Genomic DNA, 56,306 nt, shown 5'->3' on the forward strand with positions numbered 1-56,306 from the left:
CGGTCCTGACCCGCCGGACCTGAACCCGGCATGGGTACTTCCAAGGTCATAAATCCAATGAATTGCCACGTTGCCGGCGACACACCGTGGCTAATGCGGGGGCGGCTGCCCTAATGCTCATACGGTTTTGATTGTGGACTTCCCCCTAAGCAGCTCAGTGATCCTTGTGGTTGCCGTTGTGCTCTGGATCGTATGGGTTGCGCCCTACGTTCTGCGGAACCGCCGGCACCAGGCCCAGGCCGCTGGCGACTTCCTGGCGGAAGTACCAGCCATTGAATCATCGGACCCGAGAGCCGGGACGGTACTGAACATCACCGCCCAGCAGGAGAAAGCCATGGAGATCAGGAAGAGCCCCGAGACCGCAACGGAAACGTCCGGCAGTTTTACGACGGGCGGCGCGTTCCGGATCCGCTATGGCAGGACGGGGATCGCCCTCATTGGTGTCCTGGCGTTGCTGACCGCGTTTGTTTCGGGTGTTCTTCTGCCGTTCGGAATCGGAAGCGCCCTGCTGCCGGTCGCCGGCCTTGCCACCACCATTGCAGCCGTCTTCGTGCTGCGTTTCCTGGCTGTGCGTGACCGCAAAGCCAAAGTGAACGCAGCGTTCCGCTCAGCGATGAGTGCCCCCGTGCGGCGTCAGGGATCTATCGCCACGGACACCGCGGCGCGTCCGGCAGCCCGGCCGGAAAGCCGGCTCTTTGACGCAGAGGCCCACCAGCCCAAGCCGAAGCCAAAGCCGCTGACAGCGATGGAACTCCGGGAAGCCGCACTGGCCGTCGCCGTTGCCGCCGGAGATGCCAGCGCCGCCGCCGCTTCGCTGGCGCCGGCCGACACAACCTGGGAACCGGTGGACGTGCCAAAGCCGGTGTACGTTGAGGCCGCCAAGGCCGAACGTCCGGCGCCCCAGCCGCTTGACCTTCCCGAGGCGCCCAAAGCCGTCGGTAAGCCGTCCCTGAAGCAGGGCGTTACCGCAGCCACGCCCGCCGCGCCTGCCGCCAAGCCCCTCACCAAGGCGCAGAGCGCCCTGAGCAACCTCGACGACGTCCTGCAGCGCCGCCGCGCCTGATACCTCGCGAGGTTCGCCCAAGCAGCACGAGCCCCGGTCGTCAGTGCGGGCGCGGAGTGTCAATTCGCAATGCGGGACGAAAATTTGTAGCCTAAGGTCACCGGTACCGCCGTTCCTTCCCGGGGACACGGACTGTTCCGGGGCTATAGCTCAGTTGGTAGAGCGCTTCGTTCGCATCGAAGAGGTCAGGAGTTCGAATCTCCTTAGCTCCACACATCATCTGTCTGGCCAGAACCGTGTTTCCCAGGCCCGCAGTTAGCTAGCACTGGATTGGACACCATCAATGAGTTTGATCCGGCTGAACGACGTCAACGTGAGCTTTGACAAAACCCAGGTTCTCCGCGAAGCATTTTTCAAGCTTGAAGCCGGGGACAGGGTTGGCCTGATCGGCAAGAACGGTTCGGGCAAGTCCACCATCCTGAAGCTGATCCAAGGCCAGGTGGCTCCCGATTCCGGGACCGTAGCCGTCGAGCTCGGAACCAAGGCCGCCTACTTCTCCCAGTTCTCGGAGCTGAACGGCGAATCCACCATAGCGGAGGTCCTGGACGGCCTGTTCGCCCACGTCAAGGAGATCGAAGCCGAACTTGCCGGCATCGACGCGGCCATCGCCGCCGACTCCTCCGACGCAGCGCGGCTGGATGAGCTGATCCACCGCCAGTCGGAACTCTTTGAGGCGATGGACCGTTTGGATGGCTGGGACTATCAGCGCAGCATCGATAAAGTGCTCACCACCCTCGGCTTCAGCGACCACCACCGCACCTGCGCCATCGATGAACTCTCCGGCGGCTGGCGGAACCGGGCAGCGCTGGCAAAGATCCTGCTGGAAGCCCCGGACGTCCTCCTGCTTGATGAACCCACCAACTACCTTGACGTGGCCGGCGTCGAATGGCTCGAAGGCTGGTTCCGGACCTTCAAAGGCGCTGCGATCATCGTCTCGCACGACCGGAAGTTCCTGGACTCCGTTGTCACCCGGATCATCGAAGTGGAGAACTTCCACCTCCACGAATACCCGGGAAACTTCGCCGAATACGTGGTGGCGAAGCAGTTCAAGCTCAAGAGCCTGGAGAGCCAGTTCGTTCACGAGTCCGAGCTGCTGGCCTTCGAGGCCGAAGGCATCTCCGACCGGCGGGAAGCGGCCAAGGCGGCCGGCAAGGGACTGGCAAACCAGCTGGCCAGGATCAAGAAGTCCCGGGCGCCACGGCCCGTGGACCAGATCATCACGGAGATTTACGGCGGCCTGTACGTCAAGGATGTCCTGTGCCGGGTGGAATCCCTGAGCAAGGCCTACGGCGGCCGTACGCTGTTCAGCGGCCTCAGTTTCGAGATCGGGCGCGGCAACCGCATCGCCGTCATCGGATCCAACGGCAGCGGCAAGACCACGCTGCTCCGGGCACTCACCGGCGAAGAGCCAGCCGATTCAGGCAGCGTGGCCTGGGCCAAGGGCGCCGGAATGGTCTCCTACAACCAGGTCCTGGAAGAACTGGACGACGACGACACGGTCACCCATGCGGTCAACGCGATGCCTGACAGCCTGGCCCTGACTGCGACGAAGAAGTCGGTGAACAGGTTCCTTGCCATGTTCCAGTTCTCCGAAGCTGATCTCAAGCAAAAGATCGGCAACCTCTCAGGCGGCCAGCGCGCCCGTGTGGCCATGGCCCAATGCCTGCTCTCGGGTGCTTCGGTGCTGCTGCTGGATGAACCCACCAACCACCTGGACCTCTCCAGTACCCAAGTTATGGAACGCGCCCTGCTGCATTTCCCGGGAGCAGTGGTTGTGGTCAGCCACGACCGCTTCTTCACCGACAAGATTGCCAACCGCCGGCTGGTATTCAGCGCTGCAGACTCAGGCCACGGGAGTGTGGAACTCCACGTCGCCTGAGGTTCGGCGGAGCCCGGGGGCCCGGAGCCGCCAGCCCTACAGCCAGCCTTTCCTCTTGAAAATGGCGTACATCAGGCCTGCGGTGCCGGCCATCAGCGCGATGGCCATCGGGTAGCCAATGGCCCAGTGGAGTTCGGGCATGTGGTCGAAGTTCATTCCGTAGACGCCGGCCACGAAGGACGGTGCAAAGAAGATCGCCGCCCAGGAGGAGATCTTCTTCACCTGTTCGTTCTGTTCGGCGCTGGCCTGGTTCTGCCGGTTGGCGGTCAGCGTTCCGTCCAGCGTGAGGGCGTTCTGCAACAGATCACGGAATGAATCGGCGCGCGAGATGACTCTCTCCACATGGTCCTCGACGTCCCGCAGGCTGTGCTGCAGTTCAGAGTCCACGCCGTACTTTTCAAAGCCACGCTTGAGCTGCTGCATCATGTCCGGCAGGGGATGGATGGCGCGCTGGAATTGGATCACTTCGCGGGCCAGTTCATAGATGCGGCGGGAGACGGTGGTGTCCCCGCTGAAGAGCTGGTCCTCGATCTCGTCAATGTCGTTTTCCAGCCCGGCCACCACCGGTGCGTAGTCGTCCACCACCAGGTCCAGCAGCGCGTAGAGAACGGCTTCCGGGCCGTGTCGGAGCAGGTCGGGTCGGCCCTCCAAGCGGCGCCTCACCCGGGCGACGCCGGCCATTTCGGCGTGGCGGATGGTGACCACGAAATTCCGGCCCGTGAAGATGTGCAGCTCGCCGAACTCCACGGTCTCGGTGGCGTCCAGGTACCGCGCCGGGCGGAGCACCGTAAAGAGGTTGTCCTCGTAGCGCTCAAGCTTGGGCCGCTGGTGCGCCGAGATGGCGTCCTCCACAGCCAGGGCGTGCAGCCCGAATTCGGTGGCAACGGACGTCATTTCCGCCGCCGTGGGCCGGTATAGCCCGATCCAGGCCATGCCCCCGTGCTCGGCGAGCGTTTCGAAGGTCTGTTCTAGGCTCTCCGGTTCCGCGCTGCGGACGCCGTCCACGTAGACGGCATTGTCGATGATGGTCACGTCAGGACATTGCCCCGATGATCGCGCCGGCCATCGTCATGGCGAGCAGGTCGTGTCCGGAATCGATCAGGGTGACCGTTGTCCGGCGGCCGGCGAACCCGTTATGGATGACGTGCCCGCCGGCGCGGAACACCAGCGCGAGCACCAGGGCGAACCCGCCGCCCGCCACAGCGTTGTCCAGGCCCAGCTTGCTGATCAGGACAGCCAGCAGGACGGCGGTCAGGGCGGCGGTGACCATCATGGGAACCCAGATCCCCGCGCCGCCGCTGATGTTCTTGAGGTCCTCTTCAGTCTTTCCGATGGCGGCCATCCACCGCTTGCCCAGCACGGCCGGCATGTACCAGACAAAGCCGATGGCCATGCTCGAGATGAAGGCCAGCGCCACGGCGAGCCAGTTGATCTGTGAAATATGCGAAAGCCAATCCATGCTGGAATCCTAACTGCCTTCGGCGGGCCCGCCGCCGCGCCCGGACAATTGCTTGGGCCGTGTTGGGGTGCCGGGCACGGCCTGTGCGAGGCGCCTGATCAGGGGTTCGGTCCGGTAAGGAATATGGGTGTGGAGAGCCAGGACAGTTTCGGTCCGGATGACGCCCTTGATGCGGAGGATCTGGCGGAGGGCGGACTGCAGGTTGTGCGTATCGGTGGCCACCACACGGCACCACACGTCACCCCGCCCCGAGATCTCATGGACCTCCAGGACCTGGGGGAGCAGCCGGAGGGCGCCCACGACTCCGTCCAGTTCCCGGTGCGTCACTTCGATCGTAACGAAGGCGACGACGTCGTACCCCACGGCCTCGAGGTCGATCTCGCGGCCGCCGTCGTGCAGCACTCCGGCCCGGAGCAGGCGCCGGACCCGCGACTGCGCTGTGTTGCGCGCAATCCCCAGCGCCTCGGCTAACTCGCCGATCTGGATGCGGGGATCGTGGATGAGTTCCAGGAGGATCTTCAGGTCAGTGGGATCAAGGGTAGGCAAACTGTCACTTTCAGTTATTGGCGCCGTAAAGAATTGCGTATTTTGCTCAATTGTTCCACGGACAAGCGCCCAAACCGTCACCTCTGAAGCATTCTATAGGTATCAATTTCCCCCGGGGGCGGCCTCCCACAAGGACCTCCCTCCCCGGTCGACGCCAAGGCAGCGCCAATGACAGTCTTTAATGAACTCCGCATGCGTCCGGCTACCGCCGGGCGTCAGGGCTGGGATGCATCCACCACCGCACGGCTGGCGATGGCCTGCGCCGTCATCTTCACCTTGCTGGTCGGTGCGAACCTGGCCACGCCCCTGTATCCGCTGCTCCAGGCAAACCTTGGCCTCTCGGCACTCGGCGTCACGGCGGCCTTTGCCAGCTATGTCCTGGCCCTGGTGGCAACGCTGATGCTGGCCGGGCACTGGTCGGACCACATCGGCCGGCGGGCGGCGCTCATCCTGGCTGTACTCGCCGGACTGGCGGGCAGTTGGGTCTTCTCGCAGGCCGAAAACCTGGTGGCGCTCTCTGCCGGACGGGCCCTTCAGGGTGTGGCCGTTGCCCTGGCCACGGGTGCCAGCGCAGCCGCACTGCGGGAACTGCTCCCGACCCGGCCGGAGTGGGCCACCCGTTTCACACTGCTGGCGACGGCGGGAGGCGTGGCGGCCGGTCCGGTCATCGGCGGCCTGCTGTCGCTGCTGCCCGGGCCCACCACGGCCCCGTACTATGTTCACTCGCTCGTCCTGGCGGCAATGCTGGTGCCGCTGTACCTGCTTCAGGCCCGGCCGGCCATCAAGCCTCCGGTCGGCCGTCGGCCGGTCCTGGTCCTGGCTCCCCGCCGGCCTTCGGTTTCCACCGAGGCGAGGGGCGCTTTCTGGCTTGCGGCCGCCGTCGGCTTCCTCAGCTTCTCCGTCTTTGGATTTTGCCTCTCGCTGGCACCGGCGTATTTCGCCCCGATCATTCAGACCGATTCACGGCCGTTGATCGGCGCCTTGGCCGGGTTGACGCTGGCCGCCTCCGCCCTGAGCCAGGTGCTGTCCGTGCGGGGCCGCTTTGTAGTGCCCGTGGGGCTGGCGGTCCTGGGAGCCTCGGTGCTGCTCCTGGCTGCAGCGGCCGCCTGGAGCAGTCCGCTGCTGCTGGCCGTTGCCAGCGTCTGCGCGGGGCTGGGCCAGGGGGTCGCCTTCCGGACGGTCTTCAATGATGTGGCCGCCAAGGTGGAATCGTCACAGCACGCCCAGGTCATCAGCACGGTTTATGTCATCACGTACCTGGGCAGCGCCGTACCGGTCATCGGGCTGGGCTGGGCAACCGCGGTGTTCGGGCTGCCGACGGCGGTCGCGGGCTTCGTGGTGCTGTGCAGCGCCGCCGCACTGGCGCTGTCCGCCGTCACGCTTCGGACGGCGCTGCAGCGGACAGGCTAGTCCGGCAGCGGGCCGTGGTTCCCCTGGATGTGCTCAAAGACGAGGGTGGTCTCGGTGTGGCCCACCACGGGGTCGGTGGCGAGATTGTCCAGGACCCAGTCCCGCAGGTCCTCGGTGCTGGCAACGGCGATGTGCAGCAGGTAGTCCACGGAGCCTGACGTGTGGAACGTGGAGAGGACTGCGGGCAGGTGCGGAACGCGGGCGGTGAAGCGGTCGATCTGGTCCCTGTCGTGGGCCCGCAACCGGACGGCTACGAGCGCCTGGACGGACCTGCCGATGGCCGAGAGGCTGAGCTTCGCCTCAAATCCCTGGACGATGCCACGTTCGGATAATGCGCGGGTCCGCATGAGCGCGGTGGACGGGGCGATGCCCACGAGTTCTGCCAACTGCTTGTTGGAGATCCGTGCATCGTCCACCAAGGCGGCGAGAAGCCGTTCATCAATGGCGTCCAGCGGTTCAAAGTGGCTGGTCGGCCGGATGTTCTTTGGGTTGCTGCTCATGGAATCTCCTTGAATGTCCGTCAGTTCATCCTAGACTCCGGATTCCTGTTGATCACCCCGGAACGCCCCCTTCCCTCCGAACAATCGCCAGACAGACCCGTCATTTGATGGCTGATAGTTCTACGGCTGCGCGGCTTCCGTCCGCCCTCGTGTGCCGGGCCGTGCGGTTTCGTCGTTCCCCCGGGGATGTACGACGGCGACTGTCACCGCCGTGATGCAGGCCAGGACCATGGTTGCCACGGCAAGCGCCGCCCAGCCCAGGGACTGGAACACCAGGCCGCCCGCCCAGCCGATGATGCTCGAGCCCAGGTAATAGGCAAGGTTGTAGAGCGACGAGGCCTGGGCGCGGCCGGTGGTGGCGATGCTTCCGGTCCAACCGGCGCCGATGGTGTGGGCCGCGAAGAAGCCGCCGGTGAAGATCACCAGGCCGGCAAGGATCACGGCTAGCACCTGTGTCAGCGTCAGCGCCAGCCCAACCACCATCAGCACGATGCCCACGAGCAGCACATTCCTGCGGCCGAATCTGGCCGTCAGTCCGCCGGCCCACCGGGAGGAGAACGTTCCCGAAAGGTAGGCCAGGAAGATCAGGCTGATGAGGGTGGCGGGCAGCGTGAAAGGCTCAGCGGACAGCCGGAAGCCAAGGTAGTTGTAGACGGCCACAAACCCGCCCATCATCAGGAAGGCCTGGATGTAGAGCGCCAGCAGCCGGGGATTGCGCACGAGCCGGCCCAGCGTCGCGACGGCACCGCGCAGCCCGGCGGCCTTGGCGGCGGTGAACCCTTTCGCTGTCGGTACCAGGACCAGGAAGAGCACGGCGGCCACTGTTGCCAGCAGAGACACTGCCAGGGCGGCTGTGCGCCAGCCCCATAGTTCACCTGCCGGGCCTGCCACCAGCCGGCCGGCCAGCCCACCCAGCGTGGTGCCGGCAACGTAGCTGCCTGCGGCCATGGCCGCATGCGCCCTGTTCACTTCCTCGTTCAGGTAGGCGATGGCGATGGCCGGGATCCCGCCCAGCGCCATGCCTTCGAGCAGGCGCAAGGCAAGCAGTGCGCCGAAGGTGGGGGCGAGCGGTACCAGCAGGCCCAGGACGGTAGCAGCGGAGATGCCCCATGCCATGGCCTTGACCCGGCCGATCCTGTCCGCCAGGAAGGACCAGGGAATGACCGTGATGGCGAGGCCCACAGTGGCCAGCGAAATGGTCAACGCGGCCTCTGCCGCGGTCACCTTAAGGTCTGCGGCCAGGAGCGGCAATACCGCCTGGGTGGAGTAGAGCTGGGCGAACGTTGCCACGCCCGCGAAGGCCAGGCCGGCAAGGATCTTGTTGTAGGCAGCGGAGCCCTTGGGATGTCCCGCCCAGTCACTCTCCGGTGGGGCGAAGGTTCCTGGGGCTGCGGCATTCTGTGGCATAGCTCAAGGGTAGGCTTCCTTAATGTATGCTTCCAATGCATCTTTTAGGCACAATTCATGTCCAGAGTGGAACGTTTGGAAAGATGGGGCCAATGCACGCCGACCACAAACAGCTGGTGAAGCTGCTGCCGCTGCTGCCCATCCTGGCTGAGCTGGGCCGGACCCAGCACGTCACGGAAACGGCCGAGCTCCTGGGAGTACCCCAGTCCACGGTGAGCCGGGCACTGTCGCGGGCCAGCGCCGTCGTCGGAACCGAACTGCTGATCCGGGACGGACGGGGCATCCGCCTCACGGCTGCCGCCCGGACGCTGCTGCCGTACATCGAATCGGCCCTGACCGAATTCCAGGCCGGGCTGGACCTGGTCCGGCACGAATCGGACGTGGTGCGGGGGAAAGTGTCCCTGTCCTTTCAGCACACGTTCGGCGAGGCCACCCTGCCGCTGCTCATCAGCGTCTTCAACAGCCGCCACCCGGAGGCCGGCTTCATCCTCAGCCAGGGGGCGCGGGACACCTGCCTCGCGGAGCTCGCCTCGGGCCAGGCGGACCTGGCCCTGACAGCCCCGGTTCCGGCGGCAAGCAGCACCATCTCCTCGGCGACGCTCTACCGCGAGCCCCTCCGCCTGGTGGTTCACCACGGCCACCCGCTTGCCGGCCGGGACAGCGTCAGGGTGCAGGACATCCGCCGGGACCCTTTCGTGGCGTTGGAACCGGGGTACGGCATGCGGTCCCTGACCGATGCGCTGTTCCGCGAGGCAGGCTTCCGGCCTCGGATCGCGTTCGAAAGCCAGGACACCCACACCGCCCGGGGCCTGGTCGCCGCGGGCCTCGGCGTCAGCATCCTGCCGCCCGGGGGCAATGCACCGGGGCACCACATCAGCCCGGAAACGGGCAACCTGGGCTGGGTTGAACTTGCCTTGGAATCCGGACTCGCGTACCGCGAAATCGGGCTGGGCTGGCGCCGGCGGAAACCCGGCCCCGACGCCGAGCCCGATCCTGTCCGCTTCTTCCGGGAGATGGTCCTGCAGGAGGGCCCGCATTTGCTGGCGGGCCTCGTCGTCGCCCGTTCAGGCAGGGGATAGGCGGCGCGGTGCTGAGACACGACGGCCTCCCGCCGCCCGGCAGCGCTTCGCCGCCAGCGTTTCAGTAGGCTGGGGGACGTGACTGATAGCGAGCACCCCCAGACCACAACTTCCGGACACCACCCGCTGGGCGGCGCCACGTCCGCGGCCGCCCCAGGTCCCCTCGCGGGGGTCATCATCGGCCTGGACATCGGAGGTACAAAGACCCGCGGCGTCAGGTTTGAGGACGGCGTTGCCGTGGCCGACGAGTCCGCCGGCAGCTCCAACGTCCAGAACGTCAGCCGCGAACAGGCGGCGATGAACCTCGCGGATCTCTTCTCCCGGATCGGCGGCGGCCAGGTGGCCCAGGTGTATGCCGGGGCCGGTGGCATAGACACCGACGATGACGCCGCAGCCCTTGCCGCGCTGATCGAACCCCATGTTCCGGGAGCCAAAGTCACGGTGGTCCACGACTCACGGCTGCTGCTGGCCGCGGGCGGCGCCAGTACCGGCGTGGCCGTGATCGCGGGAACCGGCTCTGCAGCCTGGGGAAGGAATGCCACCGGCGACGAAGCCCGGGCCGGCGGCTGGGGCTACCTGCTTGGGGATGAAGGCAGCGGCTACTGGCTCGGCCGTGAGGCGGTCCGGCACAGCCTGCGCCGGATGAACCAGGGACTCCCGGCGGACCAGCTGACCGAGGCGCTGCTTGCAGCCTGCGGAGTGGACCACCCCAACAAGCTGATTGCGCTCTTCCATTCCCCGGACACCGGCCGCCGGTTCTGGGCCCAGCAGGCACGCCTGGTGGTGGAGGCGGCTGCGGCGGGCCACCCGGTCAGCCAGGAGCTCGTGGACCAGGCCGGCCAAGACCTTGCCGGCCTGGCTGCGCAGGCCCTGCGGAAGCTTGGAATCGACGGCCCGGTAATTCTCGGCAGCGGACTCGGCATGAACGTGATTCCGCTGCAGGACTCTTTCCGGAGCCACCTGGCCGCCGCCGGCGTCTCCGATGTCCGTGTCCTGGACCAGGACCCTGTGTTTGGCGTCCTGAAGCTGGTCTCGGAAGCGTCAGGGGCCCACTGACCGCTTCCGGGGTGTCAGCCTGACGGCCGGCATGATGGGGGCGGGGATGCGTCCGGCTTCAGCGCCCGCATCCGGACCGTGCCCTTCAACCAGCCCGTAGCGGGCTCCGCGGGCTGCAGCGTCAGGCAGTGCGGCCTGGGCTTCCCAGTCCGCACGGGCCTGCTCCACTTCGTCGTGCGTGCGGCCCACGAAGTTCCACCACATCAGCAGTTCCTCCTGGAACGGCTCCCCGCCGATCAGGAGGAACCGTGTGCCGGGCAGGGCCTGGAACTCCAGCGTCGTACGTCCCGCGCCCAGGTAGCCCAGCGGCCCGGGCGGGACCTCCTGCCCGTCCAGCGTCAGCCCGCCGTCGAGCACCAGGACAGCATGCTCAAAGTGAGCGTTCAGCGGCAGGACGGCCAGGCCGTCGCAGGAGATGTCCGCTCCGACGATGGGGGAGTACATCGTGGCCGGCGACACCGCCCCGGCGAATTCGCCCACCATCACAGTCGCAGTGAAACCCGGCCCCGTCACTGAAGGCAGTTCCCGGTGCTGCTCGAACGCGGGCTCGCGGCGGCGTTCCGAATCCGGCAACGCTACCCAGAGCTGCAGGCCGCGCTGCACGGGCAGCGGCGCGCCCGCGTCGGGATCCGGCAGGACGGCGAACTCGGAGTGGGACACCCCGTGCCCGGCGGTCATGATGTTCAGCTCACCTGGCCGGACCACAACATCGCTGCCCACGCTGTCCCGGTGCCGGATGTTCCCCGCAAGCGGCCAGGTGACCGTCTGCAGGCCCGTGTGCGGGTGGGGGAGTACGGACATGGCGATGCGGTCCGGACCGAAACTGTCCAGGAAGCACCAGGCTCCGATGGTGGGCAGGCCGCGCTGCGGGAGCGTGCGCCGGACGTTCATGGCCCGCACGCCGCCCAGCGGAACCTCGCGTTCGGGCCAGAGCTGCAGGCAAGGGCCGGACGTCCCTTCAGGGCCTGCGGGCGGACAAAGTTCCTGTTGCGGAGCCACTTCCAAGTTGGTCACAGTCCAACTCTAGGCGCGGGCAGAGCCGGGCGTAAGCGCAGCACCGGCACCTTGTGATCGAAGGACCCATCCGCGGGCGGCTGTCCAACGAATGGTTACAGTAGGGATTCTCTTGCCCGGATTGCCTTCGGATCCGGTTACGCTGTGAACGGATTGCGTTACCGTAAATATCAGTGAGCTTATGACCCAACACTGTCCGATGCCGTCCAACAGAACAGGTAAGTCCGGGAATGGACCAAGCCATGATTGAGTTCCAGAGCGTCACCAAGCAGTATCAGGGCGGGCAGCCCGCTGTGGACCAGCTCACCATGTCCATCGACAGGGGCTCCATCACCGTTTTTGTAGGGCCGTCCGGCTGCGGCAAGACCACCTCGCTGCGGATGATCAACCGCATGGTGGAACCGACGTCCGGCGTGATCACCGTGGACGGGCGGGACGTGACCTCGGTTCCTGCCGCGGAGCTGAGACGGTCCATGGGCTACGTCATGCAGTCCTCCGGGCTGATGCCGCACCGTTCCGTGCTGGACAACATCGCCACCGTGCCCCGGCTCAACGGCGTTTCCAAGGCTGAGGCCCGCAAGCGCGCCACGGAACTGCTCGACGTCGTCGGGCTGGCTTCCGCGCTCGGGAAACGGTACCCCTCCCAGCTCTCGGGCGGCCAGCAGCAGCGCGTCGGTGTGGCCCGGGCGCTCGCCGCCGATCCGCCCGTCCTGCTGATGGACGAACCGTTCAGCGCCGTTGACCCCGTGGTGCGTGACGAACTGCAGCAGGAACTCCTGAGGCTGCAGAAGGACCTCGCAAAAACCATCGTTTTCGTCACGCACGATATCGACGAGGCAACCGTTCTCGGCGACAAGGTGGCCGTTTTCGCCGTCGGCGGCCGGCTGGCCCAGTACGCCACCCCTGAGGAAATCCTCCGGGCACCGGCCAATGATTTTGTGGCGTCCTTCGTCGGCCGGGACCGTGGTTTCCGCCACCTCGGGTTCACCACGTCCGACGCCGTGTCCATCCACCCGGTGCCCACGCTCGTGATGAGTGCCGGCCAGTTCGCCGGCGATCCCGCTGGGGTGACCGACTGGCAGCTCGTGGTGGATGCGGACCTGCGCCCGCTGGGCTGGGCGAGGCCGGGGACGGACTCAGAGCTCATCCCGGGCGGGTCACTCTTCCGCCCCGGCGAGACGCTGCGGCGGGCGCTGGACTCGGCCCTTTCGTCCCCGTCCGGCCAAGGTGTGGCGGTGGATGGCGACGGCAAGGTCCTGGGAACCATCAGGGCACAGGAAGTCCTCGGCGTCATTGAGGAAGCCCGCCAGGTCAGGCAGGCTGCGCTCTGATGGAGTGGTTCCTGGCAAACAGCGGCATGGTCATGGGACTGGCGGGCCAGCACCTGGTCCTGGCCCTGATCCCGATGGTCCTGGGGCTGGTTATTTCCATTCCGCTGGCGCAGGTGGCGCGGACCCACCCTGCGCTTCGGTCGGTGGTGGTGACCGCCAGTTCACTGCTGTATACCGTCCCGTCGCTGGCGCTGTTCATCATCCTGCCCTCGATTCTCGGAACCCGGATCCTGGACCCGCTCAACGTCATTGTTGCCCTGACCATCTATGCGGTGGCGCTGCTGGTCCGGGCAGCCCTGGATGCTTTTGACTCCGTGGAGGAGGATCTCCGGCAAGCTGCGATTGCCATGGGGTACAAGCCGTGGCTGCGCTTTGTCCAGATCGACCTGCCGCTCTCCCTTCCGGTGATGTTCGCCGGGCTGCGGGTGGTCTCCGTCAGCAACATCTCCCTGGTTAGCGTCGCGGCACTGCTGGGCGTGGGGAACTTGGGCATGCTGTTTACCGATGGACTGCAACGGAACTTCGTCACGGAAGTGGTGGTGGGAATCATCGCCATCCTGGTGCTCGCGCTGCTGATGGATGCTGTACTGGTCGTCCTGGAAAGGCTGCTGACGCCTTGGACCCGCGCCGCTAAAGCCTCGGGCCCCGCGGCGCCTTCCGCCGCCAGCTACCTGGCCGACGCCAACATCCACACGGGGGCCGCGCCGTGAGCAACGTTTTCGTGGACACCCTGGCGTGGATTGCCGATCCGCTGCACTGGACCGGCAGTTCCGGCATCCCGGTCCGGCTGCTGGAGCACCTCCAATACAGCGGGCTGGTCTTGGTGATTGCCGCGGCCATCGCGGTTCCGGCAGGGCTTTACATCGGGCACACGGGCCGCGGACGCGTAGTGGCCGTAGCGGTGGCAGGGGCGCTGCGGGCCCTGCCTACCCTGGGCCTGCTGGTCCTCTTCGCCCTCCTGGCGGGAAGCAGCCTGATGCCGCCGGTGTGGGCGCTGGTCATCCTGACCGTGCCGCCGCTCCTTGCCGGAACTTATGCCGGCATTTCGAGTGTGGACCGGGCCGTGGTGGACGCTGCCCGGGCCATGGGCATGACCGAGCTGCAGATCCTGTTCCGGGTTGAGCTGCCCAACGGGCTGCAGGTCATGTTCGGCGGTGTCCGAACCGCCGTGCTGCAGGTTATCGCCACGGTGTCGGTGGTTGCCTACCTGCCCTTGGGCGGGCTGGGCCGCTACCTTTTTGACGGCTTGGCGCTGCAGGACTTCCCGCGGATGCTTGCCGGGTCGCTGCTGATTGCAGGGCTGGCCATCGTTGTTGACCTCATCCTGGCCGCGGTGCAAAGAGTCCTTCTTTCGCCCGGCCTCAAAACCGATCTGCGCGGTGGCCAGAAGGCCGCCGCTGATCTCCCAGCTGCCGCGCCTGCGCCAGCTGCCGTTCAAGGAGGTACCCCATGAAAGAGAACACCAGGACAATCCTTACCCGCCGGGGACTGGCTGGCATGGCTGCCGGCGTCGGCCTGGCCGTCGCGCTGACGGCCTGCGGCGGGAGTGATCCGTTGAAGACACCCAGCACCAGCGCCGGAAGCGCCGGCGGCGGCTCCTTGGTGGTCGGCTCGGCTGACTTCCCGGAGAGCCAGATCGTCGCTGAGATCTATGCCGGCGCGCTGACTGCTGCAGGGGTCACGGCAACCACAAAGCCCAACATCGGTGCCCGCGAAATCTACTTCAAAGCGGTCCAGGACGGCTCGGTTGACCTTGTCCCGGATTACTCCGGCAACCTGCTCTCGCATGTGGATCCTGAAGCTGCCGAGGTCTCGGCCGACGACGTCTACAAGGCCTTGCCGGGGAAGCTCCCCGAAGGACTAGCAGTCCTGGAAGCATCGAAAGCTGAGTCCAAGGACGCCATGGTGGTCACCAAAGCCACCGCAGAGAAGTACCAGCTGAAGTCCATTGAGGACCTCGCCAAGGTCTGCAAGGACCTGACCATGGCGGCGCCGGCCACGTTCGAAACCCGCGCCTATGGCTTCCCGGGACTCAAAAAGAACTATGGCTGCGAACTCAAGGCACTGAAGCCCTTCAGCGACGGCGGCGGCAACCTGACCCTGCAGGCACTGCTGACCGACGACGTCCAGGTGGCTGACATCTACACCACCACACCGTCCATCGCGGACAACGACCTGGTGGTTCTGGAGGATCCCAAGAACAACTTCAAGGCCCAGCAGGTCCTGCCGCTGTACAACAAGGCAAAAATGACCGACAAGGCCATGGCCGCATTGAATGCCGTATCGAAGATCCTCACTACTGAGGACCTGGTCAACCTCAACCGCGCAGTCAGCGGCAGCCAGAAGCAAAATGCCAAAGACGCCGCCGCCACCTGGCTCAAGGACAAGGGCATCGTCAAGTAGCACCTGACTCCACAACGTAATCACGACGGCGGCTGCCGGACCCACACTGGCCGGCAGCCGCCGTCGTCCGCTCTCTGCACGTCTGTGTCTGAGGTCTCAACCGAAGTACATCCGTCATATGGCATATTTGATGGATGGCAGAATTCAAGCAGTCCACCAAGCTTCACAACGTCCTTTACGACATCCGTGGACCGATTCTTCAGGCCGCCCAGCAGATGGAGGCGGAGGGTCACCGGATCCTCAAACTGAACATCGGAAACCCTGCGCCGTTTGGATTTGAAGCCCCGGACGCGATCCTGGTGGACATGATCCGCCATCTGCCCCATGCCCAGGGTTACAGCGACTCCCGGGGCATCTTCTCGGCCCGGACCGCGGTCTCCCAGTACTACCAGACCCGTGGAATCCAGAACATCCATGTGGACGACATCTACCTGGGCAACGGCGTCAGCGAACTGATTACCATGTCGCTCATGGCGCTGCTCAACGACGGCGACGAGGTACTGATCCCCACACCGGACTACCCGCTGTGGACCGCTTCCGTTGCCCTTGCGAGCGGGAAGCCCGTGCACTACCTCTGCGATGAGGAATCAGGCTGGCAGCCGGACCTTGAGGATCTTGAAGCCAAGATCACGCCGCGCACCAAGGGCATCGTGGTGATCAACCCCAACAACCCCACGGGCGCGGTCTATCCCGAAGAGACGCTGGAGAAGATCGTGGCCCTGGCTGAAAAGCATGGCCTGATCCTTTTCGCGGATGAAATCTACGAAAAGATCCTGTACGAGGACGCCGTCCACATCAACATGGCCGCGCTTACGGGCGACGATGTCCTTTGCCTCACCTTCAGTGGACTGTCCAAGGCCTACCGCGTCTGCGGTTACCGTGCCGGCTGGATGGCCATCTCGGGCCCGAAGAAGGATGCCTCGGACTACCTGGAAGGCATCAGCCTCCTGGCCAACATGCGCTTGTGTGCGAATGTGCCCGCCCAGCATGCCATCCAGACCGCCCTCGGCGGCTACCAGAGCATCAACGACCTCATCCTGCCCGGCGGCAGGCTGCTGGAACAGCGAAACAAGGCCTATGACATGCTCAACGCCATCCCTGGAGTGAGCACGCAGCAGGCCCGTGGCGCCATGTACCTCTTTCCGAAGCTCGATCCCGAGGTCTTCCACATCCGCGATGACGAGAAGTTTGTCCTGGACCTGCTGCGCGAGCAAAAAATCCTGGTCTCCCACGGCCGCGCCTTCAACTGGGTCCGCCCGGACCACTTCCGGATGGTCACGCTGCCGCTGGTGAAGGACCTTGAGGAGGCCATCAACCGTATGGGGGACTTCCTGAGCAGGTACAAAGGGAACTAGCCTGTGGTGACGCGTCTTTCGGCGCGTGGAACCTTGGGAAAGGACCCCAATGGCCGACGTCGTTGAGTTCGAGAAGCACCCCGTCGATACGCTGAGGGTGGGGAAAGGCTTCTCGCTGGCCGACGCCGACCCTGACGCGACGCCCGGTTACAAGGGCAACAAAGCCGATGGCCAGGCAATTCTGGCTGAACTGGACGGCGCGTTGGCCGAACTTCAGGAAAAGCTGTTCGCGGCGTCGCGCTTCGGCGGGAGAAAACGGCTTCTGTTGATCCTGCAGGCCATGGACACCGCGGGCAAGGGCGGAATCGTCAACCATGTCATGGCCACCATGGATCCGCAGGGCGTCCAGTTCAAGGCTTTCAAGGCACCCACCGAGGAGGAGAAGTCCTATGACTTCCTCTGGCGGATCGAGAAGGAGGTGCCCGGAGCGGGCATGGTGGGCATTTTCGACCGCTCCCACTATGAGGACGTCCTGATCCACCGGGTCCATAACTGGGCGACGCCTGCCGAACTTAAGCGCCGCTACCGGGCCATCAATGAGTTCGAGGCGCGCCAGACCGATGCCGGAACCAAAATCATCAAGGTGATGCTCAACATCAGCAAGGATGAACAGAAGGCCCGGCTCCTTGCCCGGCTGGAAAACCCCGCCAAGCACTGGAAATACAGCAGCAGTGACCTCAAGGAGCGGGCGTTCTGGGGCGACTACATGGGCGCCTACCAGGCTGCCTTCGACGAGACCAACACGGAAGCGGCACCCTGGCATGTGGTTCCGGCCAACAAAAAATGGTACGCCAGGATCGCGGTGCAGCAGTTGGTGCTGGGCGCGCTGTCTGACATGAAGCTGGAATGGCCGGAAGCTGAGTTCGATGTCCCGATCGAACGGGAACTGGTTGAGCGGTCCTGACCTGTTGGGGCGCGCCGTTCCGAGGGGTGGGCCGCCTTCAGTGACTGGTCAGAGCGGCTGGTCGCGGGCGGCAGCGAGCCGCTTGCGGGCGCCCTCCAGCCACTCTTCGCAGCGCTTTGCCAGGGCTTCGCCGCGTTCCCAGAGTGCCAGGGATTCCTCGAGGCTGGCGCCGCCCGCCTCAAGCTTCCCCACCACCTGCACCAGCTGTTCGCGGGCTTCCTCATAGCTCAGTGCTTGGATTTCCGGGTCAGGCTTTGTTTCGGGCATGTGCTTCTCCTTGTTGAAGTTCCCCAGTGGAAGTGGCGCCGAACAGGCCATGGGCCACGCGTACGGACAACGCAGTTCCCGACGGCGCCTCCGACGGGTCTCGAACCACAGCGTGGCCGGCAGCTTCAGTGGCACGGGCCGGCCGGCCGTTGGCCAGTTCGACCACGGCATAGCCGCGGTCCAGCGTCTTTTGTGGTGACAGGGCACGGACCTGGGCCTGCAGGTGAACCAGCTGGTCAGCTGCACGTACCACCGTTGAACTGACAGCGGCCGATGATCTCCGCAGGAGGCGTTCGATTTCCTCCGCTCGTCCGGTGACCATGGCTTCCGGGGTGGCCAGAACAGGCCGGGAATGGAGTGCGGACAACCGGTCCGACTCCCTGTCCACGAGCCTGCCGATGCTCCTGCGCAGGTGCTCCCGTGCCTGGCGCACGCCCGCCAGTTCCTCGGCAACGTCAGGAACGATCCGCTTAGCCGCATCAGTGGGCGTGGACGCGCGCAGGTCCGCCACGTCGTCTAGAAGGGGACGGTCCGCCTCATGTCCGATGGCGCTGACCACCGGGGTGGCCGTGGCCGCGACAGCACGGATCAGTTCCTCGCTGTTGAAAGGCAGCAGGTCCTCCAAGGCTCCGCCGCCCCGGGCGATGACAATGACGTCCACGTCGGGGCGGCTGTCCAGTTCCTGCAGGGCGCGGATAATTTGCGAGACCGCAGTGTTGCCCTGGACCGCCACTTCCCGGATCTCGAATTCAACTGCGGGCCAGCGGAGTGCGGCGTTTTGGACGACGTCTTTTTTGGCGTCGGAGTCCCGTCCGGTAATCAGTCCGATACGGTGCGGGAGCAGCGGCAGTGGTTTCTTCCGTGAATCGGCAAACAGCCCCTCGGCGGAGAGGGCCTGGCGCAACCGTTCGATCCGCGCCAGCAGGTCGCCAAGCCCTACAGGCCTGATGTCCCGAACCTGCATGTTGAGCCGCCCGGTCTTCAGCCAGAACTCCGGCTTGAGCAAGGCAACCACGCGGGAGCCACGCTCCAGGGGCATGTTCTGCCGGTCCAGAACCTTGGTCCAGACCGACGCCGGCAGGGAAACTTCCGCGTCCACGTCCCGGAGGGTGAGGTACGCGTTACCCCCGCGGCGGTTCAATTCGATGACCTGGCCTTCGACCCATGCGGACGGGGTGCGATCGATATGGGCCTTGAGTTTCTGGGACAGCAACTGCAGCGGCCATGGATTGTCCGGGCTGGTCTCACCGGCCGTGGCAGGCAACGTGGTGGCAGCAGTGCCCGGCAGCGCAGCCTGTTCAGACATGTCCGCTGCCCCGGGAAACTGTGGGTGGCGGCATGGTGGTCCTTTGTTCGGCAGGTAGCGGTTCGTGCTTGAAAGGCGGCCGTCAGTGAGCTGGCGGTTGCCATTCAACCTTATCCATAAGCTGTATCACCCGAGACTGACATTCTTTGTCCAGACACCAGCTCTATGATGGCTGTGCTGCCGCCAACCCGTGAGGACCCGTTTTGCGCACCTTCGTTTCAGCCATCGCCGTCGTCGTGGGCGTTCTGCTGTCCGCCCTGGCCGTACCCGCCATCTGGCTTGACCGCAACGTGGTTCAGGAGGATGGCTTTGTGGCCCTGGCCGCTCCCCTGGGGCAGGACGCAGAATTCCAGCAGAGGCTCGCCGCGGCCGCTGTGGGCACCATCGATACAGGGGCCATCCCGGACGCCCTGGCAGATCTGGTCACGCCAGTGCTTGAGGCGGCTGCCAGTTCCCTCACAGCCTTGCCCGGCTACCCGGCGGCCTGGGAGGAAACACTGCGAAAGAGCCACCGGCTCAGCTTCGCCGCACCCGCATCGGCTCCCGCCGAACCTGACTCCCCGTCGTCGCTTACGTTGGACGTGGCACCCCTGGTGGCGCTGGCGACGAAGGAGCTCGCACGCACCACCGGGCTCCCGCTGACTGCGCCGGAGCAGACGCTGGTCAACGTTGGCGAGCCTGAGCAGCGCCAAATGGTCGAAAGAGCGTCCGCCTACGCGCCGCTCGGCTACTCCCTTGCCATTGGAGCGGGAATCGCCTTTGCGCTAGCGCTGGTGTCCGCGCGCCGTCGCTGGACCGTGATTCTCGCTGTGGGACTGGGGGCGCTGGCACTGGGGGGCCTGTGGGCTGCCGGCTCGCAGGTCGCCAGGGATGCCGTCGTGGGGACGGCTAGCGGCAATGGGCTTTCGGACATGTTCAAGGATGCGTTTGTGGCGGCCGCGTCCAGCAGCTTCCAATCCTGGGTCGGTGGTGCCGCGATAACCGGCGCTGTGCTTGTCGCTGCGGCCGTTGTGATCCGGATCGCTTCGCCGGGGCGGCGGGCCCCCACCCGGTAGCATGGAGGGATGACTTCCTCAGCTGTGTCCCTCTCGATGCCAACTGTCCCGCGCAGGCGGCGCTCGCCTGAGGAGGTAGCCGCCGCGGCTCCGGTGACCGGTCCCAAAAAGGTACTCCTGGCGGCGCCCCGCGGCTATTGCGCCGGTGTGGACCGGGCCGTGATCGCCGTCGAGAAGGCCTTGGAGCACTACGGTCCGCCGGTGTACGTCCGGAAGCAGATCGTGCACAACGTCCACGTGGTGAGCTCGCTGGAGGCACAGGGTGCCATCTTCGTCGATGAGACGGACGAGGTTCCGGAAGGCGCCCTGGTGATCTTTTCCGCCCACGGGGTATCGCCGGCCGTCGTCCAGTCAGCGGAGGACCGAGGGCTGCGCACCATTGACGCCACCTGCCCGTTGGTGACGAAGGTTCATAAGGAAGCCGTGAGGTTCGCCAAGGACGACTTCGACATCCTGCTGATCGGCCACGACGGTCACGAAGAAGTCGAGGGCACCGCCGGCGAAGCCCCGGAACACATCCAGATCATTAACGGTCCCCATGAAGTGGACAAGGTAACCGTCAGGGATCCGGAAAAGGTCATCTGGCTGTCCCAGACCACCCTCAGCGTGGACGAGACCATGGAAACGGTCCGCCTGCTGAAGGATCGGTTCCCCACCCTGCAGGATCCGCCCAGCGACGACATCTGCTACGCCACCACCAACCGTCAGGTGGCCATCAAGAAGATCTCCCCCCAGGCTGACCTGGTCATTGTGGTGGGATCGGCCAACTCCTCGAACTCTGTCCGTCTGGTCGAAGTTGCCCTGGAGTACGGGGCTAAGGCCTCCTACCGGGTGGACTTTGCCAACGAAGTGGACGAGGCGTGGTTTGAAGGCGTGGCAACGGTCGGAGTCACGTCAGGGGCTTCCGTGCCGGAAATCCTGGTCACGGACGTCCTGCGACTGCTGGCCGACTACGGCTATGGCTCCGTGGAGGAAGTTGTCACAGCCGAAGAAGACCTCCTGTTTTCGTTGCCTAAGGAACTCCGCGCGACCCTGAAGGAAGCCGGAGACGTCAGCCGGGCGCTCGGCGGACGCCGGTCCCGCGACTGACCAGTCTCCGGCAACGTCAGGCGGCTACCTCGCGTCAGGCGGCGGCTTCGTCCTGCTGAAACTCCGGGGCCGCCAGCGAACGCGGCGTGACCTCGAGTGCCGGCGGAGTGAGCAGCCCGGATTCATCCATGGCATTGAGCTTCCGTGCGGTAGGCAGGATCCGCGCTTCCAGGGTGCCGATCAGGGCGTTGTACCGGTCCACCGAGGACTTCAGGGACGAACCGAGCTTGCCCACGTTATCGCCGAGCGTTCCCATGCGTTCGTACAGCTGGCGGGCGAGGTCGAACAGTTCCCGCGCGCTGTCCGTCAGCACGTCCTGGCGCCACGTGAAAGCCACCGATTTGAGCACCGCGAGCAGTGTACTGGGCGAGGCAAGAACCACATTCCTGGAAAGCGCGTAGTCCAACAGAGTCGCATCGGCTGTCAGGGCGGCGGCCAGGATGGATTCGGCCGGCAGGAAGCAGATCACCAGCTCGGGGGAGTTCCCGGGGATGTCCCAGTACTTCTTGTTGCTGAGCGAGTCCACGTGGGCCCGCAGCGCTTTGGCGTGGGCAGTCAGCAGGGATTGCTGGCTGCCGGGATTCCCGGTTGTACCCGTTTCCTGGCGCGCACCCAGCTCCTGGGCCTCCAGGTAGGAGGACAACGGCACCTTGGCGTCCACCACGAGCTGCTTCTGGCCCGGCAGCTGGACGACGAGGTCGGGACGGACCGCTGAATCGGCCCCGGCGCTGTGGACCTGCTCCAGGAAATCCACGTGCTTGAGCATGCCCGATGCCTCGACCACTCGGCGCAATTGAACTTCGCCCCACTGTCCACGAGCACTGTTGGAGCGCAACGCTGACTCGAGGGCGTGCGTGGACCGGATCAGCTGGGCATCGGAAAGCCTTGCCTCCTGAAGCTGTTGCGCCAGCTGGCCGTACTGTTCCAGGCGGTCGCGTTCCAGCAGTGCCACCTGCTGCTGCACCGCGGTCAGCTTTTCCGCCACGGGGGCGAGTGCCCGGAGGACGCTCCCGTCCTGATTGCGGGACTCGCCGAGTTCCCGGTTCTGCATCGAGAGCAGCCGGCGCTCCGCGTCCGCGGCGGCGAACTGGGCGCTGACCTCGGAAAGCCGCGACGAGACGGCGTCGAAGTCCTCCTCAAAGGCACGACTGTGCCGGCGGAGGGAAAAGTAGGTGGTGCCGGCGCCGGCGACGGCACCCACCAGCAGCATCAACAGGGCAAGAATCAGGGCTAGAGCATCCATATCCACACTGTGGCATGCCCCTGTGACAATTTACGGAACCGACATATTCGACCAGACCTTCCAGCATGTGCCGACACTGCGGGGGACCGCCTGGGGCCCATGCGTCCGGCAACCGGTAGAATCAATGCTCGTGGCTCTTACTATTGGCATCGTCGGACTGCCCAACGTCGGCAAATCAACTCTTTTCAACGCACTGACCCGGAACCAGGTGCTGGCTGCGAACTATCCGTTCGCTACCATCGAACCCAATGTCGGCGTCGTGAACTTGCCGGATCCCCGGCTCCAGCAGCTAGCTGACATCTTTGGCTCGCAGCGCCTCCTGCCCGCTCCGGTGTCCTTCGTGGACATTGCCGGCATCGTGAAGGGTGCATCGGAGGGCGAAGGCCTGGGCAACAAGTTCCTTGCCAACATCCGTGAGGCCGAGGCCATTGCCCAGGTGGTCCGGGTGTTTGATGACCCCGACGTCATCCACGTCGACGGCAAAGTGGATCCCCGCTCGGACATGGAAACCATCAACACCGAGCTGATCCTGGCTGACCTTCAGACCATCGAAAATGCCATTCCTCGGATCGAAAAAGAAGTCAAGATCAAGAAGCGGGAGGCTGCCGAACTGGCAGCCATCAAGGCTGCGCAGGCGGTCCTGGAACGCGGGGACACGGTCTTCTCCTCGATCACGAGCGACAAGCTGGAGATGGAGTACCTCAAGGAGCTCAGCCTCCTGACCGCGAAGCCGTTCATCTACGTCTTCAACTCCGACGAAGGCATCCTGGGCAGCCCGGGGAAGCAGGACGAACTGCGGGCCATGGTGGCCCCGGCGGACGCCATCTTCCTGGACGCGAAGCTCGAATCCGACCTTGTGGAGCTGGACGAGGAGGAAGCGCGCGAAATGCTGGAAATGAACGGCCAGGACGAGTCCGGCCTCGACCAGCTGGCACGCGTCGGCTTCCACACCCTGGGCCTCCAGACGTACCTCACGGCCGGTCCGAAGGAAACACGCGCCTGGACCATCCACCAGGGCGACACCGCGCCGCAGGCAGCAGGCGTCATCCACAGCGACTTCCAGCGTGGCTTCATCAAGGCTGAAGTGGTTTCCTTCCATGACCTCATCGAGGCCGGTTCCATGGCTGAAGCCAAGTCCCGTGGCAAGGTACGCATCGAAGGTAAAGAGTACGTGATGGCTGACGGCGATGTGGTGGAGTTCCGCTTCAACGTCTGATTCCGGACAGGCAAAGGAGACGGCATGCCCGTGAGGCGTCTGATTCAGGTCATCACCGGGGCCGTCGCTGCGGCGCTGGTTATCTCGGGGTGCTCCGCTTCGGGGGGAGCGCCTCCGGTGGTGGTGGGTGAAACGAACCGCGGCGGCAGCGCCACCGTGGCCGAGGTGAACGCCTTCACGTCCTTCAACCCGTTCAGCGCCGACGGAAACACGGACATCAACACCAAGATCGGCCATATCACCCATTCCGGGTTCTACTACGTGGATGACACCGAGAAGGTGGTCCGGAACGAGAAATTCGGCCGGTACGAGAAGATCTCCGACAAGCCGCTGAAGGTGAAGTACACCGTCAATGAGGGTGTGAAATGGTCCGACGGCGAAGCCATCGACGCCGGCGACCTCCTCCTGTCCTGGGCCGCCGGCTCGGGCTACTTCGACGACGCTGAACCCCATACGGGGACCGGCACCTCGTACTTTTCGGCCGCGGCTGACAAGAGCGGCCTGGGGTCCACCGCGCTCCCGGAGATCGGCAGTGACGGGCGTTCCATCACGCTGGAATACGCCGCGCCGTACGCTGATTGGGAAGTAGCGTTCGACGTCGGGCTCCCGGCCCATGTTGTCGCCGCTAAAAGCGGCCTCAATGACGAAGGCGATCTTGTTGATCTGATCAGGGAGTCGCCCCGGGGCGACACCGGACAGCCCTCGGCCAACGCCCCGCTGAAGCGGGTCAGCGACTTCTGGAATTCCGGCTTCGACGCCAAGACGCTTCCTGACGATCCTGCGATGTACCTTTCAAGCGGCCCGTACATTGTCCGGGACATCGTTCCGGACGCCTCGATCCGGTTGGTCCGGAACAGGGACTATGTCTGGGGACCGGAGCCCTACCTCGATGACATCACCGTAAGGTTCACCGGTGCCGCCTCTACCGCCATTGCCGCGCTCAGGAACGGCCAGGCGGACATCATTGCCCCGCAGCCCTCTGCCGGCACCGAAAGCCTCTTCGACGGGCTGGTGGAGCAGGGCAATACCGTCCAGCGCTACAGCCAGTCCGGCTACGACCACCTCGATCTCAACTTTTCGGGGCTGTTCGCGGACAAGAATGTCCGGGAGGCCTTCCTGAAGACTGTTCCGCGCCAGGAGATCGTGGATGACGTGGTGGGCGGATTTGTCGCCGACGCGAAACCCCTGGACTCGCACGTCTTCCTGCCACCCCATCCGAAGTATCCGGACGCCGTGAAAAACAACGGTTCGGCCGATTACTCTGACGTGGACATCCAAGGCGCGAAGTCGCAATTGCGGGATGCTGCCCCGACGGTCCGCATTCTGTACAACAGGGACAACCCCAACCGCGTGCGGGCCTTCTCCCTGATCCGCGACTCCGCCCGCCTCGCCGGATTCACCGTTGAAGACGCGGGCCTCGGCAGCTCGGACTGGGCGAAAGCGCTCGGCGGCGGCAGCTACGACGCAGCCATCCTCGGTTCTATCGGACCCGGGGTCGGCGTCAGCCGCGTCCCGCAGATCTTTAAGACCGGTGGCGGCAGCAACTTCAACGGATTTTCCGACGGCGACGCAGACAAAGCCATGGAACAACTGTCCGGCACTACGGACCTTGCAAAGCAGGACGAACTGTTGGCTGACATCGACAAACGCGTGTGGGACAGCGCCTACGGCCTGCCGCTGTACCAGACCACTGGAACCGTGGCTTTCAGCAGCCGCGTGACGGGTATCAAGCCCAGCTCAGGCCCTTTGGGCGTTTGGTGGAATGTGTGGGAGTGGCGCCTGAAATAGGCCCTCCTGGGGCTTGTCGCCCTTGTGGGAGCCCGCCCCCGTCCTCGATTCGCAGCATCCCCTACCAACGAGTAGCATGTGATTTGCGCCACTTCCGGGTACCGGCTAGTTATTGGCGATTAACTGGTTACGGTTTAGCAACGGAGTACCAGTATTTGGACTTTGTGCGGTTAGGCTACTCATATATGTAGGCCACGTCACAGTGGGAACCTGTGACGGGCCTGCCGGGGAGCAAAAGATTTCCCCTGAACATCTCCCACAACTCATAGGAGGCGGAATGCGTTTCACGCGCACTTCCAAAGCACTCGGCATGGTGGCGATCGCTGCCCTTGCCCTGACAGGCTGCGGCGCTGGAGGCGGCAGCAATGATGGTGCCAGCCAGTCGGCCGGCGATCCCAACAAGGTGATCACCGCGTACAGCAACGAACCACAGAACCCCTTGCTACCGGCAAATACGAACGAAGTTTATGGCGGCCGCGTTGTCGAGCTGCTCTTCGAAGGCCTGCGGAGCTACGATGCCGACGGCAAGCCGGTCAACGCCCTGGCAGAGTCCATTGAGTCCTCTGACGCCCAGAACTGGACCATCAAGGTCAAGCAGGGCCAGAAGTTCACGAACGGTGAAGCGATCACCGCCAAGACGTTCGTTGATTCCTGGAACTTCGCAGCGAACTCCAAGAACCTGCAGAACAACGGATTCTTCTTCGAGTCCATCGCGGGCTATGCAGATGTCTCGGCCGTGACCACCGAAAAAGCAGCTGATGGCAAGACCACCACCACTCCGGCGCCCACCGCCGAGACAATGTCCGGCCTGACGGCCACGGATGATTCGACCCTCACGGTGAAGCTGGCTCAGCCGGAAGCTGACTGGTCGCTGCGCCTCGGTTACTCGGCGTTCTTCCCGCTGCCGTCCGCTGCTTTGGCGGATCCAAAGACCTTCGGCGAAAACCCCGTAGGCAACGGTCCGTACAAGTTCGAAAAGACCGGCTCTTGGGTCCATGACCAGTCGATCTCCCTCGTCAAGAACGCTGACTACAGCGGTCCGCGCGAATCGAAGAACGGTGGCGTGACCTTCAAGTTCTACACCGATCCGGGCCCCGCATACACGGATCTTCAGGCCAACAACCTGGACATCTCGGACGTACTGCCGTCCAACGCACTGAAGACCTACGTCTCAGACTTCCAGGACAGGAACGCCACGAAGCCGGTGGCCACCAACTCCACCCTGAACATCCCGGGTTACAACCCGAACTTCCAGGGTGAAGCCGGAAAGCTGCGCCGCCAGGCACTGTCGTACGCCATCAACCGCGAAGAGATCGCCAAGGTGGTCTTCAACGGAACCCGCACCCCGGCCAAGGCCTTCGCGCCGCCCGTTATCGACGGATTCAAGGAAGGCCTCAAGGGCAGCGAAATCCTGAAGTTTGACGCCGCGAAGGCCAAGGACCTGTGGGCCCAGGCTGACAAGATCCAGCCGTACGACAATTCCAAGCCGCTGCAGATTGCCTCCAACACTGATGGTGGCAACAAGGAATGGATTGACGCCGTTGCCAACGGCTTCAAGAACAACCTCGGCATCCAGGCCGAAATCCAGCCTTTTGCCAAGTTCGCTGAAGTGCTGAACCTGCGCAAGTCCCAGTCCCTCCCGGGCCTGAGCCGCGCCGGCTGGCAGGGTGACTACCCGTCGCTCTACAACTTCCTCGGACCGGTCTGGGCAACGGGCGCATCCTCCAACTACGAGAAGTACTCGAACCCTGAGTTCGACAAGCTGCTCCAGGAGGGCCTTGCCGCCAAGACCACTGATGAGGCGAACGGCAAGTTCAACCAGGCCCAGGAGATCCTCTTCGAGGACCTGCCCGGACTGCCGCTCTGGGACCAGGCAAAGCCGATTGTGTGGAGCGAAAACGTTGTGAAGGCCGAAACCGGCTGGAATGGCGGAATCCTCTACTACAACATCACGGCCAAGTAGTCTCCATGATCTAACTTGCCGCCAGGCGAATGGGGGTCCGGCACAAAGCCGGGCCCCCATTGTCCTGCACGGCAGGAAGGCAAAAAATGAAACCCCTTTCTTCGCTCCCCGAAGGCCGGTGATCCAGTGGTCCGCTTTATCCTTCGCCGGCTCCTTCAGGCAATCCCCGTCTTCCTTGGCACCACCCTCTTGGTTTATTACATGGTCTTCGCCCTTCCCGGCGAACCCATTGCCGCGCTCTTCGGAGATCGCCAGCCCCCGCAGGCAGTCATCGATACCCTGCGCAGCCAGTACCACCTCGATGAACCGTTTTGGGTCCAGTATGGACTTTTCCTCCAGAACATTTTCACCTTTAACCTCGGCAACGACTTCACCGGCCAGCCGATTGCAGCCTCGTTAGCGAGGGTCTTTCCAGTGACGGCGATGTTGGCCATAGAGGCGCTGGCTATCCAAACCGTATTCGGCGTGGGTTTCGGCGTCTTTGCGGGACTGCGTCGTGGTGGCTGGTTTGATTCCACCGTGCTGGTGGCTTCGCTCGTGGTCATCGCAGTTCCCACCTTCGTTCTCGGCTTTGCTTTCCAGTTGGTCTTCGGAGTCCAATTGGGCTGGGCCAAACCGACCGTCGGCGCCAACGCCGATTGGGGCAATTTATTGCTGCCGGCAACGGTTCTGGGCCTGGTGTCGTTTGCCTACGTGCTCCGGCTGACGCGGGCATCCGTCAGCGAGAGCATGAATGCCGACTACGTGCGGACAGCTACCGCCAAGGGTCTTTCCCGGCCCCGCGTTGTGGTGGCGCACATCCTGCGCAACTCCCTTATCCCCGTCGTAACGTTCCTAGGCGCAGACCTCGGCGGTCTGATGGGCGGTGCGATTGTCACGGAAGCCATCTTCAATGTTCCGGGGGTAGGCAACAAGCTCTACCAAGCCACTTTGCGGACTGAAGGGCCCACCATTGTTTCTATAGTCAGCGTGCTGGTGCTGGTGTTCGTGGTCGCCAACCTGCTCGTTGATCTCCTGTACGCCTGGCTGGACCCGAGGATTCGTTATGACCAGTAGAGATACCCATTTTGTTGCACCCATAGATGAGACGCCGCTGCAGGCAACAGATGCCCTGAAGACGGATCAGGCACCACTGAGCCTTTGGGCTGACGCCTGGCGCAAGCTTCGCCGTCGTCCGTTGTTCATCATTTCGTCGCTGTTGATTCTGACTTTGATCATCATCGCGTTGTTCCCGAGCCTCCTGTCGACGGTGCCGCCGAACGATGACTGCCAACTAGGCAATTCCGAGGCCGGTCCAGCGCCCGGGCACCCATTCGGGTTTACGTTCCAGGGGTGCGACATCTATTCGAGGGTGGTCCACGGAACGCAGGCTTCGCTCTCGGTGGGCGTCCTGTCTGTGCTCTGCGTCGTGATCATCGGCGTGACGATTGGTGCGATCGCGGGTTACTACGGCGGCTGGGTAGATTCCGTCTTGGCCCGGCTCAGTGATATCTTCTTCGCCTTGCCTTTGGTCCTTGGCGCTCTGGTCATTACCCAGTTGCCCGCCTTCCGGGAGAACAAGAGCGTATGGACCGTGGTGGTGATTATTGCCTTGCTCGCGTGGCCGCAAATGGCACGCATGGCTCGCGGCGCGGTCATCGAGGTCCGAAATGCTGATTTTGTCACAGCCGCCCGCGCTCTGGGCGTGTCGAAGGTTGGGGCACTCTTGCGCCATGTCCTGCCGAACGCACTGGCGCCGATCATCGTTTTGGCAACTTTGGATCTGGGCATATTCATTGTTCTGGAGGCCACACTGTCGTTCCTAGGCATTGGGTTGCCGCAAAGCATTATGTCCTGGGGCAATGACATTGCGGGTGCGCAGTCGTCCATTCGGACGAAGCCGGAAATCATGCTTTACCCGGCAGCTGCCCTGTCCATTACAGTGCTCAGCTTCATCATGCTGGGTGACGCTGTGCGTGACGCTCTTGACCCGAAGAGCCGGCAGCGATGAGAGGCGAAAAGATGACGATTCCCGACGTTCGCGTCGACGAGGCAGGGTATTCAGGAACCAGTCCCCTTCTGGAAATCCGCGACCTTGCCATCACGTTCAAGACCAGCACTGGCGAGGTTCAGGCAGTCCGCAACGCCCACCTGACCATCATGCCCGGGGAGACAGTGGCCATCGTGGGGGAGTCCGGCTCCGGCAAATCCACAACAGCATTGGCCGCCATCGGCCTGCTGCCCACCAATGGTGCGGTGTCCGGCGGACAGATCCTGCTCGACGGTGAAGACATCGCCCATGCCACCGAGAAACGGATGATCGAGCTCCGCGGCAATACCATCGGCATGGTTCCGCAGGACCCGATGTCCAACCTGAATCCGGTCTGGAAGATCGGCTATCAGGTCAAGGAGACCCTCCGCGCGAACGGCCGCCCCAGTGGTCCGGACGACATCGCAAAGGTACTGGCTCAGGCGGGACTTCCGGATGCCCACCGGCGCGCCAAACAGTACCCGCATGAGTTCTCCGGCGGTATGCGCCAGCGCGCCCTCATTGCCATCGGACTCTCCTGCCAGCCGCGGCTCCTGATCGCGGATGAGCCGACGTCGGCACTGGATGTCACGGTCCAGCGACAGATCCTAGATCACCTGGACACCATGACCACGGAATTGGGCACCGCTGTGCTGCTGATCACCCATGACTTGGGGCTGGCGGCCGAGCGTGCGGACAAGGTGGTGGTCATGTACCGGGGGCAGGTTGTAGAGGCTGGACCGTCGCTGGAGTTGCTCCAGAATCCGCAGCATCCTTACACGAAACGGCTGGTTGAGTCTGCGCCTTCACTGGCGAGCCGCCGGATCCAGGTCGCCAAGGAACAGGGCGTGGAAGCGTCTGATCTTCTCGCCCCTGATGCGGAGGCGGCTGCCGCGGACCATGTCCTGGAGATCAGGGACTTGCGCAAGGTCTACAAGCTGCGGCAAGGGCTGGGGAAGTCGACGGATTTCGCAGCCGTGGACGGGGTCAGCTTCGACGTCGCGAGGGGAACCACTACTGCAATTGTGGGGGAGTCCGGCTCGGGCAAGTCCACCGTGGCAAAAATGGTGCTGCAGCTCGAAAAGCCGACCGATGGAAAGATTCTTTTCGACGGCGTCGACACCTCGCTGCTGAAAGCGTCGGAACTGTTCAAATTCCGGCGGCGGGTGCAGCCCATCTTCCAGGATCCTTACGGCTCGTTGGACCCGATGTACAACATCTTCCGTACCATCGAGGAGCCGTTGCGCGTCCATAGGATCGGCGACAAAGCGAGCCGGGAGAAGAAGGTCCGCCAACTGCTCGACCATGTGGCGCTGCCGCAGTCAAGCATGCAGCGGTTCCCGAACGAGCTCTCCGGCGGCCAGCGCCAGCGCGTTGCCATTGCCCGTGCGCTGGCACTGGATCCGGAAGTGATCATCTGCGACGAAGCCGTGTCCGCGTTGGACGTCCTGGTCCAGGCGCAGGTGCTGAACCTGCTCGCGGACCTGCAGGCCAACCTCGGGCTGACCTACCTCTTTATCACCCATGACCTGGCTGTGGTGCGGCAGATTGCCGACCACGTCTGTGTGATGGAAAAGGGCAAGCTGGTGGAGACCGGTTCCACGGACGACGTCTTCGAGTCCCCGCAGCAGGAGTACACGAAGGCGCTGCTCAACGCCATTCCCGGTGCGAAGCTGATGCTTCCGCCCGAAGTGGCCTGATCCGGCCGCAGCATCCCGGGTTAAGGATGGAGCCGGTGCCTTCAGGGCGCCGGCTCCATTCCTTTTTTCAGTCCGCTGGGGTGGCTTCGGAAGCTGCCACCGAGGCTGTTCCGTCCAGCGATGGGCCTTCGAGCCCCAGCTGCCTAAGCCTGGATCCAAGCAGCCCGCCCAGCGACCTGCGGCCTGCGGCATCCATGTGGACGGCATCTGCCAGGTTCTTCGCGAGGTTGTACTTCGACAGCCAGTCGCCCACGCCCACAAAGGGTATGCCGTTCCTGGCGGACACCGTGCCCAGCAGCGCGTCCACCTGGGTCCTCCGCCCGCCGCCATAGTTGGCGCCGCGGGCCAGGGTGCCTATCATGGCCATCCTGGCGCCTGGATAGCGTTCCCGGAGTGCCCCGATCAGGCGGTCGGCATTGGCCACGATCTGGGCATCGGTGGCGCCGTGCGCGGCGTCGTTGCCGCCGCCCTGGATGACGATCAGCGCGGGCGTCCCGTACGGCAGTTTCCAGTCGCCGCGCTGCAAGGCGTCGATGTAGTTGCCCGTCTTGCCGTTGGACGCCACGAATCCCGTGCCGCCGAGCCCGCAGAAGTGGACCTTGTAACCAACGGCGGCAAGGCCAAGACGTGGCCACCCGTCAGTAGGTTCGGATTGGGAATCGCCTATGAGGAGGGCAGTGTGCCGCATGTCCGGCACCACCACCTCGTCACGCCCGCTGGCCGGGTTGCGGTACATAGAACCGGCAGGCAGGCTGATCGGATCGCCGCCGCGGGCCTGGTATGCGCCGGCCGCGGCCGCCTGCGCCGGGGATGGCACGCCGGAGTCCGGTGTTGCTGCTGGGGTCTGTCCGCAGCCGCCCAGGAGCGCGGCTACCGCGATTCCAGAGGCGACAAAGCGGGTCAGAGCCGAGGCTTTTCGCATCAGGGATTCTCCGGGCTTGCTGTGGCTATCACAGCAATGATGGTGCACCAAGTCACAAAAATCCAGTGAGCTTGGTCACTCTTTGGGCCGTGGCGCGCCGGAATTTCCCACCGGCCGGACTGGGCCGATCCGAGATTTTTAGGCCAACAATAGGCTCAGCGTTTAGAATGAGGGAAGGAGCCCTGTGTTATTGGGCTAATCCATCGTGCGTTCCGGTTGGAAATGTCGCGAAACAACAGCTGACTTCACGACTGAATCGAGCAATCACGCATGTCTGAAACCACCACCAACACCGCGGTAGCCACTGCATCACGCAGTGACCTCCGCAACGTCGCGATCGTGGCCCACGTTGACCACGGCAAGACCACTCTGGTCGACGCCATGCTCAAGCAGACCAACTCCTTTGCCGAACACAACCACCTCGAAGACCGCGTCATGGACTCCGGTGACCTGGAACGCGAAAAGGGCATCACCATCCTGGCCAAAAACACCACCGTGGCCTACAACGGACCGTCCTCCAACGGTGAAACCATCACCATCAACGTCATCGACACCCCCGGCCACGCCGACTTCGGCGGCGAAGTAGAGCGCGGCCTGTCCATGGTGGACGGCGTTGTACTCCTCGTGGACGCTTCCGAGGGCCCGCTGCCCCAGACCCGCTTTGTGCTGCGCAAGGCCCTGGCCGCGCACCTGCCGGTGATCCTCCTCGTCAACAAGACCGACCGCCCCGATGCCCGCATCGAGGAAGTTGTCCACGAGTCGATGGACCTCCTCCTGGGCCTCGCCTCGGACCTCGCCGACGAAGTTCCGGACCTGGACCTGGACAAGATCCTTGAAGTGCCGGTCGTCTATGCAGCAGCGAAGGTAGGCCGCGCCTCCCTGGACCAGCCCGCCGACGGCTCCGCTCCGGACAATGAGGACCTTGAGCCGCTGTTCAAGACCATCATCGAGCACATCCCGGCTCCGACGTACAACCCGAACGGCGTGCTCCAGGCACACGTCACCAACCTGGACGCCTCCCCGTTCCTGGGCCGTCTTGCCCTGCTGCGCATCTACAACGGCACCCTGCGCAAGGGCCAGACCGTTGCCTGGGCCCGCGCCAACGGCGAGCTCAAGAACGTCAAGATCACCGAACTGCTGGCCACCAAGGCACTGGACCGTGTTCCCACCGAGTCTGCAGGTCCGGGCGAAATCGTCGCCGTCGCCGGCATCGAGGAAATCACCATTGGTGAGACCCTGACCGATGTCGACAACCCGCAGCCGCTGCCCCTGATCACCGTGGACGATCCCGCGATCTCCATGACCATCGGTATCAACACCTCGCCGCTGGCCGGCAGGGTCAAGGGCGCCAAGGTCACGGCCCGCCAGGTGAAAGACCGCCTGGACAAGGAACTGATCGGTAACGTCTCCATCAAGGTTCTCCCCACCGAGCGTCCCGACGCCTGGGAAGTCCAGGGCCGTGGCGAGCTCGCGCTGGCCATCCTGGTCGAGCAGATGCGCCGTGAAGGCTTCGAACTGACTGTCGGCAAGCCGCAGGTTGTCACCCGGACCGTGGACGGCAAGATCCACGAGCCGATGGAACACATGACCATCGACGTGCCGGAAGAGTACCTCGGCGCCGTCACCCAGCTGATGGCCGCCCGCAAGGGCCGCATGACCAACATGGCCAACCACGGCACCGGCTGGTGCCGCATGGAGTTCATCGTTCCGGCCCGTGGCCTGATCGGGTTCCGCACCAAGTTCCTCACGGACACCCGCGGCGCCGGTATCGCAGCCTCCATCTCCGAGGGCTACGAGCCCTGGGCCGGCCCGATCGAGTACCGCACCAACGGTTCGATGGTGGCCGACCGCGCCGGCGTTGTGACGCCGTTCGCCATGATCAACCTGCAGGAACGTGGCTCCTTCTTCGTTCGTCCCACCTCCGAGGTTTACGAAGGCCAGATCGTCGGCGAGAACTCCCGCGCCGACGACATGGACGTCAACATCACCAAGGAAAAGAAGCTCACCAACATGCGTGCCGCTTCCTCGGACACCTTCGAGAACCTGACGCCCCCGCGCGACCTGACCCTCGAAGAGTCCCTCGAATTCGCCCGCGAAGACGAATGCGTCGAGGTCACCCCGGAGTCCATCCGCATCCGGAAGCTCATCCTGGACGTCAACCAGCGCGCCAAGTCCACCCGGGCACGCGCCAAGGCCTAGTCCCAAATAGCACGTCACTGAAGCTGCCGGTACGGCAGGCGGGAATCCCGCCGTCGTGCCGGCGGCTTCCTTTGTGTCAGGAAAGCGTCAGTTGCGGACGCGAGCGGGGCGCCGCTCCGGCGCCGGCGGCACTTCCTTGGCAGCCACCACCAGGTCCAAGGGGATCACGACGTCGGCCTTCCGTGTGCGGACTGTGCAGCCGCCGTCGTCAGTGGCCACCAGATGCCCCAGGGCGTCCGTCAGGCCGCCGTCGATCCGGTAGCGGACTACAACCCGTGTTCCGGGCGGGGCGGTGGCCAGAAATTCTCGGGGCGTAGGCTGGGCGGGACTCACCAGTTCATACTAAGGCGGCCGGCTAGGTTCGCGTGGACGGGCTGGGAGATAATAGGCTCAGAAGTCAATAGTCCGGCCGGTGCCGGATTCAAGTGCCGGCCACTGCCGGGAAATATCGTGGAGAGGCAAGGGACGTGACGTACGTAATCGCGCAGCCGTGTGTAGATGTCAAGGACAAGGCATGTATCGAGGAATGCCCCGTTGACTGCATCTATGAGGGTGAGCGTTCCTTGTACATCCACCCCGATGAGTGTGTCGACTGTGGTGCCTGCGAGCCGGTATGCCCGGTGGAAGCCATCTACTACGAGGATGACACCCCCGAAGAGTGGGCTGACTACTACAAGGCCAACGTCGAATTCTTCGATGACCTTGGCTCGCCCGGTGGCGCCGCCAAGGTGGGCAACACGGGCAAGGATCACCCGATGATCGCCGCCCTGCCGCTGCAGAACCAAGACCACTGAGCCGGGCATCGCGTTGACCGCTGCCGTGAACAGCTTTGGCCTGAGCCTTCCCGACTACCCGTGGGAGGCCATGGCACCGTACCTGGCCAAAGCCTCTGAGCACCCCGGCGGGGCCGTGAACCTGTCGATCGGCACGCCAGTCGACCCCACTCCCGCTGTGATCCAGGATGCCCTCAGGGCCGCCGCGGACGCCCCGGGATACCCCACGGTCCACGGCACCGTTCCGTTGCGGGAAGCCATTGCGGCGTGGTTCGAGCGGCGCCGCGGCGTCCCCAGCCTGGACCCTAAGAACATTATGCCCACCGTCGGCTCCAAGGAGCTGGTGGCGTGGCTGCCGCTCCTGCTCGGGCTGAAGCCGGGCGACGTCGTCGTCCGCCCCAAGGTTGCCTACCCCACCTATGACATCGGGGCTACTTTCGCTGGCGTCACCTCCGTCGCTACCGACCACCTCGACGAGTTGGACCATGCCACCCGCGCACGCGTGCGGCTGATCTGGGTAAACTCCCCGGGCAACCCCACCGGAAGCGTCAGGGATGTTGAGTCCCTCAAAGCGCTTGTGGCGCAGGCCCGCGAACTGGGCGCCGTGGTGGCCTCGGACGAGTGCTACGCCGAACTCGGGTGGGGCGCGTGGGACACACAGCGCGGCGGCGAGCCCGTGCCCAGCATCCTGGATCCGCGCGTTTCCGGCGGGTCCCACGAGGGCCTTCTGGCCGTGTACTCGCTGAGCAAGCAGTCCAACGTGGCAGGTTACCGCGCAGCGTTTGTGGCCGGTGACCCGGCCATCATGGCCAACCTCGTCAACAGCCGCAAGCATGCCGGCATGATCGTCCCCTACCCGGTGCAGGAAGCAATGCGGGTTGCGTTGGGCGAGGACACCCACGTCCAGGCCCAGAAGGACCTCTACCGCGGACGCCGGGAGCGCCTGGTGCCGGCTTTGCAGGGCTTCGGGCTGGAGATCAAGGATTCCGACGCCGGACTGTACCTTTGGTCCACCGCGGGAGAGAGCACCTGGGACACCGTGGCCCGGCTTGCTGAGCGAGGCATCGTGGTGGGGCCAGGCGTCTTTTACGGCGAAGCCGGCAACGGGTTTGTGCGTGTCGCATTGACGGGCACTGATGAACGGATTGACGCCGCAGTGGCCAGACTGGCCACGACGCCGTAACAATCATGTGACTCGCACCACAAAGGCGGCATTTTACGGGGGTTTCGCACGCCTCCGATTAGTGACACCCGCAAACGGGCGGTACTTTTTAAGTGACTATCAATGGTGGCTTTCTACAAGAAGGCAGCCCGGGTGTTGGATTCCTGGATGAACAGGGTCACTGCCACGGCTCACCGGATGTTGGATCAAGCTTTCGACAGAGGCCCACGCGCCTCATGAAGGGGACTCCATGACTGAGACCAACAGCGCAACCCTGCACCATGCAGGAGGCGAGCTCAAGCTCCCGCGCATCCAGGTTGTTGAAGGAAACGAAGGCTACGACGTTTCCAAGCTGCTCAAGCAGACGGGCGCAGTCACCTTTGACCCCGGCTTCATGAACACCGCAGCAACCACGTCCGCAATTACCTACATCGACGGCGATGCCGGCATCCTGCGTTACCGCGGGTACCCCATCGAACAGCTGGCGCAGCACTCCAGCTTCCTTGAGGTGTCCTACCTGCTGATCTACGGCAACCTGCCGACACCCACGGAACTGGAAGCCTTCGACCAGCGTATCCGTCACCACACGCTGCTGCACGAAGAGCTCAAGGGCTTCTTCAGCGGTTTCCCGCGTGATGCCCACCCGATGCCTGTGCTCTCTTCGGCCGTGTCGGCGCTGTCCACGTTCTACCAGGACTCGCTGGATCCGTTCAACGCTGAGCAGGTAGAAGTCTCCACGTACCGGCTGCTGGCCAAGATGCCGGTCATCGCCGCCTACGCCCTGAAGAAGAGCATCGGCCAGCCCATGCTGTACCCCGACAACTCCCACAACCTCGTGGAGAACTTCCTCCGCCTCAGCTTCGGCCTGCCGGCCGAGCAGTACGAAGTGGACCCGGTCATCGCCAAGGCGCTGGACCTTCTCCTCATCCTGCACGCTGACCACGAGCAGAACTGTTCCACCTCCACCGTGCGCCTGGTGGGCTCCTCCAACGCCAACCTCTTCGCCTCGGTGTCAGCCGGCATCAACGCCCTCTTCGGTCCCGCCCACGGCGGCGCCAACGAGGCAGTGCTGAAGATGCTCCGCCAGATCCAGGCCGACGGCACCAAGCCCGAGGACTACATGGAGAAGGTCAAGAACAAGGAAGACGGCGTCCGCCTCATGGGCTTCGGACACCGCGTCTACAAGAACTACGATCCGCGCGCCAAGATCGTCAAGGCCACGGCCCACGAAATCCTCACCAAGCTCGGCGGCAACGACGAACTGCTCGAGATCGCCATGCGCCTCGAAGAGAAGGCGCTGAACGACGACTACTTCATCCAGCGCAAGCTCTACCCGAACGTGGACTTCTACACCGGCCTGATCTACAAGGCCATGGGCTTCCCGGAGAAGATGTTCACCGTACTGTTCGCAATCGGCCGCCTGCCGGGCTGGATCGCCCAATGGCGTGAAATGATCAGCGACCCGAACACCAAGATCGGCCGCCCGCGCCAGCTGTACATCGGCGAACCCGAGCGCGACTACCCGGTCCGCTAAGCCGGCCCTGACTAAATAACGACGGCGGTCGGTCACCTTCTTCGCGAAGGTGGCCGGCCGCCGTCGTACTCTCATCGATTGCTCCGTAAACGCCGTTTTGAGCGTCCTAAAGGGCCGTTACGGAGCGATCGATGGGGAGCAACCGATGCTAGGAGGTGTAACCCAGGGGGTTGTTCTTCTGCCAGCGCCAGTGGTCCTCGCACATCTGGTCCACGGTCTTCGTGGTGGACCAGCTCAGGTCGGCCAGGGCGGAGGTGGCGTCGGCCCAGAAGGCCGGGAGGTCGCCCGCGCGGCGTCCGGTGATCTCGTAGGGGATGGGCTGGCCCACGGCCTTCTCGAAGGATCGCAGGACCTCCAGCACGGAGGAGCCCTTCCCGGAGCCAAGGTTCCAGCGGTAGACGCCTGAGCGGTCCGCCACGTGGTTGAGGGCTGCCACGTGGCCTTCGGCGAGGTCGACGACGTGGATGTAGTCCCGCAGGCAGGTGCCGTCAGGGGTGTCGTAGTCCCCGCCGAACACCATGAGCTTGTCGCGGCGTCCCACGGCCACCTGGGCGATGAAGGGCACCAGGTTGTTGGGGATGCCCTGCGGGTCCTCGCCGATGCGGCCGGACGGGTGTGCGCCCACCGGGTTGAAGTAGCGCAGCAGGGCAATGTGCCAACGCGTGTCAGCGGCGCCCAGATCGGCGAGGATGTCCTCGATCTGTTCCTTAGTGCGGCCGTAGGGGTTGTTGGCGCCAATCTCCATCTTTTCCACGTAGGGGATGGGATTGTGCTCGCCGTACACTGTGGCGGAGGAGCTGAAGACGATGGAGCGGACGTCGTGGCGGTCCATCACCCGGATCAGGTTCAGCGTGCCCACAAGGTTGTTGTAGTAGTACTTGAGCGGTTCGCGGACCGACTCACCAACCGCCTTGAGCCCGGCAAAGTGGATCACGGCGTCGATCGTGTGGGCGGCAAAGACGCCTTCCACTGCGGCTTCGTCCACCAGGTCCACCTTGTGGAATTCGGCGGTCTTGCCGCTGAGTTCGGCAACCCGGCGCAGTGACTCCTCGCTGGAGTTCACCAGGTTATCGATCACCACCACATCGTGGCCGGCTTCCTGCAGGGACAAGACTGTGTGCGAACCGATGTACCCGGTGCCACCTGTGACCAGAATTTTCATGCCTCCACGCTATCCCAATTCCGCGGATGCGTGGATTTAAGCACGGGTGTGCTAAATAATAGGAGTGCCCAAAATTGTTGATGCCGAAACCCGGCGCGCAGAAATCGTTGAAGCGGTCTTTAGGATCATCGCCGTCGACGGCCTCGAGCGGGCCTCACTGCGGGAGGTGGCGGACGAAGCAGGCCTCGCCGTTGGCTCCGTCCGGCACTATTTTGCCGGCAGTGAAGAACTGCTCAGCCATTCCTTTGCCGCCGTTGTGGACCGGATCACGGGCCGGCTCACCGCGGCATTGCCGGCGATGGCCGCCAGCAAACCCGGGACCGGCCCGCATCGTGAGGCGGTTTTAACCCTGCTGGGTGAATTTCTGCCGCTCGACGAGGAGCGGGCCGTGGACGCCTGCGTGTGGATGGCCTTCAAAAACGCGGCCAGGATCCGTCCTTTCCTCGCAGCCGAGGCGGATCGGAGCCACCGGGAGGTGGCAGCCGTCGTCGGGCAGGTCATCACGGGCCTGGTACCGGACGACGGCGACGGGCAGCAGTCGCTGGCCGTCGAGGCGGAGAGGCTGTTGGCTACGCTGGACGGGCTGTGCATGCACGCCCTCCTGCAGCCCGCCTGGATGACGGCACAGATGTGCCACGACGTCCTGGACCGGCACCTGAAGAGCCTGGCCGCCTGACATTACCGTCCGGTGGCAACGGGAATAGACTGGGAGCCGGGGGAGCGGAACCGGCTGGTCAGGCCGGTACAGGCAGGCCACAGGAGGAGTAGGGATGCATCACACAGGTGGTTCCGGCTGGCAGATCACCACGGATACGTCCGGGCCTCTGATGATCGCGCTCTTCGTCCGTGATGCGGCAGGACTCGACGGCGCCGGCCACCCCGCGTTGTCGCATGCCGCGCCGAAGATCCGCCATGCAGACCACTCGCACCTCACCGCCGACGTCGGCGGGCAGAGTGCGCTCAAGACCGAATGGGAGGCCTGGTGGGAGCAGCTGCTGAAGGCACACCCCCAGACGTCACCGGAGCTGTCCCCTCCGGATTTTGGGGAATTCGGGAATTCCCCGGCCCTCCAGCGTGTCCTGCAGGCGCATTTCGGGTCCGCGCTGACCTGGGCACGGGAGCGCCGCAGCGAGTACGTCCGGCTGGAAGCCGAACGGGTGGCCAGCGGTTCGGACCAGCTGTTGGGCGACATGGTGGATGACCGCCTGCTGGAGGTGGGCCGGGGGTCACGGGACTTCACCCTGACCATCATCGAACTGCCGCTGAACGAACAGCGGGCGTGGTACCTGGAGCCGGACAAGATCATCATGAGCCATAACCTCATGTCCGCGCCGGAGCTCTTCCGCAGCTACGTCCAGCCCGTGGTGGACATCCTGGTCTGAGGCGGGTCGGTCAGCATCCGGGCCGTCAGCTGCCGGTGCCGGCCGGTGCAACTGTAATGCGGACCTGTCCGGCGGGCGCGTCGGATTTTTGCCAGCCGCCCTGATCCTCACGGTCCCAGCTCCGGCCTGCAACGTCCACGCGCGTCACCGCCAGGCCCTTGGCATTGGCAACTGCCCACTGCGCCACGGACCAGGCCTGGCTGCCGTCAGCTGCCACCACGAGCGAATCATTCTCCGTGGTGATGGCGAGCGGCCCGAACGCCTGGGCTAGCTCGGATTCGACGGCGGCGGGGATGCCCGGTTCCTGCGGGGCACGCAAAGTGCACAGCAGCGAGGCGGGCGCCTGGCCGGTCAGGCCGGACGCGAAGGACCGGCCCATATCTTCGTGTTGGGCGTACGCGAGGGGGTAGGCCGAGCGCTGGACACGCTGGGCGGCGTCGGTGATTTCCAGGGACTCGTAGCCGGGAACCTTGACCAGGGCATCGTAGAAAGCATTGGCAGCGTAGTACGGGTCCATCACCTGGGCCTCGGTTCCCCACCCCTGCGAGGGACGTTGCTGGAAGAGTCCACGGGAGTCAGGGCCGGCCTGGTCGCCATGGGCGATGTTGCGCAGCTTGGATTCCTGCATGGCGGTGGCAAGGGCGATGCTGGCTGCCCGGGGAGGCAGCCCGCGCTGCACCGCCACCGCTGTAATCAGTGAGGCATTAACCGCCTGGTCCGTTGCAAGCTCTGCGCTTTGGGTCCCGACGTCGGCCGTGCAGCGCTCCGGGACCAGGGTTTCGGAGCGCTGCAGGAAGGAGACCGCTGTGTAGATGCCGGCGCCCGCCAGCGCCAGGGTAAGCAGCAGCACGGTGGGGCGAACGAAACTGCGTCCACGTGCCACCGACGGGTCAGTTGGCGTGGAGGGCGTCGTTGAGTTCCACCGTCTGGCCCTTGCGCGGCAGCGCCTCGACGGCGCCGGTGGTGGAGTTGCGCCGGAACAGGAGGTTGGGGACGCCGGACAGCTCGGCTGCCTTCACGATCTTGGCGGTGTCCTCGCCATTCTCGTCCTTGGGCCCGGGAACGAGCACACGGGTTCCAGCGGTGACGTAGAGGCCTGCCTCCACCACGGAGTCATCGCCGACGCTGATGCCGACGCCGGAGTTGGCGCCCAGCAGGACGCGCTCACCGATGACGATCTTTTCCTTGCCGCCCCCGGAGAGTGTGCCCATGATCGACGCGCCGCCTCCCACGTCGCTGCCGTCGCCGGCGACGACGCCGGCGGAGATGCGGCCTTCCACCATGGAGGCGCCCAGGGTGCCGGCGTTGAAGTTCACAAAGCCTTCGTGCATCACGGTGGTGCCTTCGGCGAGGTGGGCACCGAGACGGACACGGTCGGCGTCGGCGATCCGGACGCCGGCGGGCACCACATAGTCCACCATGCGGGGGAACTTGTCCACGCCGTAGACGGTGACGGCACCACGGCGGCGAAGTTTGGCGCGGGTCAGTTCGAAGCCTTCCACCGCGGCGGGGCCGAAGTTGGTCCACACCACGTTGGGCAGCTTGCCGAAGATGCCGTCCAGGTTGATCGTGTTGGGCCGGACCAGCCGGTGGGAAAGCAGGTGCAGCCGGAGGTACGCGTCTGCAGTGTCAGCCGGAGCTTCGTCAAGGTTGATCTGGACGAAGACCACTTTCTGCTCGGTCCCGCGGTCAGCGTCTGTGCCGCTCGCGGCGAGCTGGACCAGGGTTTCGTCCGCATTCTCCACGGCGCGCAGGTTTTCGGCCGCAACGCCCAGCGCGGGCGCGGGGAACCAGACGTCAAGGACGGTGGCTTCGGCATTTTCCCCGCCCGTTGCGGTGGCGATGGTTGCCAAGCCGAAGCCGTAGGCGGAGCGGGCTTCGGAAGTTGCGTTCTGGTCTTTGGGCGCGGCGGAGGTAGCGGTCTCAGTCATGGCCCCAGTCTACCGAGAGGCGGGCACCGGGTTCGAACTAGACTGGCAACGTGACTGCCGAAACCGCCCCTGAATCGATCACCGTGCCTTTGGACCTCCGCCAGGACGTCTCCGTGCTGACCGCCGCCCTGATGGACATCAACAGTGTCTCCGGGAATGAGACGGAACTGGCGGACGCTGTCGAAGTGGCTCTGCGGGCCATCCCGGAACTCCAGGTGGTCCGCGACGGTGACGCCATCATCGCGCGCACGGAACTCGGCAGGGCGGAACGCGTCATCCTCGCCGGACACCTGGACACAGTGCCGCTGCCGGTTACTGAAGGCGCGCGCGGTACCGTCCCGTCCACCTGGGATTCGGGTGTCCCCGGGGAGGGCGTGCTCTACGGACGAGGAGCCACGGACATGAAGGGCGGTGTCGCCGTGCAGCTCGCGCTGGCGGCCACAATGTTCGACGGCGGCGGGGCGCCCCAGCGGGACGTCACCTTCGTGTTCTACGACCATGAGGAAGTGGAAGCGGTCAAGAGCGGACTGGGCCGCCTGGTCCGCAACCACGGCAGCCTCCTGGGCGGCGATTTTGCCATCCTCCTGGAGCCGACCCATGGCACCGTCGAGGGTGGCTGCAACGGCACCAGCCGCTTTGAGGCCACCACGGTGGGCGAGGCAGCACACTCTGCCCGTGCGTGGATGGGCAGCAACGCCATCCACGCGGCGGCACCCATCCTGGCCCGGCTGGCAGCCTACGAGCCGCGGACCATCAACGTGGACGGCCTCGACTACCGCGAGAGCCTCAACGCCGTGAAGATCAACGGCGGCACGGCCGGCAACGTCATCCCGGACCGCTGCGTCGTCGAAATCAACTACCGCTTCGCCCCCGACAAGACGCCGGACCAGGCGGAGGCGCATGTGCGCGAACTGTTGGCGGGCTTCGCTGTGGTCCGCACCGACGCCGCCGCCGGTGCGCGCCCGGGACTGAACCACCCGGCCGTCGCGTCCTTCGTGGCCGCCGTCGGAGCCGAGCCGAAACCGAAATACGGCTGGACCGACGTCGCGCGTTTCAGCGAACTGGGGATCCCGGCAGTGAACTTCGGCCCCGGCGATCCGCTGCTGGCCCACAAGGACAACGAGCACGTCGACGCCGACGCCATCCGGGAATGCCTGCGGGCGCTTCGGAGTTGGCTTGCGGCGTAAGCCTGCACGCAGAAGGGTCCGCAGCCTGCAGGCTGCGGACCCTTCTGCGTGTGTGGATGTGGCTACTTGGATTCGCGTACATCCGGTAGTTCCGGTGCGACCACAGCGGTTGGCGCTTTGGCAACACCGCCTGCCGTCTTCGTGGAACCGCGGCGCTCGATCCAGATTGCGAGCCGGGAAACGCAGATGTTGATCACAATGTAGATGGCGGCAGCCACAAAGAAGATGGGGAACAGGAACGCGTTCCCGAGGAAGTCCGCCATGACCTGCACTGCGCGCAGAAGTTCGCCGTACGCCACGATGTAGCCCAGGGAGGTGTCCTTCAGGAGCACCACGAGTTGGGCAACCAGCGACGGCATCATACGGCGGACAGCCTGCGGCAGCTCGATGAGCATCCGGGACTGGAAGCTGGTCAGGCCGATGGTCAGGCCCGCCTCCCGCTGTCCCTTCGGCAGTGATTGGATGCCGGCCCGGATGATCTCCGCGAAGATAGCGGTGTTGTAGAGGACGAGCCCGGCCACCACCGCGACGAAGGAACTCGTCCCGAACACCAGCAGAACGAAGAGCATCATCAGCACAACCGGCATGCCGCGCAGGAACTCCAGGACCACGCGGGCGGGAATCCGGATCCAGGCGACCAGCGAGATGCGCAGCAGGCAGAACATCAGGCCGAGGGGAAACGCGATCACTGCGGCGAGGGCGGCGGCGGTGAGCGTTGCGCCGAGGCCATTGGCGAGCAGCGTCCAGACGTCGCCCCGGGTGAAGATCGCCCAGCGGCGACCTTCAAAAATGCCCTGCTGGGCGAGAGTCATGCCAATCCATGCCAGAAGGCCCAGGATCAGCACGGTTCCAACCACGGAACCGATCAGCGAGACCCGGCGCGCTTTGGGGCCGGGAACGTCGTAGAGGACTGAAGTCATCGGGCAATCGCCACCTTTCGTTCCACGGTGCTGGCAAGGATGCCCAGCGGAATGGTGAGGAGCAGATAGAAGAACGCGACGCCGAGCAGTACTGCCATGACCTGGTCACCGTTGGCGTTGGCCATTTGGCGGCCGTAGCCGAACAGTTCCAGGACAAAGAACGCGCCGGCGACGGAGGAGTTCTTGACGAGGGCAATCAGGATGTTGATCAGCGGCGGGATCACGGTCCGAAGCGCCTGCGGCAGGATGATGAGATTCAGGACCTGGCCGAAGTTCATGCCGATGCTGCGCGCGGCCTCAGCCTGGCCGAGCGGGACGCTGTTAACGCCTGAGCGGACGGCTTCAGCGATGAAGGCCGCTGTATAGGCGCTGAGGGCGATGATCGCTGCGACCTCGAACTGCTGGAAGGTCACGCCGAGACGGGGCAGGACGATCGCTGCGAAGAAGAAGGCAATGGTCAGTGGGGTGTTCCGGAGGATTTCCACGTAGACGGTGCTGAATCCCCGGAGGGCCGCAACGGGGGAAACTCGGGCTGCTGCCAGGAGTGTTCCGAGGATAAGGGCGATGATGCCGGAGACGACGGACAGGAAAAGGGTGCGAAGAAGGCCTTCCCAATAAAGGGGCAGGTTTTCAATGATGACTTCCATAGGATCCTTCGGCTCTGGGCGTAGGGGGTCAAAAAGCAGGCCGGCGGCTTCCGGGGAACGCGGTCAACGAATTCCCCGGAAGCCGCCGTGGCTACCTAGTAGCGCTTGATGGCGGGAAGTTCAGGGGCGGTCTTGATGACCGAACCTGCGGTTGCTTCCCAGGCCTTCTTGTAGGACCCGTCCTTGCCAAACGCCTCGAGCTGGTCGTTGATCCAGTTGCGGAATTCGGTGTCGTCCTTCTTCAGGCCAATGCCGTACGGCTCTTTGGTGAAGGTTTGATCCGACGCCAGCTTGAAGGCATCCGGTTCCTTGTCCACAAAGCCGGCCAGGATCACGTTGTCCGTGGTGATCGCTTCGACCTGCTTGTTGCGCAGCGGCTCAAGGCAGGCGGAGTAGGTGGCTGCCGGCACGAGCTCGGCCTTGTACTTGTCCACGATTGTCGCGGCAGGGGTAGAACCGGTGACGGAGCACACCTTCTTGCCTGCGACGTCCTCAGGCTTGGTGATGGACGTGTTGTCCTTGTTCACCATCAGCGCCTGGCCGGCCTCGTAGTACGGGCCCGCGAAGCTGACAACCTGCTTGCGCTTGTCATTGATCGTGTAGGTGGCGATGACAATATCCACCTTGCCCTGCTCGATGAAGGGTTCGCGGTTGGCTGAGACAGTCTCTGACCATTCGATCTTGTCCGCGGCGATGCCCAGCTTGGCTGCGATCAGCTTGCCCATCTCGACGTCGAAGCCTACCGGCTTGCCGTCCAGGCCCACCTGGCCGAAGAGCGGCTGGTCGTACTTTGTGCCGATCTTGATGGTGCCTGCGGCGGACAGCTTGGCCATGGTGGTGCCGGCGGCAAACGTCGGCTTGTCGGCAACAGTGGGATCGCTGGTGGTGCCGGGGGTGGTGCCGCCGCATGCGCTCAGGGACAACGCCAGGGCAGCAGTAGCCGCCACGAAGAACGACTTCCGGCGGGTCATAAATGCCTTCATGACATTCCTTTCATTGGTCGGCCGTGGGTCACGGCCTGGGTGCGAACTGGAGTGTGTGTTCGTTGATGGAAAATCAGTGGGTGAGCAGCTTGGACAGGAAGTCCTTCGCTCGGTCACTCTTCGGGTTGGTGAAGAATTCTTCCGGCTTGGCATCCTCCACGATCTGGCCATCCGCCATGAAAACCACACGGTCGGCGGCTTTCCGGGCGAAACCCATTTCGTGCGTGACCACAACCATGGTCATGCCTTCCTTGGCCAGCTGGATCATGACGTCAAGGACCTCGTTGATCATCTCGGGGTCCAGCGCAGAGGTGGGCTCATCAAAGAGCATGACCTTTGGTTTCATCGCCAGGGCGCGGGCGATGGCCACGCGTTGCTGCTGGCCGCCGGAGAGCTGCGCCGGGAGTTTGGGGGCCTGGTGCCCCACGCCCACGCGCTCCAGCAATGCCATGGCTTCCTTGTCCGCCTGGGCCTTGGCAACGCCTTTGACTTTGATGGGGCCAAGCGTCACGTTCTCAAGGATGGTCTTGTGCGCGAAGAGGTTGAAGGACTGAAAGACCATCCCGACGTCGGCGCGGAGCTGGGCCAGCTCCTTCCCCTCCTCCGGCAACACCTTTCCATCAATGCTGATGGTGCCGCCTTCGATGGTTTCCAGACGGTTGATGGCACGGCACAACGTGGACTTTCCTGAGCCTGACGGGCCAATGACCACCACCACTTCGCCCTTACGGACGTGGAGATTGATGTCCTTCAAAACGTGCAACTGACCGTAATGCTTATTCACACCATTCAGGGAGACGAGCGCATCGCCGGGCACATGAGTAGTCATAAAGAAGAATCTAGCGAACATTGGCTGGTTATGAGGTGAATCACGCCAAGTTCGCGCGGATCGTGATTCAAGAGATACCTGCCACAGGCACGCTGGCCTTGGCATTAGCCTTGGGGGATGAGCATCAACGCAGATCCGGCCAAAACTACCCAGCCGCGCCGTAAGGGGCCCCTTGAACTCCGTCGCAAGCAGGCGGCTGTGGAAATGTCCGACCAGCATTTGCTTGATACCAAAGGCGCAGGACAGTTCGTCCATTCGGACCCCTGGCGCGTCCTCCGGATCCAGAGCGAGTTCGTCGAGGGGTTCGGCGCGCTTGCCGATCTGGGGCCCGCCGTCAGTGTCTTCGGCTCGGCGCGCACCAAGCCCGGCAGCCCGTACTACGAAATGGGCATGGAAGTAGGCCGGAAGCTGGCAGCCGCGGGCGTGGCCGTCATTACCGGCGGCGGTCCGGGCTCCATGGAGGCCGCCAACCGCGGCACCGTGGAAGGCAACGGCGTCTCCGTCGGCCTGGGCATTGAATTGCCCTTCGAGCAGGGCCTGAACCAGTGGGTGGACCTCGGCATTAACTTCCGCTACTTCTTTGCCCGGAAGACCATGTTCGTCAAGTATGCCCAGGGCTTCATCGTTCTTCCCGGCGGGTTGGGAACGCTGGATGAACTCTTTGAAGCCATGGTCCTGGTCCAGACGCGGAAGGTGACCTCCTTCCCGATCGTGCTCCTCGGCGTCGACTTCTGGGGGCCGATGATCGAATGGATCAAGGGCACCCTCGTGGCCGAGGGAATGGTCTCCGCAAAGGACCTGGACCTCATCCAGGTGGTGGACGATCCCGCCGAAGCGGTGCAGCTGGTGCTGCACTGGACGCCCCCGGTTTCCACCAACGGCGAGCAACGGCCCGAATAGGGCGTCGGCCCATATCTGGCACGATGGGTGCTGTGAGTTTTTTCCTGGTCTACCTCGCCATCGTGCTGATCGCCGCCACCCTGTGGGCAGGCGCCGGTGGCCGCCGCGGCATTCTGCGCAGCCTCCGCCTGGGCAGTGAACCGGCCACAGGCTCCGAGGTCCCGGAGAATCCGATTCTCTACCGGGGGTTCGGGCAGCCGCCCGCCAACCTTCCGCCGGTGCTGCTGCCCGCGGACGCTGCACCTGGCGACGTCGACCGGGTCCGCTTCTCTCTCGGCCTGCGTGGATACCGGATGGATCAGGTGGACCAGGTCCTCGACGAACTGCGGGACCAAATCGCGGCCAAAGACGAAGAAATGGGCAGGCTCCGGGCACGGCTGCTGGAATCGGAACGGGCGGCGCGCCCGGAGGCCGGCGCTTGAGCACTGACACGGGGGACCGGACGGGCCCGACGGCGTTGATCACCGCATTCGGCGCCCGCGCCAGGTGGGCGGTCCAACGCTGGCCCTGGTGGCTGCAGGTTGCCTCCCTCTACGCCACTGCCCGGCTGGTCAGCGCCTGCATCTTTATGGCAGCAGCCCTGCACCAAGGGCCTAACCCGTGGTTTCCGGCCGGCCCTGACTACTGGAACTTCATCAATATCTGGGATGCGCGATGGTACGGCCGGATCATCACCGACGGTTATCCCTCACCGCTTCCAACGGATGCCGCCGGCAACGTGCAGGAAAATGCGTGGGCCTTCTATCCGCTCTTCCCGGCCCTGGGCCGTGCGCTCGCAGGCCTGACCGGAATCAGCCCTGCCGTGGCGCTTACGGTCGTCGCCATGCTGGCGGGGTTAGGTGCGGCGCTGGTTTTGTACTGTCTGTTCAGGCACAAGGCTTCGCACACTGCGGCGCTTTGGGGCGTGGCATTCTTCGCGACCTTTCCGGTGTCCGCCATTCTCCAGGTCCCGTACGCGGAGCCCCTGACTGTTTTCCTGCTGGCCACCGCCCTGCTGCTCGTCATCAGGCGTCATTATTTCGTTGCCATGCCGGTGGTCCTGCTGCTGTGCCTCTCCCGACCCGTGGGCGTTCCCTTTGCCGCCATGGTGGGGCTTCTCTTCCTTTGGCGACTGTTCGAACCGGGGCGCGGGGAGCGGCCGGGCACCCACAGCCTCGGGGAGTTGGCGTCCCTGGCGGGCCTAACCGTGGTGTGCGGTGCCTCGGCACTGCTGTGGCCGGCAGCGGCCTGGGCCGCCACCGGAGATATTGAGGCGTATACCAAAACCGAAACAGTGTGGCGCGGCCATGACCTGGTGCCCTTCAAGCCCTGGTTCGACGCCGGCGTCGACCTCTTTGGCCCCGTCCTGGGGATCGTGGCGCCATTCGTCTTTGCCGGCCTCTTTGCGCTCCTGCTGTTCTCCCCGCCGGTGGTCCGGCTTGGTGTGGAACTGCGCTTGTGGTGCGCCTGCTACATGGGCTACCTCCTGGTGTTCCTCCACCCCCAGACCAGTACTTTCCGGATGCTGCTCCCGCTGTTCCCGTTGGCCCTGGCTGCCGCGCTCTTGTCCCGGTCGAAGGCATACCGCGGCACGGTCCTGACAATGTTTGTCCTGCTCCAGATCGTGTGGATCGTCTGGCTGTGGGCATGGGCGCAGCTTCCGGGCGGCGGCGATTATCCGCCGTGATCGCGGGCGGCGCCTGGCCGGCAGATTGGGGAATCCGACGCGGCCGTAAATGTCCATCGATTAGCTACGTGCGGGTCATTACGGGATAATAGTAAGTAAGCAGGGACAAAAAGCATTCAGAAATGTTCAGCCATGGCGGCATCAGTACGGGCCGCCATAGCGGCTTGATTTGACCATGCGGACACAGCCCATCCGGGCTGATATGTCCTGGGACTAAATGGAGGGGAAATTCCTCATGGCGGCTATGAAACCACGCACCGGCGACGGCCCTATGGAAGTCACCAAAGAGGGCCGTAGCCTTATCATGCGCGTACCGCTCGAAGGCGGCGGACGGCTTGTGGTGGAACTGAACGCTGCGGAGGCGGCCAACCTTAAGGAATGCCTCGTCGGCGTGACTGAATAATCCCGTTCGGCGTTGCCGAATAATCCCGCAAGGCCAAGGTCCGCAGCCAACCCGCTGCGGACCTTGGCTTATTTGCTGTGGATCTACTTCTTAACCGCGACCAGCAGGCCGTCGCCCGTGGGAAGCATCGCGGACGCCAGACGGTCGTCGTCGCGGATTGCCTTGCCCACCTGGCGGAGCACCACCGTGTTGGACTCCCGGACAGCCGGATTGGCCACGCGGTCCTTGTCCAGTGCGTCATTGATGATGAGCAGCCCGCCGGCCTTCAGGAGCCGGACGGCCTGTTCCACGTAGCCGGGCAGACCGGGCTTGTCCGCATCAACAAACACCAGGTCATAAGCGGAGTCGGTCAGGCGCGGGAGGACATCACCGGCGCGGCCGGAAATGGTACGGGTGCGGTTGGCCGGACTGCCTGCCTCCGAAAAGGCTTCACGTGCCGCCTTCAGATGTTCGACGTCCACGTCGATGGTGGTCAGCACGGCCTGCGGTCCGAGCCCCCGCAGGATGCATACCCCCGAGACACCTGCGCCTGTGCCGATTTCGACGGCGGTCTGGGCCTTCGAGCCCGCAGCCAACACCGTCAGGACCGCACCAACACCTGCGCCGATGGGCGTCACGCCCAGTTCGAAAGAGCGCTCCCTGGCACGAAGCATAACCTCATCCTCTGCGGGCAGATCTTCTGCATAGGACCAGCTCGTGGATTTGTCGGCGCTCATGTGATTCGCTTTCTGGGCGGCAGGGGAGTGTTTAGTACAGCCTACTGTGTGAGGGGGTGCCAGCCGCGGAAGGGAATCGTTGTGCCTCTGGCTGAAGAACCGCCCCGGTCAGGAAATTCCCAGCCAACTTTGAAATGATGGATATCCGGTCATCCGAGAGGTGATCGGCGCCGAACAAGAGATGTCAACAGTATCCGGGCGATAGCAATCCACGATGGGAGTGGACGAATGTCAGCATCAGGTATGGCGCCTGTCCCTGCGACGCAAGATTCCGCCGCTGTATGGGTCAGGCCCACTTGGGAGGAAGTGGTGGCCAACCACTCCGCCAAGGTCTACCGGCTGGCTTACCGCCTGACGGGGAACAAGTTCGACGCCGAGGACCTCACCCAGGAGGTGTTCGTCCGCGTCTTCCGGTCGCTGGAGAATTTCAAGCCAGGGACACTGGATGGCTGGCTGCACCGCATCACCACCAACCTGTTCCTGGACCAGGCCCGCCGGAAAACCCGCATCCGGTTTGACGCGCTGGCCGATGACGCCGAATCCCGGATTCCCGGGCGTGAACCCGGACCGGAACAGAGCTTCGAACTGAACAACCTGGACCTCGATGTCCAGGCTGCCTTGGAGGAGCTGCCCCCGGACTTCCGCGCCGCCGTCGTGCTTTGCGACCTGGAAGGCCTGTCCTACGACGAAGTGGCCGCTGCACTCGGCGTCAAACTGGGTACCGTCCGTTCCCGTATCCACCGGGGCCGGACCATGCTGCGCGAAAAGCTGGCGCACCGCGATCCCAGGCCACAGCAAGGACGCACGCCGAAGCTTTCGCTGCCGCGCATCGCCAGCATCCTCTGATCGGCACCATGACGCCCCAGAACCCCTTCGGCCGCCGGCATCACCGCGGCGCCGACCACGTGCAAACCTGCGCAGAATGTGCAGCGGCGCTGAAGCGTGAACGCCAGTACATCGAGCGGCTCCGAGACGCGGCCGTGCCGCCTGCCAGCGAGGACCTGACGGCCCGGCTGCTGGTCAGGACGCAGCTGCTCGCGGCCGCGGCCGAGCCAGCCCCGAGCCCGTACCGGGCCGCGCGAGCCGTGGCACTTGCCGCCGGCGGGACAGCAGCAGCCGCTGGAGTTCTTGCCGTCAGCGCTTTTGCGCTGGCGGGGGACAGCCTGCCCGTCGCCCAATCCGCCATCAACGGGAGTCTGGTGCAGCATACGGCCCGGCTACCGGCCGACGGCAGGGAGATCAGTGCTCCGCAATTGTTGGCCCTGCGCTCTGAAGGCTGGGTCTGTCCGGAACTGGCGTCACTCGGCTTCCACGTCCGGAGCGCCAATGCCATAACGCTGAATGGGCGGCCGGCGGTGGAAATGCACCTGACCGATGGGCAACACTATGCCACTATCGTGGAACAGCATCCCGTGGACGCCGAGCAGCAGTCGGGCGAGGACACCCAGCAGAACTCCGAACAGATCGCCGGTCAGAACGAGGGGAAGCTGCTGGTCAGCAGCCAGGCGCCCTGGAGGGCCACCGTAGAGACCACGGCAGGAACTTTCATTGTTGAGTCCGACCTCCCGGCGGAGCAGGCTGATGACGCCGTTCCAGTGCTGCAGCGGCTCAGCGTCCTCGCCGTAGAAGGAATTAACGCGGGTGTCAGCACCGCGCCTGCCGACTCCCCGGTGACCGCAGCGGACGACTCTCCCGCCGCCCGGTTGGAGCGGGGAATCCGCAAACTCGGGGAGATGCTGGCTCCGTGATGCAGGCACTGTGCGACGCTGGCGGGCAGGAATCGTCAGCGGGGCTCCGGAGAGGGTAATCTTCCTAAAGTGTTTGGAATCAACGGCCCGGAGTTCTTCCTCCTGCTGATCATCGGCATCCTGGTGATCGGTCCCCAGCGCCTGCCCGAATACACCCAGAAACTTGCGAATCTCGTGAAGGAAGTCCGCCGGATGGCCTCCGGTGCGCGGGAGCAGATCAAGGAAGAAGTGGGCATCGACATCGACGATGTCGACTGGAAGAAATACGATCCCCGCCAGTATGATCCGCGGCGCATCATCAAGGAAGCCCTCCTGGACGACGACACCAAGTCCGTCAGTGCTGGAGCGCCGGCCGCGGTGGCTGCCGTCGCCGGTGCAGGGGCGGTTGCCACAGGCGGGGCGGCTTCCTCCCGTCCCGAACGTGTGGTTCAGTCACTGCCTCAGGGCGAACCCGCCCCGTTCGATACCGAAGCCACTTAGGCCACACTTAGGCCCCGTCGCCTCTGGTCGGCAACCGCTGCGTTATCGCGGCTGCAGCCCCAGTCTCATCCCCGTCAGGCCCCTGGGCCTGGCAGCAAGTTTTCCGGCAATTTCGGTCAAAGCAACGGCTGCCGGAGTTTCTGGCCGGCCAAGCACGATGGGCGTGCCGGCGTCGCCGCCTTCCCGCAGCAGGATGTCCAGCGGAATCTGTCCCAGGAGCGGCACATCGGTGCCCACCGTCGTCGTGAGCCGTTCGGCGAGGACCGCCCCCCCGCCGCTTCCGAACAGCTCCATCCGGCCGCCGTCGGGCATTTCCAGGTATGACATGTTCTCGATGACGCCGGCCACCGTCTGACCTGTCTGGGTGGCGATGGCACCGGCGCGCTCGGCGACGTCGGCAGCTGCGGCCTGGGGTGTGGTGACCACCAGGATCTCAGCCTTCGGCAGCAACTGGGCCACCGAAATCGCGATGTCACCGGTGCCGGGCGGCAGGTCGAGGAACAAGGCGTCGAGGTCGCCGAAGTAGACGTCCGTCAGGAACTGTTCCAGGGCCCGGTGGAGCATCGGCCCACGCCAGGCAACCGGCTGGTTTCCGGCGACGAACATACCGATGGAAATCACTTTTACGCCGTAGGCCACCGGGGGCAGGATCATGTCGTCCACCCGGGTGGGCGCCTGCGTGATGCCCATCAGGGCCGGAACCGAGAAGCCATGGACGTCGGCGTCCACAATGCCCACTCGGAGGCCCTGGGCGGCCAGGGCGCAGGCAAGGTTGACGGTCAGCGATGACTTGCCCACACCACCCTTTCCGCTTGCCACCGCGAACACCTTGGTCAGGGACCCCGGCTCGTTGAACGGAATCCCGCGCTGCCCGGAGGCGCCGCGGAGCTGTTCCTTCAGGGCGTCTCGCTGGGCCTGGTTCATCACTTTCAGTTCAACCTCGACGCCGGTCACGCCCGGAACTGCGGACAGCGCCTTCTCAGAGTCTGCGGTAATGGTCCCGCGCAGGGGGCAGCCCGCGATGGTCAGCAGGACAGCCAGCCTGACCTGGCCGTCCGCAGCGACATCCACGGACTCCACCATGCCCAGTTCCGTGATGGGACGGCGGAGCTCAGGATCGATCACGGTGGCCAGCGCAGCGTGGACTGCCTGCTCCAGGGAGGCGCTCATGCGGGCGGGGCTCAGCTTTCGGTGGTGGGGTTGTGCTTGGGGACGGCCGGATCCTGGATTGCGGGGTCGGTGGCGGCAGTGTCCTTGGTGACGGCGTCCTTGGCGGCGGTTTCCGTGGCGACATGGCTGGGTTTGACTTTGGGAATCTGCTGCGTGCGGGGGTTCCGCTGTTTGTCGCGCTTTTCCTTCAGCTTTTCCTTGACCTTCTCACGCGGGGACTCATGGCTGCCGGATCCGGCGGGATCGTGGGTCCGCAGTTCCTCCTGCGCTTCCAGCATGTCCTCGAGGAGTGTTCGCAGCTCCGCCCGGACGTAGTCGCGGGTGGCAACCTCGCGCAGCGCAATTCTCAGCGACGCCAGCTCCCGGGTGAGGTACTCGGTGTCGGCCAGGTTGCGTGCCGCCTGTTGGCGATCCTGCTGGAGGGAGACCCGGTCGCGGTCGTCCTGCCGGTTCTGGGCCAGCAGCAGCAGCGGGGCCGCGTAGGAGGCCTGCAGCGAAAGCATTAGTGTCAGGAGGGTGTAGCCCAGGAGGCGCGAATCGAACTGCCACTCCGCCGGTGCCCACGTGTTCCAGACCAGCCAGATGACGACGAAGACCGTCATGTAGACCAGGAACTGCGGCGTGCCCATAAACCGGGCGAACCCTTCCGTCGCATGGCCGAATGCATCCGGGTCGGGTGAGAACTTCGGCAGGATGCGCTGGCGGCCACTCAGGGGTGTGTCGAGTCCGCCCTTGGCCGCCGCCTTCTTATTGGGATGCTTGGGGGCGCCAGTGTCAGCCAATGCGGCCTCCCAGTTTTCTTATCGGGGCTTCGCCATCATAGGCGCGCCAGTCATCCGGCAACAGATGATCCAAAACGTCATCAACAGTCACCGCCCCCACGAGCCGGCCTGCGTCATTGACCACGGGAAGACAGTTCAGGTTGTAGGTAGCGAGGGTGCGCGCCACCTCGCTGATGTGGGCCTGGTCGGAGACCGGCTCAAGGTTCTTGTCCACGAGGTTGCCCAGGGGCTCCGGCGGCGGATAGCGGAGCAGTTGCTGGATGTGCACAACGCCCAGGAACCGTCCCGTGGGGGTTTCCAACGGCGGCCGGGTGATGAAAATGGACGAGGCGAGGGCGGGGGAGAGTTCCTCACGGCGGACGTGGGCCAGTGCCTCGGCGACAGTTGCCTCCGGGGGGAGGATCACCGGAACAGGCGTCATCAGGCCACCGGCGGTGTCCTCGTCGTATTCGAGGAGCCGCCTGACGTCCTCGGCGCCTTCGGGTTCCATGAGGCGGAGAAGCTCCTCCGCCTGTGCAGAGGGGAGCTCGGCGAGGAGGTCGGCGGCGTCGTCGGGGTCCATTTCCTCCAGGACGTCCGCCGCGCGTTCGACGTCGAGGGCGGAGAGGATCTCCACCTGGTCGTCTTCGGGCATTTCCTGCAGCACGTCGGCCAGGCGTTCGTCCTGGAGTTCGCTGGCCACTTCGAAGCGGCGTTTGTCGCTCATTTCCTGCAGGGCCTCGGCGAAGTCTGCGGGTTTGAGGTCCTCGTGGTTGGCCACGAACTGGGTGGCTGCCTGGGGTTCGGTGCGGGCACCTTGGAGGGCGTCGGCCCAGTCGATGATCATGGTCTCGTTCCGGCGCAGCCGGCTGAGCGGGGACAGGGAGTGGCCCCGGCGGACGAACAGCTTGCTCACGAACCAGTCGCGGGACCGGTGCTGGTCCATGGCGATGTCCTCGATGGTGGCGTCGCCGCTGCCGTCCCGGAGAGTGACGCGGCGGTCGAACATTTCCGCGACCACCAGCGTCTCCGCGCCGCGCTGTTCAAAGCGCCGGAGGTTAACCAGTCCCGTGCAGATGATCTGTGTCTGGTCGATGGAGGTAATGCGTGTCATCGGCACAAAGACGCGCTTTTTACCGGGAACTTCGACGACGATGCCCACCACGTGCGGGGCGCCGCGGCTGCCACGCGAGAGCACCACCACATCGCGCAACCTGCCCAAGCGGTCGCCCAAGGGGTCGAAGACGTCAAGACCCAGCAGGCGGGCCACGAAGACGCGCGAAAGATTTGTACTCACGTCTACAGGCTACCGAGTCTGCTCTCTTTTAGCTGAATTTACAGGCGGCATACATGCTGATGGGCAAGAATGGATGTATGTCAAACATTTTTGGTGCTCCCAAGGCCGGTGGCCCCAGTGGGCCCGACGACGCCCGCACGGTGCCCACCGGTGACACCGTAGGCTCGTACACCTCTTACTTGGATGCCCAGAAGGCGGTGGACTACCTCGCCGACCAGCAGTTCCCGGTCCAGATGGTTTCCATCGTGGGCAACGAACTTAAGATGGTTGAGCGGGTGACCGGCCGCCTCAGCTACCCTCGGGTGGCACTCTCCGGGGCGCTCAGCGGTATGTGGTTCGGCCTCTTCGTTGGCGTCATGCTTTCCTTCTTCGCACCGTCGCCCGGCTATTTCTCCATCCTGGCGTCTGTGCTGATGGGGGCTGCCTTCTTTATGCTGTTCGGCATCGTCACGTATGCCATGCAGCGTGGAAAGCGGGATTTCACCTCCACCAG

Annotated in this window: 57 protein-coding genes and 1 tRNA gene (2 of these 58 cut by a window edge); 36 read left to right on the top strand and 22 right to left on the bottom strand. The window is 64.4% G+C overall.

Annotated features, from left to right (window positions below):
* The 4 genes from NG697_RS10970 to NG697_RS10985 form a co-directional block, all read left to right on the top strand.
* Positions 1-9 carry the 3' end of a GNAT family N-acetyltransferase gene (locus NG697_RS10970; protein ID WP_252567513.1) on the top strand. The gene continues 609 nt to the left of window position 1, outside the view, so only the last 9 of its 618 coding nucleotides appear in the window; its start codon lies beyond the left edge, outside the window; it ends in the stop codon at positions 7-9.
* A 148-nt stretch (positions 10-157) separates the two neighbouring features.
* Complete coding sequence (locus tag NG697_RS10975) at positions 158-1,063, top strand: hypothetical protein (RefSeq protein ID WP_252598653.1); 906 nt, start codon at positions 158-160, stop codon at positions 1,061-1,063.
* A 139-nt stretch (positions 1,064-1,202) separates the two neighbouring features.
* Positions 1,203-1,275: transfer RNA gene (locus NG697_RS10980), tRNA-Ala, on the top strand.
* Positions 1,276-1,346: 71 nt separating this feature from the next.
* Positions 1,347-2,942 (top strand): ABC-F family ATP-binding cassette domain-containing protein, encoded by a 1,596-nt coding sequence (locus NG697_RS10985; RefSeq protein WP_252598333.1) that lies wholly within the window; start codon positions 1,347-1,349, stop codon positions 2,940-2,942.
* Between the two features lie 36 nt (positions 2,943-2,978).
* Here the strand turns inward: NG697_RS10985 and corA are convergent, their stop codons facing one another.
* From corA to NG697_RS11000, 3 genes are read right to left on the bottom strand one after another with little or no spacing between them, the layout of a single operon-like run.
* Positions 2,979-3,974, bottom strand: a complete 996-nt coding sequence (gene corA, locus NG697_RS10990) for a magnesium/cobalt transporter CorA (RefSeq protein ID WP_252608967.1) — start codon at positions 3,972-3,974, stop codon at positions 2,979-2,981.
* Position 3,975: 1 nt separating this feature from the next.
* The gene (locus NG697_RS10995; RefSeq protein ID WP_252608969.1) at positions 3,976-4,401 is read right to left on the bottom strand and encodes a DUF1761 domain-containing protein; all 426 of its coding nucleotides are present in this window, start codon (positions 4,399-4,401) and stop codon (positions 3,976-3,978) included.
* 9 nt (positions 4,402-4,410) lie between these two features.
* Positions 4,411-4,947 (bottom strand): Lrp/AsnC family transcriptional regulator, encoded by a 537-nt coding sequence (locus NG697_RS11000; RefSeq protein ID WP_252608971.1) that lies wholly within the window; start codon positions 4,945-4,947, stop codon positions 4,411-4,413.
* Positions 4,948-5,115: 168 nt separating this feature from the next.
* Between NG697_RS11000 and NG697_RS11005 the strand changes: the two genes are divergently transcribed.
* On the top strand, positions 5,116-6,357 hold the full coding sequence (locus NG697_RS11005; protein ID WP_252614204.1) for an MFS transporter: 1,242 nt from the start codon (positions 5,116-5,118) through the stop codon (positions 6,355-6,357).
* Here the strand turns inward: NG697_RS11005 and NG697_RS11010 are convergent.
* The gene (locus NG697_RS11010; protein ID WP_252614206.1) at positions 6,354-6,857 is read right to left on the bottom strand and encodes an Lrp/AsnC family transcriptional regulator; all 504 of its coding nucleotides are present in this window, start codon (positions 6,855-6,857) and stop codon (positions 6,354-6,356) included. The two genes, NG697_RS11005 and NG697_RS11010, sit on opposite strands and share 4 nt — an antisense overlap.
* A gap of 120 nt (positions 6,858-6,977) precedes the next feature.
* Complete coding sequence (locus tag NG697_RS11015; protein WP_252614207.1) at positions 6,978-8,264, bottom strand: MFS transporter; 1,287 nt, start codon at positions 8,262-8,264, stop codon at positions 6,978-6,980.
* A 92-nt stretch (positions 8,265-8,356) separates the two neighbouring features.
* Here NG697_RS11015 and NG697_RS11020 point away from each other — a divergent pair, with 92 nt between their 5' ends.
* Together NG697_RS11020 and NG697_RS11025 are read left to right on the top strand one after the other, a co-directional pair.
* A complete protein-coding gene (locus NG697_RS11020) occupies positions 8,357-9,343 on the top strand; it encodes a LysR substrate-binding domain-containing protein (protein ID WP_252614208.1) in 987 nt (328 codons plus the stop codon).
* Between the two features lie 126 nt (positions 9,344-9,469).
* Positions 9,470-10,399 (top strand): N-acetylglucosamine kinase, encoded by a 930-nt coding sequence (locus NG697_RS11025; protein ID WP_252614225.1) that lies wholly within the window; start codon positions 9,470-9,472, stop codon positions 10,397-10,399.
* Here the strand turns inward: NG697_RS11025 and NG697_RS11030 are convergent.
* Positions 10,385-11,413, bottom strand: coding sequence for a pirin family protein (locus NG697_RS11030; RefSeq protein ID WP_252608975.1), 1,029 nt, complete (start codon positions 11,411-11,413; stop codon positions 10,385-10,387). The genes NG697_RS11025 and NG697_RS11030 overlap by 15 nt on opposite strands.
* Positions 11,414-11,643: 230 nt before the next feature.
* Between NG697_RS11030 and NG697_RS11035 the strand changes: the two genes are divergently transcribed.
* From NG697_RS11035 to NG697_RS11060, 6 genes are all read left to right on the top strand, one after another.
* A complete protein-coding gene (locus NG697_RS11035) occupies positions 11,644-12,744 on the top strand; it encodes an ABC transporter ATP-binding protein (protein ID WP_305884352.1) in 1,101 nt (366 codons plus the stop codon).
* Positions 12,744-13,454 (top strand): ABC transporter permease, encoded by a 711-nt coding sequence (locus NG697_RS11040; protein WP_252598324.1) that lies wholly within the window; start codon positions 12,744-12,746, stop codon positions 13,452-13,454. Before NG697_RS11035 ends, NG697_RS11040 begins: the two co-directional genes overlap by 1 nt.
* A complete protein-coding gene (locus tag NG697_RS11045; protein ID WP_252608977.1) occupies positions 13,451-14,197 on the top strand; it encodes an ABC transporter permease in 747 nt (248 codons plus the stop codon). Before NG697_RS11040 ends, NG697_RS11045 begins: the two co-directional genes overlap by 4 nt.
* Positions 14,194-15,147: an ABC transporter substrate-binding protein gene (locus tag NG697_RS11050; protein ID WP_252598322.1), complete on the top strand. Its 954-nt coding sequence runs from the start codon at positions 14,194-14,196 to the stop codon at positions 15,145-15,147. The genes NG697_RS11045 and NG697_RS11050 overlap by 4 nt, the downstream gene beginning before the upstream one ends.
* Positions 15,148-15,281: 134 nt before the next feature.
* Positions 15,282-16,502: a pyridoxal phosphate-dependent aminotransferase gene (locus NG697_RS11055; RefSeq protein ID WP_252598321.1), complete on the top strand. Its 1,221-nt coding sequence runs from the start codon at positions 15,282-15,284 to the stop codon at positions 16,500-16,502.
* Positions 16,503-16,551: 49 nt separating this feature from the next.
* Positions 16,552-17,406: a polyphosphate kinase 2 family protein gene (locus tag NG697_RS11060; RefSeq protein ID WP_252614209.1), complete on the top strand. Its 855-nt coding sequence runs from the start codon at positions 16,552-16,554 to the stop codon at positions 17,404-17,406.
* A 48-nt stretch (positions 17,407-17,454) separates the two neighbouring features.
* Here NG697_RS11060 and NG697_RS11065 read toward each other — a convergent pair whose 3' ends face one another.
* Together NG697_RS11065 and xseA are read right to left on the bottom strand one after the other, a co-directional pair.
* Positions 17,455-17,673 (bottom strand): exodeoxyribonuclease VII small subunit, encoded by a 219-nt coding sequence (locus tag NG697_RS11065; RefSeq protein ID WP_058931826.1) that lies wholly within the window; start codon positions 17,671-17,673, stop codon positions 17,455-17,457.
* Positions 17,654-18,979 carry an exodeoxyribonuclease VII large subunit gene (gene xseA / locus NG697_RS11070; RefSeq protein ID WP_252598319.1) on the bottom strand — a complete coding sequence of 442 codons (1,326 nt, stop codon included), beginning with the start codon at positions 18,977-18,979 and terminating at the stop codon, positions 17,654-17,656. The genes NG697_RS11065 and xseA overlap by 20 nt, the downstream gene beginning before the upstream one ends.
* Before the next feature lie 203 nt (positions 18,980-19,182).
* On the opposite strand from xseA, the gene NG697_RS11075 reads away from it, so the two are divergent.
* Together NG697_RS11075 and NG697_RS11080 are read left to right on the top strand one after the other, a co-directional pair.
* Positions 19,183-20,034: a hypothetical protein gene (locus tag NG697_RS11075; protein WP_252598318.1), complete on the top strand. Its 852-nt coding sequence runs from the start codon at positions 19,183-19,185 to the stop codon at positions 20,032-20,034.
* 9 nt (positions 20,035-20,043) lie between these two features.
* Positions 20,044-21,123 carry a 4-hydroxy-3-methylbut-2-enyl diphosphate reductase gene (locus NG697_RS11080; protein ID WP_248759714.1) on the top strand — a complete coding sequence of 360 codons (1,080 nt, stop codon included), beginning with the start codon at positions 20,044-20,046 and terminating at the stop codon, positions 21,121-21,123.
* A 34-nt stretch (positions 21,124-21,157) separates the two neighbouring features.
* Here NG697_RS11080 and NG697_RS11085 read toward each other — a convergent pair whose 3' ends face one another.
* Positions 21,158-22,366: a DNA recombination protein RmuC gene (locus NG697_RS11085; protein ID WP_252598317.1), complete on the bottom strand. Its 1,209-nt coding sequence runs from the start codon at positions 22,364-22,366 to the stop codon at positions 21,158-21,160.
* A 130-nt stretch (positions 22,367-22,496) separates the two neighbouring features.
* Here NG697_RS11085 and ychF point away from each other — a divergent pair, with 130 nt between their 5' ends.
* The 6 genes from ychF to NG697_RS11115 all read left to right on the top strand — a co-directional run bounded on the left by ychF (position 22,497) and on the right by NG697_RS11115 (position 31,041).
* The gene (gene ychF / locus NG697_RS11090) at positions 22,497-23,582 is read left to right on the top strand and encodes a redox-regulated ATPase YchF (protein WP_252608987.1); all 1,086 of its coding nucleotides are present in this window, start codon (positions 22,497-22,499) and stop codon (positions 23,580-23,582) included.
* Between the two features lie 24 nt (positions 23,583-23,606).
* Positions 23,607-25,370 (top strand): ABC transporter family substrate-binding protein, encoded by a 1,764-nt coding sequence (locus tag NG697_RS11095; protein WP_252614210.1) that lies wholly within the window; start codon positions 23,607-23,609, stop codon positions 25,368-25,370.
* A gap of 277 nt (positions 25,371-25,647) precedes the next feature.
* A complete protein-coding gene (locus NG697_RS11100; RefSeq protein ID WP_252598314.1) occupies positions 25,648-27,333 on the top strand; it encodes a peptide ABC transporter substrate-binding protein in 1,686 nt (561 codons plus the stop codon).
* Positions 27,334-27,459: 126 nt separating this feature from the next.
* Positions 27,460-28,389, top strand: coding sequence for an ABC transporter permease (locus NG697_RS11105; protein WP_252614211.1), 930 nt, complete (start codon positions 27,460-27,462; stop codon positions 28,387-28,389).
* The gene (locus tag NG697_RS11110) at positions 28,379-29,323 is read left to right on the top strand and encodes an ABC transporter permease (RefSeq protein WP_252598312.1); all 945 of its coding nucleotides are present in this window, start codon (positions 28,379-28,381) and stop codon (positions 29,321-29,323) included. Before NG697_RS11105 ends, NG697_RS11110 begins: the two co-directional genes overlap by 11 nt.
* 11 nt (positions 29,324-29,334) lie before the next feature.
* Positions 29,335-31,041 (top strand): dipeptide ABC transporter ATP-binding protein, encoded by a 1,707-nt coding sequence (locus NG697_RS11115; protein WP_252598311.1) that lies wholly within the window; start codon positions 29,335-29,337, stop codon positions 31,039-31,041.
* A gap of 67 nt (positions 31,042-31,108) precedes the next feature.
* Here the strand turns inward: NG697_RS11115 and NG697_RS11120 are convergent, their stop codons facing one another.
* Positions 31,109-31,963, bottom strand: a complete 855-nt coding sequence (locus NG697_RS11120) for an SGNH/GDSL hydrolase family protein (protein ID WP_252598310.1) — start codon at positions 31,961-31,963, stop codon at positions 31,109-31,111.
* Positions 31,964-32,233: 270 nt separating this feature from the next.
* Between NG697_RS11120 and typA the strand changes: the two genes are divergently transcribed.
* Entirely contained in the window at positions 32,234-34,162 is a 1,929-nt protein-coding gene (gene typA, locus NG697_RS11125; RefSeq protein WP_058931842.1) for a translational GTPase TypA, read from the top strand.
* Positions 34,163-34,249: 87 nt separating this feature from the next.
* On the opposite strand, the gene NG697_RS11130 is transcribed toward typA, so the two are convergent.
* Positions 34,250-34,495 (bottom strand): putative acetyltransferase, encoded by a 246-nt coding sequence (locus tag NG697_RS11130; RefSeq protein ID WP_082575922.1) that lies wholly within the window; start codon positions 34,493-34,495, stop codon positions 34,250-34,252.
* A gap of 134 nt (positions 34,496-34,629) precedes the next feature.
* Between NG697_RS11130 and fdxA the strand changes: the two genes are divergently transcribed.
* From fdxA to NG697_RS11145, 3 genes are all read left to right on the top strand, one after another.
* Positions 34,630-34,956, top strand: a complete 327-nt coding sequence (fdxA, locus tag NG697_RS11135; RefSeq protein WP_056344030.1) for a ferredoxin — start codon at positions 34,630-34,632, stop codon at positions 34,954-34,956.
* Between the two features lie 13 nt (positions 34,957-34,969).
* Positions 34,970-36,118 (top strand): succinyldiaminopimelate transaminase, encoded by a 1,149-nt coding sequence (gene dapC, locus NG697_RS11140; protein WP_256472887.1) that lies wholly within the window; start codon positions 34,970-34,972, stop codon positions 36,116-36,118.
* Positions 36,119-36,347: 229 nt separating this feature from the next.
* Positions 36,348-37,631, top strand: coding sequence for a citrate synthase (locus NG697_RS11145; RefSeq protein WP_104062127.1), 1,284 nt, complete (start codon positions 36,348-36,350; stop codon positions 37,629-37,631).
* Between the two features lie 148 nt (positions 37,632-37,779).
* Here the strand turns inward: NG697_RS11145 and galE are convergent, their stop codons facing one another.
* Positions 37,780-38,793 carry a UDP-glucose 4-epimerase GalE gene (galE, locus tag NG697_RS11150; protein ID WP_252598309.1) on the bottom strand — a complete coding sequence of 338 codons (1,014 nt, stop codon included), beginning with the start codon at positions 38,791-38,793 and terminating at the stop codon, positions 37,780-37,782.
* 64 nt (positions 38,794-38,857) lie between these two features.
* On the opposite strand from galE, the gene NG697_RS11155 reads away from it, so the two are divergent.
* On the top strand, positions 38,858-39,469 hold the full coding sequence (locus tag NG697_RS11155) for a TetR/AcrR family transcriptional regulator (protein ID WP_252598308.1): 612 nt from the start codon (positions 38,858-38,860) through the stop codon (positions 39,467-39,469).
* Between the two features lie 94 nt (positions 39,470-39,563).
* Entirely contained in the window at positions 39,564-40,175 is a 612-nt protein-coding gene (locus tag NG697_RS11160) for a hypothetical protein (protein ID WP_252608993.1), read from the top strand.
* A 25-nt stretch (positions 40,176-40,200) separates the two neighbouring features.
* Here NG697_RS11160 and NG697_RS11165 read toward each other — a convergent pair whose 3' ends face one another.
* A complete protein-coding gene (locus NG697_RS11165) occupies positions 40,201-41,058 on the bottom strand; it encodes a transglycosylase SLT domain-containing protein (RefSeq protein ID WP_374209918.1) in 858 nt (285 codons plus the stop codon).
* Between the two features lie 7 nt (positions 41,059-41,065).
* Positions 41,066-42,106, bottom strand: a complete 1,041-nt coding sequence (gene dapD, locus NG697_RS11170) for a 2,3,4,5-tetrahydropyridine-2,6-dicarboxylate N-succinyltransferase (protein WP_252598305.1) — start codon at positions 42,104-42,106, stop codon at positions 41,066-41,068.
* 50 nt (positions 42,107-42,156) lie between these two features.
* Here dapD and dapE point away from each other — a divergent pair, with 50 nt between their 5' ends.
* Positions 42,157-43,293: a succinyl-diaminopimelate desuccinylase gene (gene dapE / locus NG697_RS11175; RefSeq protein WP_252608997.1), complete on the top strand. Its 1,137-nt coding sequence runs from the start codon at positions 42,157-42,159 to the stop codon at positions 43,291-43,293.
* A 62-nt stretch (positions 43,294-43,355) separates the two neighbouring features.
* On the opposite strand, the gene NG697_RS11180 is transcribed toward dapE, so the two are convergent.
* The 4 genes from NG697_RS11180 to NG697_RS11195 form a co-directional block, all read right to left on the bottom strand.
* Complete coding sequence (locus tag NG697_RS11180; protein ID WP_104062134.1) at positions 43,356-44,213, bottom strand: amino acid ABC transporter permease; 858 nt, start codon at positions 44,211-44,213, stop codon at positions 43,356-43,358.
* Positions 44,210-44,860: an amino acid ABC transporter permease gene (locus NG697_RS11185; RefSeq protein ID WP_056343998.1), complete on the bottom strand. Its 651-nt coding sequence runs from the start codon at positions 44,858-44,860 to the stop codon at positions 44,210-44,212. The genes NG697_RS11180 and NG697_RS11185 overlap by 4 nt, the downstream gene beginning before the upstream one ends.
* 95 nt (positions 44,861-44,955) lie before the next feature.
* The gene (locus NG697_RS11190) at positions 44,956-45,843 is read right to left on the bottom strand and encodes a glutamate ABC transporter substrate-binding protein (protein WP_252598303.1); all 888 of its coding nucleotides are present in this window, start codon (positions 45,841-45,843) and stop codon (positions 44,956-44,958) included.
* 73 nt (positions 45,844-45,916) lie between these two features.
* Entirely contained in the window at positions 45,917-46,672 is a 756-nt protein-coding gene (locus NG697_RS11195; RefSeq protein ID WP_104062136.1) for an amino acid ABC transporter ATP-binding protein, read from the bottom strand.
* A 117-nt stretch (positions 46,673-46,789) separates the two neighbouring features.
* On the opposite strand from NG697_RS11195, the gene NG697_RS11200 reads away from it, so the two are divergent.
* From NG697_RS11200 to NG697_RS11215, 4 genes are all read left to right on the top strand, one after another.
* Positions 46,790-47,572, top strand: coding sequence for an LOG family protein (locus NG697_RS11200; protein WP_252598302.1), 783 nt, complete (start codon positions 46,790-46,792; stop codon positions 47,570-47,572).
* Between the two features lie 23 nt (positions 47,573-47,595).
* Positions 47,596-47,994: a DivIVA domain-containing protein gene (locus tag NG697_RS11205; RefSeq protein WP_252614212.1), complete on the top strand. Its 399-nt coding sequence runs from the start codon at positions 47,596-47,598 to the stop codon at positions 47,992-47,994.
* A gap of 35 nt (positions 47,995-48,029) precedes the next feature.
* Positions 48,030-49,238 carry a putative hexosyltransferase gene (locus NG697_RS11210; protein ID WP_252609085.1) on the top strand — a complete coding sequence of 403 codons (1,209 nt, stop codon included), beginning with the start codon at positions 48,030-48,032 and terminating at the stop codon, positions 49,236-49,238.
* 235 nt (positions 49,239-49,473) lie between these two features.
* Complete coding sequence (locus NG697_RS11215) at positions 49,474-49,641, top strand: DUF3117 domain-containing protein (protein ID WP_009357720.1); 168 nt, start codon at positions 49,474-49,476, stop codon at positions 49,639-49,641.
* A gap of 83 nt (positions 49,642-49,724) precedes the next feature.
* Here the strand turns inward: NG697_RS11215 and NG697_RS11220 are convergent, their stop codons facing one another.
* Positions 49,725-50,357, bottom strand: coding sequence for an O-methyltransferase (locus NG697_RS11220; protein ID WP_056343985.1), 633 nt, complete (start codon positions 50,355-50,357; stop codon positions 49,725-49,727).
* 228 nt (positions 50,358-50,585) lie between these two features.
* On the opposite strand from NG697_RS11220, the gene sigE reads away from it, so the two are divergent.
* The 3 genes from sigE to NG697_RS11235 all read left to right on the top strand — a co-directional run bounded on the left by sigE (position 50,586) and on the right by NG697_RS11235 (position 52,585).
* Positions 50,586-51,203, top strand: coding sequence for an RNA polymerase sigma factor SigE (gene sigE, locus NG697_RS11225; protein WP_252598300.1), 618 nt, complete (start codon positions 50,586-50,588; stop codon positions 51,201-51,203).
* Between the two features lie 8 nt (positions 51,204-51,211).
* Entirely contained in the window at positions 51,212-52,105 is an 894-nt protein-coding gene (locus NG697_RS11230; protein WP_252598299.1) for an anti-sigma factor, read from the top strand.
* Positions 52,106-52,174: 69 nt separating this feature from the next.
* Positions 52,175-52,585: a twin-arginine translocase TatA/TatE family subunit gene (locus NG697_RS11235; protein WP_252598298.1), complete on the top strand. Its 411-nt coding sequence runs from the start codon at positions 52,175-52,177 to the stop codon at positions 52,583-52,585.
* Positions 52,586-52,627: 42 nt separating this feature from the next.
* On the opposite strand, the gene NG697_RS11240 is transcribed toward NG697_RS11235, so the two are convergent.
* The 3 genes from NG697_RS11240 to NG697_RS11250 are packed head-to-tail and all read right to left on the bottom strand — an operon-like array spanning position 52,628 to position 55,813.
* Positions 52,628-53,755, bottom strand: coding sequence for an Mrp/NBP35 family ATP-binding protein (locus NG697_RS11240; RefSeq protein WP_252598297.1), 1,128 nt, complete (start codon positions 53,753-53,755; stop codon positions 52,628-52,630).
* A gap of 11 nt (positions 53,756-53,766) precedes the next feature.
* Positions 53,767-54,537: a DUF1003 domain-containing protein gene (locus NG697_RS11245; RefSeq protein ID WP_252598296.1), complete on the bottom strand. Its 771-nt coding sequence runs from the start codon at positions 54,535-54,537 to the stop codon at positions 53,767-53,769.
* Positions 54,530-55,813, bottom strand: coding sequence for a magnesium transporter MgtE N-terminal domain-containing protein (locus tag NG697_RS11250; RefSeq protein WP_056343970.1), 1,284 nt, complete (start codon positions 55,811-55,813; stop codon positions 54,530-54,532). Before NG697_RS11250 ends, NG697_RS11245 begins: the two co-directional genes overlap by 8 nt.
* A gap of 77 nt (positions 55,814-55,890) precedes the next feature.
* Here NG697_RS11250 and NG697_RS11255 point away from each other — a divergent pair, with 77 nt between their 5' ends.
* A protein-coding gene (locus NG697_RS11255; protein WP_252614214.1) for a YflT domain-containing protein crosses the window boundary here: on the top strand, positions 55,891-56,306 show its 5' end (the start). Its footprint extends 565 nt past the window's final position; the window shows 416 of its 981 coding nt (coding positions 1-416); it begins with the start codon at positions 55,891-55,893; its stop codon lies beyond the right edge, outside the window.

Origin of the sequence: Pseudarthrobacter raffinosi (assembly GCF_023913835.1) — a bacterium.
Classification (GTDB): domain Bacteria; phylum Actinomycetota; class Actinomycetes; order Actinomycetales; family Micrococcaceae; genus Arthrobacter; species Arthrobacter raffinosi.

What these genes read in the sequence shown, in the direction of transcription:
- xseA (WP_252598319.1), bottom strand. Translation starts at nt 18,979, where the DNA reads ATGTCTGAACAGGCTGCGCTGCCGGGCACTGCTGCCACCACGTTGCCT.
- NG697_RS11220 (WP_056343985.1), bottom strand. Translation starts at nt 50,357, where the DNA reads ATGAGCGCCGACAAATCCACGAGCTGGTCCTATGCAGAAGATCTGCCC.
- NG697_RS11120 (WP_252598310.1), bottom strand. Translation starts at nt 31,963, where the DNA reads ATGCGAAAAGCCTCGGCTCTGACCCGCTTTGTCGCCTCTGGAATCGCG.
- galE (WP_252598309.1), bottom strand. Translation starts at nt 38,793, where the DNA reads ATGAAAATTCTGGTCACAGGTGGCACCGGGTACATCGGTTCGCACACA.
- NG697_RS11010 (WP_252614206.1), bottom strand. Translation starts at nt 6,857, where the DNA reads ATGAGCAGCAACCCAAAGAACATCCGGCCGACCAGCCACTTTGAACCG.
- NG697_RS11095 (WP_252614210.1), top strand. Translation starts at nt 23,607, where the DNA reads ATGCCCGTGAGGCGTCTGATTCAGGTCATCACCGGGGCCGTCGCTGCG.
- NG697_RS11015 (WP_252614207.1), bottom strand. Translation starts at nt 8,264, where the DNA reads ATGCCACAGAATGCCGCAGCCCCAGGAACCTTCGCCCCACCGGAGAGT.
- NG697_RS11055 (WP_252598321.1), top strand. Translation starts at nt 15,282, where the DNA reads ATGGCAGAATTCAAGCAGTCCACCAAGCTTCACAACGTCCTTTACGAC.
- NG697_RS11195 (WP_104062136.1), bottom strand. Translation starts at nt 46,672, where the DNA reads ATGACTACTCATGTGCCCGGCGATGCGCTCGTCTCCCTGAATGGTGTG.
- NG697_RS11145 (WP_104062127.1), top strand. Translation starts at nt 36,348, where the DNA reads ATGACTGAGACCAACAGCGCAACCCTGCACCATGCAGGAGGCGAGCTC.
- NG697_RS11020 (WP_252614208.1), top strand. Translation starts at nt 8,357, where the DNA reads ATGCACGCCGACCACAAACAGCTGGTGAAGCTGCTGCCGCTGCTGCCC.
- NG697_RS11035 (WP_305884352.1), top strand. Translation starts at nt 11,644, where the DNA reads ATGGACCAAGCCATGATTGAGTTCCAGAGCGTCACCAAGCAGTATCAG.
- dapD (WP_252598305.1), bottom strand. Translation starts at nt 42,106, where the DNA reads ATGACTGAGACCGCTACCTCCGCCGCGCCCAAAGACCAGAACGCAACT.
- NG697_RS11240 (WP_252598297.1), bottom strand. Translation starts at nt 53,755, where the DNA reads ATGAGCGCCTCCCTGGAGCAGGCAGTCCACGCTGCGCTGGCCACCGTG.
- typA (WP_058931842.1), top strand. Translation starts at nt 32,234, where the DNA reads ATGTCTGAAACCACCACCAACACCGCGGTAGCCACTGCATCACGCAGT.
- NG697_RS11115 (WP_252598311.1), top strand. Translation starts at nt 29,335, where the DNA reads ATGACGATTCCCGACGTTCGCGTCGACGAGGCAGGGTATTCAGGAACC.
- NG697_RS11160 (WP_252608993.1), top strand. Translation starts at nt 39,564, where the DNA reads ATGCATCACACAGGTGGTTCCGGCTGGCAGATCACCACGGATACGTCC.
- NG697_RS10985 (WP_252598333.1), top strand. Translation starts at nt 1,347, where the DNA reads ATGAGTTTGATCCGGCTGAACGACGTCAACGTGAGCTTTGACAAAACC.
- NG697_RS11060 (WP_252614209.1), top strand. Translation starts at nt 16,552, where the DNA reads ATGGCCGACGTCGTTGAGTTCGAGAAGCACCCCGTCGATACGCTGAGG.
- NG697_RS11100 (WP_252598314.1), top strand. Translation starts at nt 25,648, where the DNA reads ATGCGTTTCACGCGCACTTCCAAAGCACTCGGCATGGTGGCGATCGCT.
- NG697_RS11230 (WP_252598299.1), top strand. Translation starts at nt 51,212, where the DNA reads ATGACGCCCCAGAACCCCTTCGGCCGCCGGCATCACCGCGGCGCCGAC.
- NG697_RS11110 (WP_252598312.1), top strand. Translation starts at nt 28,379, where the DNA reads ATGACCAGTAGAGATACCCATTTTGTTGCACCCATAGATGAGACGCCG.
- NG697_RS11190 (WP_252598303.1), bottom strand. Translation starts at nt 45,843, where the DNA reads ATGAAGGCATTTATGACCCGCCGGAAGTCGTTCTTCGTGGCGGCTACT.
- NG697_RS11080 (WP_248759714.1), top strand. Translation starts at nt 20,044, where the DNA reads ATGACTTCCTCAGCTGTGTCCCTCTCGATGCCAACTGTCCCGCGCAGG.
- NG697_RS11185 (WP_056343998.1), bottom strand. Translation starts at nt 44,860, where the DNA reads ATGGAAGTCATCATTGAAAACCTGCCCCTTTATTGGGAAGGCCTTCTT.
- NG697_RS11005 (WP_252614204.1), top strand. Translation starts at nt 5,116, where the DNA reads ATGACAGTCTTTAATGAACTCCGCATGCGTCCGGCTACCGCCGGGCGT.
- sigE (WP_252598300.1), top strand. Translation starts at nt 50,586, where the DNA reads ATGTCAGCATCAGGTATGGCGCCTGTCCCTGCGACGCAAGATTCCGCC.
- NG697_RS11215 (WP_009357720.1), top strand. Translation starts at nt 49,474, where the DNA reads ATGGCGGCTATGAAACCACGCACCGGCGACGGCCCTATGGAAGTCACC.
- NG697_RS10995 (WP_252608969.1), bottom strand. Translation starts at nt 4,401, where the DNA reads ATGGATTGGCTTTCGCATATTTCACAGATCAACTGGCTCGCCGTGGCG.
- NG697_RS11200 (WP_252598302.1), top strand. Translation starts at nt 46,790, where the DNA reads ATGAGCATCAACGCAGATCCGGCCAAAACTACCCAGCCGCGCCGTAAG.
- NG697_RS11040 (WP_252598324.1), top strand. Translation starts at nt 12,744, where the DNA reads ATGGAGTGGTTCCTGGCAAACAGCGGCATGGTCATGGGACTGGCGGGC.
- NG697_RS11085 (WP_252598317.1), bottom strand. Translation starts at nt 22,366, where the DNA reads ATGGATGCTCTAGCCCTGATTCTTGCCCTGTTGATGCTGCTGGTGGGT.
- NG697_RS11180 (WP_104062134.1), bottom strand. Translation starts at nt 44,213, where the DNA reads ATGACTTCAGTCCTCTACGACGTTCCCGGCCCCAAAGCGCGCCGGGTC.
- NG697_RS11065 (WP_058931826.1), bottom strand. Translation starts at nt 17,673, where the DNA reads ATGCCCGAAACAAAGCCTGACCCGGAAATCCAAGCACTGAGCTATGAG.
- NG697_RS11205 (WP_252614212.1), top strand. Translation starts at nt 47,596, where the DNA reads ATGGGTGCTGTGAGTTTTTTCCTGGTCTACCTCGCCATCGTGCTGATC.
- NG697_RS11050 (WP_252598322.1), top strand. Translation starts at nt 14,194, where the DNA reads ATGAAAGAGAACACCAGGACAATCCTTACCCGCCGGGGACTGGCTGGC.